Genomic DNA, 44,383 nt, shown 5'->3' with positions numbered 1-44,383 from the left:
AGTTACGGCGGTCATGGCGAGAGGGAAACGCCCGGTCCCATTCCGAACCCGGAAGCTAAGCCTCTCAGCGCCGATGGTACTGCCCTGGAGACGGGGTGGGAGAGTAGGACACCGCCGGACAACCATTACCAAACGGGGGTCAGAGCCACGTGCTCTGACCCCCGTTTGCGTATGTCCGGTTCCAGCCGCCGGCGGCTTGTGCGAGTGCGCCGCCACATCGAAGAGGTACTCCAGAAGTCATGACAGGTCCACGACGCGGTTCCGACGGAGCGCGCGGAAGCCGCGGATCTCAGGGCGGACGCAGTCCGGACAAGCCTGCCGGGAACCGCAGCGGAGGCGGTCGCCCCAGCGGGTCCGGCGGAGCGGACCGTGCGTCTCGGCCCGACGGTGATCGCGACCAGGGCCCGCGTCGTGATGGACACAAGAACACTTCGTCGCGTGACGAAAGGCCCGGACGCCAGGCCGGCCGTTCCTTCGGCGGTGGACCGACCGGACAGCGGTCGCCGCGACAGGACGACCGACCTCAGGGTGATCGCTCGCAACGCAGTGGTGGCCCGCGGGCTGATGGCGGCGGTTGGCAGGACCGCCGGCCGCAGGGTGACCGTCCGCAGCGCTCGGCGGCTCCGCGGAGTGGCGGGAGCAGCTGGCAGGACCGTCGTCCGCAGGGTGGCCGTCCCACCGGTGATCGTCCGCAGTGGCAGGACCGCCGCCCCCAGGGTGAGCGTCCCACCGGGGATCGTCCGCAGTGGCAGGACCGCCGCCCCCAGGGTGAGCGTCCCACCGGTGATCGTCCGCAGTGGCAGGACCGCCGCCCCCAGGGTGAGCGTCCCACCGGTGATCGTCCGCAGTGGCAGGACCGCCGCCCCCAGGGGGACCGCCCCTCCGGGGATCGGGCCCATAGTGACCGTCCGCAGCGGTCCGGGGCTCCGCACGCCGGCGGGAGCAGCTGGCAGGACCGCCGCCCCCAGGGCGACCGACCGACCGGTGACCGGCCGCAGTGGCAGGACCGTCGCCCTCAGGGCGACCGCCCGCAGCGTCCCTCGGCTCCGCGGAGTGGCGGGAGCAGCTGGCAGGACCGCCGTCCCCAGGGCGACCGTCCCACCGGTGACCGGCCGCAGTGGCAGGACCGTCGCCCTCAGGGCGACCGCCCGCAGCGTTCCTCGGCTCCGCGCAGTGGTGGCAACAGCTGGCAGGACCGCCGTCCCCAGGGCGACCGTCCCACCGGTGACCGGCCGCAGTGGCAGGACCGTCGCCCTCAGGCGGAGCGTCCCGGCCGTGGTGGGCCGCCGGCAGGCGGCTCGCGCAACGGGCGGGGCAGCTGGCAGGAACGCGCGGAGCGCAGCGCTCCCCCCGGGGACCGGCCGCAGTGGCAGGACCGCCGCCCCCAGAGCGACCGGCCGCAGCACGGCGGACCGGCCGCTCATGGCCGTCGGCCGTCGGCGGGCCGGGGAGACGGCTCGGGACGCACGACCGCCCGTCCGGCGCGTGACGGCGAGGAGCGCCGGCCGCCGCTTCCGCCGGGACCCGACCTCCCGGAGTGGGCCGACCCGCGCGAGCTCGATCAGACGGTGCGGGTAGCCCTGCGCGGCCTCGATCCGCGGAACGCCGACAAGGTGGCCGGTCATCTCGTCGCGGCCGGGACGCTCCTCGACGAGGATCCGGAGGCCTCGCTGGCGCATGCGCGTGCGGCGCGGGACCGTGCGTCCCGGGTCGCGGCGGTGCGCGAGGCCGTGGGCGTGGCTGCCTACTACGCCGGCGACTACGCCGAGGCGGCGCGTGAGATCCGTGCCTACCGGCGGATGAGCGGCGACACCGCCTACCGCGCCGTTCTCGCAGACTGCGAGCGCGCGCAGGGACGGCCGGATGTCGCCCTGCGCCTGGTCGCGGAGGCCCTCGCGGAGAACCCCGACCCGGAGGAGACCGTGGAACTCCGGATCGTCGAGGCCGGAGTTCGCCTGGACCTGGACGAGGCGCCCGCCGCGAGGCTCGTTCTCGAAGGGGCGCTGGGCGGGCGACCCGACCCGCAGAGCCTCGAGGGCGCCGACCCGCTCCGGCTGAGGCTCGCGTCGGCGTACGCAGACCTGCTCGAGGTGCAGGGGGAGACGGCGCTGGCCATGGAGTGGCTGACGGCGATCGCCGCCGCCGACCCCGAGGACCTCACCGGCGCCGTGGACCGGCTCGGCATCGAGTTCACCGACATGGACGACGAAGACATCGACGGCGACGATCCGGACCGCTACGACGACGCCCGGTCCGACGACGACGCCCAGGACGAGGCGACCGCGGGGGGCGAGGCGACCGCGGGGGGCGAGGCCACGAGCGGTGGCAGCGGGCACGACGACGAGAACCTCCCGGCTCAGCCGGAGACCGTCGAGGAGCTGCCCGAGGACGACCACGGCCTGGGCAGGAGCTTCGACGAGGACGTCGAGGCCGAGGTGGCCGAGCTGCTCGGGGAGAGCGACCCGGCGGCGGCCACTGACGCCGCCGACCTGGAGCAGTCCGACGGCGAGGCAGCCGACCAGCAGCACTGACGGCTGACACGACGGGCGCCGCCATCCACATCCGGTGGCGGCGTCCACAGATCCGGTCGACCGCTGGGCCGTGCCTCTCCCGAGGGCAAGGCTCGTCCCATGAGCGTGGCTGTGATCGACCGGAACGACGTGGTGCTGCGAGGACGGGTGTCCGCCCCGGCGGAGATCCGGACCCTGCCGAGCGGGGACGCCCTGCTCACCTTCCGGCTCGTCGTGCGCCGGCCGGAGCCGCGAGCGCGCGGTCAATCGGTCGACGTCCTCACCTGCATCACCTATGACCGGTCCCTGCAACGGCGGGCCGCCCTGTGGCAGCCGGGCGACGTCGTCGAGGTCGAGGGGGCGCTGCAGCGCCGGTTCTGGCGCACGGGCACCGGCACGGCATCGGTCTGCGAGGTCAATTGCCGCCGTGGCCGCAAGGTGCCCCGCTCAGGGGCCGGAGCCAGCGAACGGACGGCGTGAGCCCGCGGACTCCGGCGACGGGCCGGCCGGCTCAGTCCGCCAGGGGCCGGAGCACCAGCCCGGTCCTCGGTTTCGGGACGAACAGCGTCGACTTCCGGGGCATGCGTGCGCCGGCGCGGGCGACGGCGGCGACGTCCGCGGGGGAGGGAGCCCGAAGGAGCAGGCCGACGCCACGACGGTCGAGGGCGGTCCGCACCGCCTCCTCCACGCTGTGGGCGACCACGACCGACGACGGGTCGTCAGCTCTGTGCAGCAGGTGGCCCAGCAGGCCGTGGTGGGCGAGCACGACGTCCAGGCCCCGCCAGGCATCCGGCGCCTCGGTCGGGATCGCGCCCAGGACCGCAGCCGAGGGTTCCGACAGCTGCACCAACCGACGGCCGTCGATGAGCAGGAACCCGGTCTCGCCGGACGCCGCGAGCCAGCGGTCGATCGCGACGACGACGGCGTCGGGTCCCGTCCCGGCGGTGGGGAGCTCGCGGACGCGGAAGCCGTCCGTGGCACCGGCCACTGCGCGGTCGAGTCCCAGGTCCGGCAGGACGCGGTGGATGGCGGCCACCCGGAGGCCACCGGGCCCCATGGGAGTCACCAGCGCCAGCACCGCGTCGCTACCAGGCGCTCCCGCTGCCCCGCGCGCGTGGGCACGAGCGGCGGCGAATCGATGGTGGCCGTCGGCGATGACCGCACTCGTGCGATGGAGCGCCGCGGTCACCCGGTCCAGCAGCGGTCGATCCGTCACCCGCCACAGCCGGTGCCGGACGCCCTCGGTGTCCTGGACCTCCAGGGTCGGAGCAGCGGATCGAGCAGAGCCGGTGAGATCGGCGACCTCGGGGTCGGGGTCATGAGCCAGGACGATGGGCTCGAGGTCGGTCGCGGTTGCGGCGAGGAGTGCCCGCCGTCCCTCCACGGCCGGCGGATAGGTGTCCTCGTGGGGCAGGACCGCGCCGGACCCCGTCGCCACCGCGCCCAGCCACCCGACGGTCTCGGGCCGCCCGTCCGGAGGAGTCATCTCGTAGAGCCACAGCGCGGGCTGTCCGTCCCGGACCAGAATCCCGTCGGCCAGCCAGCGTTCCAGCGTTTCGGCGGCCTGGTCGGCCGAGCGAGCCGCACCGTCGCTCCCACCCGGGTCGGGTTCGACGTGGGGAAGGATGAGACGGACGATGTTGTGGGGGTCCGCCTCGGCCAGTCGGTCCCGGCCGGCGGACGTCACCAGGTCGTAGGCTGGCGAGCTCACCCGGGCGAGATCGTCGGGGTGATGCCGCCGGTAGGTCAGCGCCCGGAAGGGCCGGACCTCGAGCCCCACTGCTGGTGGTGGCGAGGCAGGACCGGACGGCGAGGACACGACGGTGATCGTAGGAGCGGCTCGCGACGGGTCGCCGCGGCGGTCGGCGGGAAGCGCATGCCCGTGGCGGGGCGTGTCGTGAGATCGCGCGCCGATCCGGGAGCGGAGGGGGTGCGCATGCCGGACGCAGGGCCACCCGAGGGTGGCGTGTACGAGTGGTACCAGCGCGGCGTCCAGCTTCTGGCCGACGGCCACCCCGCCGCCGCGGCCACCCTCTTGATGCGGGCGTCGGACGAGGAACCCGGCTCGCGCAGCATTCTCGAGGCTCTGGGCCGCGCCCAGTACGACGCAGGGAGGTACAGGGAGTCCATGGCGGCCTTCACCGCGCTGATCTCGGTCAGTCCCACCGACGACTACGCCCACTTCGGCCTCGGACTGGCCGCGAGCCGCGCCGGCGAACTCCGGCTCGCCGCGGAACACCTGGCGCTGGCGGTGGCGATGCGGCCCGACCTCGGGCACTACGCCCGCGCGCTGCGCGGGGTCCGCGCGCGGCAGGGTTCGGCATGACGGGGACGGTGCCCCTCGCCGCCGGCTGCCCCTCCCCGCCGAGCGCCGTCTTCGACGTTGCCCTGCTCGATCTGGACGGCGTGGTCTACGTGGGTCCCGATGCGGTGCCCGGCGTGCCCGAGGCCCTCGCGTCCGTCCGCGACGCCGGCATGGCACTCGGGTTCGTGACGAACAACGCCGCCCGGACGCCGGACGAGGTCGCCCAGCACCTCACCGAGCTCGGGGTTCCTGCCGGCGCGGACGACGTCATCACCAGCTCCCAGGCCGCCGCCACCGTGGTGGCGGAGCTGTTCGGTGCCGGCGGCCGCGTTCTCGCGGTCGGCGGTCCCGGTGTCGCGGCGGCCCTCACGGCGGCCGGTCTCACGGTCGTGGAGCGTGCCGAGGACGAGCCTGCTGCGGTCGTCCAGGGCTACGGCCGCGAGGTCGGGTGGGCCCAGCTCGCCGAGGCCGTCGTCGCCGTCCGCGACGGGGCCCGGCACGTCGCCACCAACACCGACGCGACGATCCCGTCGCCGCGGGGCCCGCTGCCCGGCAACGGGGCGATGGTCGGCGTGGTCAGTGCCATGACTGGCCAACGCCCCCTCGTCACCGGCAAGCCCGACCCGGCCATGCACGCCGAATGCGTCCGCAGGACGGGGGCCCGGCGTCCGCTGGTCGTCGGCGACCGGCTCGACACGGACATCGAGGGCGCTCGGCGGGCCGGTGCGGCGAGCCTGCTCGTCCTGACGGGGGTCACCGACGCCCGCACTCTCCTGTCGGCGCCTCCGGAACACCGCCCGGACCTCCTCTCGCACGACGTAGCGGGCCTGCTCGTTCCGCACCCCGCGGTCCACCCGGAGGCCGCAGGTGCCCGGTGCGGGCGCTGGGTGGTCCGGTTCGCCGACGCCGGCGACGGGCTGCTCCTGCAGGCCGGGGAGGGCGTGGGCGGCGGCGTCGTGGACGACGGTCTGGACGGCCTCCGCGCGCTGTGCGTGGCCCACTGGTCGCGCCATCCCGAGGCTGGCGCCCCCGCGCAGGTACGCGCGGCGGACGACCGGGCGCGCGCCGCCCTGGACGAGTGGGGTCTCGAGCGGGCCTCGGCGGAGGGCTAGAGGATGCGGAGGGCTAGAGGATCTTGCGCAGCCGCAGCAGGTCCCGCAGCCCGGCCTCGAGCTTCACCCGCCCCGTGGCCCACGCCGGACCGAAGGACAGCCGACCGTCGGTCAGCGCGACCAGGTCGTCGCTGGTCATCGTCAGACGGATGTCCGCCTTCGGGACCTCGGGTCCGTGCGGCTTGACGTGGAGATCACGCACCGCTCCCGAACCGAGCCGGCCCAGGACCACCTCGTCGAGATCGGTCAGCCGGCACGACAGGCTCCGGTCGAGACCGGCGGCGGCCGGGTTGGCCGCGAGATCGCCGAGGATCCCCTTGAGAGCAATCAGGCACTGGTCCATCGTGGCCACGCGGGCGGGCCTCCTGTACGAGGTCGGGTGATACGGGCTGGCGGGACGTTATCGCTTGTTCGCCGAGCCGTTCCCGTCGTCGCCGGCCGGTAACCTCCGGAGCGAAGCCGACCTGTATGTCAGGCGGCGCCCGAGCGCCCCAGGAACCGAAAGGCCACGTCATGACCGAGCCGAGCCCCACGCGACCGCTCCCTGGTCCGCCGCGGCCCGGCCCGGGGCCCGCGGGCAACCGGGTCGTCGACGGCCCGTCCACGGGCAGCGCGGCCGACGGCGGGTCGACCCCGGCCGCCGAGCCGTCGCCGACGGCGGAGGATCGGGCGGCGGGCGCGGCGTCGTTCGAGGACCTCGAGCAGCGTCCCGTCGCCGAGCACGTCGGTGTCTTCGAGGCCGAGCACGCACGCCTGCAACGCGAGCTCGGCACGATCGACCAGCTCTGATGGCGCGGCACAGCCGACTCGACGCGGAACTCGTGCGCCGTGGTCTGGCCCGTTCACGCGAACACGCGGTGACGCTGATCGCGGAGGGCCGGGTGGCCGTCGCCGGCCAGGAGGCCACCAAGCCGGCGACCGGCGTCGACGCCGGCACCCCGGTCGTCGTCCGAACCGACCCGGACGAGCCGAGCTGGGTGTCCCGCGGCGCCCACAAGCTGCTCGGGGCCCTGGACGCGTTCCCCGTGACCGTCGAAGGGCGCCGGGCCCTCGACGCCGGCGCGTCGACCGGGGGCTTCACCGAGGTGCTCCTGAGCCGCGGCGCCGCCGAGGTCGTGGCGGTCGACGTCGGCTACGGCGAACTGGCCTGGTCCCTGCGCACCGACGACCGGGTGCACGTGCTCGAACGCACCAACGTGCGCGCCCTGACCCCGGAGGCGATCGGCGGCCCCGTCGGCCTGGTCGTCGCCGACCTGTCCTTCATCTCGCTGCGACTCGTGCTGCCGGCCCTCACAGCCTGTGCCACGGCGGGCGCCGACCTGCTGCCGATGGTCAAGCCGCAGTTCGAGGTGGGCCGTGAGCGGCTGGGCGCCGGGGGCGTGGTCCGCGACCGCGGTCATCGCGCCGACGCCGTCCTCGAGGTGGCCAGGTCGGCGGCGTCGCTCGGGTGGGGGACCGCCGGGGTGGTGGCCAGTCCGCTGCCCGGTCCGGCCGGCAACGTGGAGTTCTTCCTGTGGCTGCGGCGCGACGCCGCCCCGCCGGAGGAGGACGACGTCCGTCGAGCAGTCGAGGAGGGGCCATCGTGAACGGCCCGACGCAGAGAACGACACACCCGACGAGCATCGAGGGAGGACAGCGAGTGAGCGACGAGAGCCGGGAACCGACCGCGTCGGCGGGCGACGACCGCCGCGTGCTGCTCACCGTCCACACCGGCCGGTCGGACATCGTCGAGCTGGCCCGGACGTCGGCCGCACGGCTGCTCGCCGGCGGCATCGGCGTCCGGGTTCTCCACGACGAGGCGCCGGAGCTGCACATTCCCGGCGCGGAGATCGTGCCCGCCGACGCGGAGGCCGCTCGCGGGGCCGAGATCGTCATGGTCTTCGGGGGCGACGGCACGTTCCTGCGTGCCGCCGAGCTGGCCCGCTACACCGACGCCGCCCTGATGGGTGTCAACCTCGGCCGCGTCGGCTTCCTCGCCGAGACCGAACCCGAGGCGGTCGAGGAGACCCTCAGCGCCATCGAGCGCTGCCTGTACTCGGTGGAGGAGCGCCTCGCGATCCAGATCGACGTCCTCGACGGCGGGGGGACGGTCACGGGCGGCACGTGGGCGCTCAACGAGGTGTCGGTCGAGAAGGCCGAGCGCTCCCGGGTGCTCGACGTCGTCATCTCCATCGACGGCCGGCCGCTGACCAGCTTCGGCTGCGACGGCGTGCTCTGCGCCACCCCGACCGGCTCCACCGCCTACGCGTTCTCCGCGGGCGGACCCGTCGTCTGGCCCGACGTCGAGGCGCTGCTGCTCGTGCCGAGCAACGCGCACGCGCTCTTCGCCCGCCCTCTGGTCACCTCGCCGAACTCGGTCCTGACCGTCGCCATCCCGGCTGACGGGAACCGCGCGCGGATCTCGGCCGACGGCCGGCGGTTCGTGGAGATCCCCGACGGCGGCAGCGTCGACGTCCGCCGGGCGGACAAGCCGGTGCGGATCGCCCGGGTGCACGCGTCGACCTTCGGCGACCGGCTCGTCGCCAAGTTCGGACTGCCGGTCCGCGGCTTCCGCGACGCGCGCCACCACGCCGGCCCCGGCCACGAGCTGTTCACCAGCCGCAACGTCCTCGGCCGCGCCTTCGTCACCGGCGACGGCGGACCGCCCGACGACGCGGCGGACGACGACGCGCCCGCGCTGCGTGAACAGCCCCGACCGGAGCGATGAGCGGTGGCGGCACGAACGACCACGCCGGAGCGGGTCCCCGCGGCGACGACTGACCGCGACCACGCCGGTCTCGGGCAGCTCACCGAGCTCCGCATCCGTGGACTGGGCGCCATCGACGACGTCACCCTCGAGTTCGGCAGCGGCCTGACCGTGGTCACCGGTGAGACCGGCGCCGGCAAGACGATGGTGGTCACCGGCCTGACCCTGCTGTTCGGTGGGCGCGCCGACCCGGGCCGGGTCCGGGCCAACGGGCGGGCCGGGGTGGAGGGCCGGATGCTGCTGCCCGCCGACTCCGCCGCCTGGGAGCGGGCAGCGGACGCCGGTGCCGATCCCGACGACGACGGCAGCCTCATCCTGTCCCGGACGGTGAGCGCCGAGGGGCGGTCCCGCGCCTACCTCGGCGGACGCAGTGTCCCGGTGGGCGTCATCGCCGAGCTCGCCGAGGGCCTGCTCGCCGTCCACGGCCAGACCGACCAGATGCGGCTCTCCCGGCCGGCCGAGCAGCGTCGCGCCCTGGACCGCTACGCGGGCGCGGCGCACCTGGAGCTGCTCGACCGCTACCGCGCTGCCTTCCAGCGCTGGCGCCAGCTCGCCGCCGACCTGGAGCGCCGGCACACCCAGGCCCGAGAGCTCGCCCAGGCCGCCGACGTGCTCCGGCACGGTCTCGCCGAGATCGGGGCCGTCCAGCCCGAGCCCGGTGAGGACGAGGCACTGGCCGCCCAGGTGAAGCGGCTCAGCGACGCCGACGCGCTGCGGGCAGCCGCCGACGAGGCCCGCATGGCGCTGATCGGCGACGTCACCGGCGACCTGGCCGGCGGGGACGTCCCGCAGGACGCCACCGCGTCCCTCGCCACCGCCGAGCGCGCGCTGGCCGGCTCCGACGACCCCGCCCTCGTCCTCCTCGCCCAGGACCTGGCCGACGCCGTCGCCGTGGTGTCCGACGTCGCCGGCCAGCTGGCCGGATACGTCGCCGACCTGGACGCCGACCCCGCCCGGCTGGCCGAGGTCATGGACCGGCGGGCGGCGATCACGGCACTGGTCCGCAAGTACGCCGGCGCGGGGGAGGGCCTCGCCGGGGTGCTGGCCTGGGCCGAGGACGCCGAGCAGCGGCTCGCGGAGCTCGACGTCTCCGACGAGGCCCTCGCGGCGCTGACCGCCGAGCGGGACGCGGCCCGCACCGAGGTCGACGACCTGGCCCGGCACCTGTCGGCCGGCCGGACCGCGGCCGCCGAGGGGTTCGCCTCGGAGGTGGCCCGGGAGCTGGCCGGCCTGGCGATGAAGAGCGCCCGGGTGTCGTTCTCGATCGAGAGCCACCCCGAGGACCCGGGGCCCGAGGGAGCCGACGACGTGACGCTCCTCCTGGCCGCCCATCCGGGTGCCCCGGCGCGACCGGTGCACCGCGGCGCATCCGGCGGTGAGCTCTCGCGCGTCATGCTGGCCATCGAGGTCGTCTTCGCCGGGGCGGACCCGGTGCCGGTCATGGTCTTCGACGAGGTCGACGCCGGCGTCGGCGGCCAGGCGGCCGGCGAGATCGGCAGGCGCCTGGCCCGGCTGGCCAGCGACCATCAGGTCGTCGTCGTCACGCACCTGGCCCAGGTCGCCGCCTTCGCCGACACGCACCTGGTCGTCGACAAGTCACCCGATGCCGGCGCGGGCGTGACGGCCACCGACATCCGGGCCGTGGCGGGGGAGGACCGCGTCCGGGAGCTGGCCCGGATGCTCTCCGGGCTCGCCGACAGCGACACCGGCCAGGCGCACGCCCGCGAGCTGCTGGCCGTCGCCGCGGACGCCCGCGGCTGACCCGTTCGCGTGGCTTCCGGGTGTGGCACAGGCCACGGAAGGGTGATCGGTGGCGTGCAATTGGAATGCATGGGGTAGGCCAGGACCGTGAGCTGCTTCTCCTCAGCCGACGAGTCGGCGCACTACGGCTTTTCGGTCTGCATGCTGCTCGAGCAGTACCGGACCGAGCTTCGCTGGGCGGAGGAAGGCGTGGTCGAGCTCGGCACCGGTGACGCCACCGCCATCGCCGACGTGGTCGTCGCGCTGCCCGGCCTCCGCGTCCACAGCTTCGACATCAGCCCATCCAGCGTCGCCGCCGCCCAGGCCAACATCGAGGCGCGCGGCATCGCCGACCGGTACACCGTCGAGCTGGGGGACTTCTTCGACCAGGCGGATGCGGCCGGTGGGCCCCCGGTGTCGACCGTCATCAGCAATCCGCCCTACATCCCGGCCCCCGACCGCGACATCCTCATGCCGGAACTGTGGGGTGGGGTGTACGGCAACGACCTGATGCTGCAGCTGCTGAAGGCCGGCTACGACAACGTGATCGCGGCCGTCGCGAGCTACTCCGACCCGCTCACGACCGTCCGCACCGCGGCCGATCTCGGCTACCGCGTGGTCAACTTCCTCGCCATGGGTCTGGACTACGGGCCCTACAGCAGCGAGCCCAAGGTGCGCGACCACATCCGGCGGCTGTGCGCCGACGGGCGCGGCTGGGCCGGCGACGACGGCTACATGGTCGCGGTGGCGCTCTTCACCCGGAACTCCGACGCCCCCGGCGACCGGGCCGACCAGCTCCTCCGCGCCCTGCAGCTGCCCCTCTGAGCGGGGGCCCGGAGGGCTCTCCGAAGAGGGGCAGGAAGCCGCGGCACCGACTGGAGAAGTGCGTAGTCGCGTCGCACAACGAGAGCCGCTCCGCGAGACGGCACGACGAGCGGGGCCCGAAGGGTTCCCGAGGAGTGCCGGGATGGGCTCAACGCAGCGGGGGAACGGCCCTGGCCGCGATCGTCGTCCGGAGGACGACAGAGTCATGCGGTGTCAGCCGGAGGATGACAAGTGGTAGAGCGGTCGTCGGCCGGAGGACGACAGATGTCATGGCCTCCTTTTCGCGTAGCCGGCCAGGCCGAACTGGAGCAGGGCCAGCCCCCGGCGCCCCTGACGCCGCAGCTCGGCGGAGAGCTCCGGACCGTCGACCCCGGCGAGGATCTGGTCGCGTGCCAGCTCCAGCAGCGACGCGTAGAGCCCGAGGACGGCGTGGGCGGCCAGCCACGGCTCGACCTGGCCCGGGCGCGCGCCCGTCTCCTCCGCGATGAGACCGGCGAGGGCGTTCGTCAGCTCGCCGAGGATCTCGCGCTCCCGCACCTGCAGGGTGCGGCTCCCGCGGATGACCCGCGCCATCTGGGCCACTCCGGTGGCGGCCTCGGGGGAGCCCAGGAGGCTGACCGCGGCGACGACGAAGCTTCCCGCCGCGGCCGACACCGACTCACCCGCCGGCCGCCGGCGGACCGCGTCGAGCAGAGCGGTCCGCATCGGCGGGTCGGCGTCGAAGACCAGGCCCTCCTTGACGGGGAAGTGGTTGAAGACCGTCTTCTCCACCACGCCCGCGCGCCGTGCGATCTCCATCACGCTCACCGAGTCGAAGCCACGCTCGGCGAACAGTTCGGCGGCCGCGTCCACGATGCCCGCCCGCGTCTCCTGGCGGCGGAGCTCCCGCCGTCCCGGACCCCTCGTGGCCCTGCGGTCCTTACCGGGCGTATCCGCCTCGACCGGTGCTGCCGCCGGCAGAGGCTCGACGTCACGGGCCGGGGCCTCGGTGCGGGCCTGGACCGAGGGAACCGCCCTGATCGTGGGGGTGGCGGACGCCGCCTCGGCCGCGGCGGGCACCTCGGGAGAAGGTGCAGGTACGGATGCGGTTCGGGGCAAGGCGTGCGCCACTCCAGTCACATCCGCAACGTTAGTCACGACTCGGTAACGGACCAGCGCAGTGGTCGGACGCGCCGCCGCCCGCGTGTCGAGGCCTCCGTTGTGTCGGACACGGTGAGTAACTGGTGGGTCGCCGATGCGCGTCGCACGGACGACGGCTTCCGCCCGCGTGAAAGCATGCAGGTCATGCGCATCGGCACCCTTCGGCGCGGCCGGGCTGAGGACGTGGGCCCCGGAGTGGGCGGAATCGTCCGGCTGGACCGTCGCACGAAGAACCTCACCAAACGGCTGCGCCCCGGCGACATCGCCGTCATCGACCACGTCGACATCGACCGGGTCAGCGCCGACGCGCTCGTCGGCTGCCGCGTGGGCGGGGTGGTGAACGCCGCGCCGAGCATCTCCGGCCGGTATCCCAACCTCGGCCCGGAGATCCTGATCAACGCCGGCATCCCGCTGCTGGACGACGTCGGGCGCGAGGTCTTCGCCGCCGTCAAGGAGGGCGCGCACGTCCGGCTCGACGGGAACCGGCTGCTCGCCGAGGACGGCGCCGTCCTGGCCGAGGGCCTCGCGCACGACGCCGCCACGGTCGAGGCGGCGATGACCGAGGCGAAGGCGGGGCTGTCCACGCAGCTCGAGGCGTTCGCCGCCAACACGATGGAGTACATGAAGCGCGAAAGGGCGCTCCTCCTCGACGGCGTCGGCGTGCCGGACGTGACCACCGAGTTCGACGGCCGGCACGCACTCATCGTCGTCCGCGGATACGACTACAAGGAGGACCTGCACGCCCTCCGGTCCTACATCCGCGACTACCGGCCGGTCCTGATCGGTGTGGACGGCGGCGGCGATGCGCTCATCGAGGCCGGCTACCAGCCGGACATGATCGTCGGCGACATGGACTCGGTCAGCGACGACACGCTGACCTGCGGCGCCGAGATCGTGGTCCACGCCTACGCCGACGGCCGCGCACCCGGCCTCTCCCGCGTGCAGGACCTGGGCGTGGAGGCGGTCAGCTTCCCGGCGACCGGCACGAGCGAGGACATCGCGATGCTGCTGGCCGACGAGAAGGGCGCGAAGCTCATCGTCGCCGTCGGCACGCACGCCACCCTGATCGAGTTCCTCGACAAGGGCCGGGGCGGCATGGCCTCGACCTTCCTGACCCGGCTCCGGCTCGGCGGCAAGCTCGTCGACGCCAAGGGCGTCAGCCGCCTCTACCGCAGCCGGATCTCCACCGCGGCTCTGGTGGTCCTCGTGCTGGCCGCCTTCCTCGCCATCGGGTCGACCATCGCGGTCTCCGCGGCAGGTCGGATCTACCTGGATCTGCTGCTCGACCAATGGAACAGCTTCGTGTTCTGGCTGGAGAACCTCTTCTCGTGATCGACTTCCGTTACCACCTGGTGTCGCTGATCGCCGTCTTCCTGGCGGTTGCGCTCGGCATCCTCATCGGCACCACCGCGCTCAACGACCCGATCGCCGCGAACATCGAGGGTCAGGTCGACGCGCTGGAGCAGGACAAGCGCTCCCTGGAGGACCGCACGCAGCGGCTGCAGGCGGAGCTGGACACCTCCGACGCCTTCGCGACCGCGGTGGCTCCCGTCCTCGTCGAGGGCGCCCTGGCCAACAGCAGCGTGCTGCTCATCCTCGGCAACGAGGACGTCCTGCCGGAGCAGGTCGACCAGGTCTCCGCGCTGATCGTCGAGGCGGGCGGCACGGTCAGCGGCACGATCAGCCTCAGCCCGGAGTACAGCGACCCGTCCACCGCCGCGAGCCTGCAGAACTACGTGACCGGGCCGGGCATGCCCCCGACCGGCGTCGAGCTGCCGGAGACCGACGACGCCGGCGAGCTGGTCGCCGGCCTCCTCTCGCAGGTCCTCATGATCCCCAGCGGAGGTCCGGCCCCCGACGGCGCCGCCGCCTCCTCCGTGCTGGCCGGCCTGGTCGCCCTCGACGTGCTGGCCTCCGAGGGCGACTCGGTCGCCCCCGCCGACTACGCCGTCGTCCTGACGTCCGGCGCCTTCACCGGGGACGACGCCGCCGAGCGCAACGCCACCCTGGTCGAGCTGGTCTCGGCCCTGGACGCGGCGGGCTCGGGCGCGGTCGTCGCCGGGGACGTGACCTCGGCCGCGGAGACCGGCCTGATCGGCGTGCTCCGCGCCGACCCCAACCTGTCGGCCGCCGTGTCGACCGTCGACAACCTCGGGTCCGCGGCCGGGCGGATCAGCACGATCCTCGCGCTCGGTGGCGAGGCCGCAGGCACCTCGGGTCGGTACGGCACCGGGGAGGACGCCCAGCCGGTTCCGCCGGTGACCGCCGCCACGCCGTGAGCGCCGGGAGCCACGCCGTGAGCGCCGGGAGCGACGCCGTGAGCGCACGCCGGCGGGCAGGTCTCGTTCTCGCCGGAGCCGCGGTCGCGAGGGCGGCCCTGGCCGGAGCGGCGGCGTTGACCGTCCGCCAGGCCGGCGATCACTGGCGGCGCATGAACTACGCCGGCCGGCCGGTCACGCTGCTCGGCGGACCGGCGCTGGCGGCCGCGGCCACTCTCTCGGCCGTCGCGGGGGCCCCGACGGGCACCGCGACCGCCGCGGCCGTCGTCGGCACGGTCTCCGGACTGGTCGGGGGCTACGACGACCTCGCGGGGGCGCGCCCGGACCAGGCCCGGGACAAGGGCCTGTCCGGCCACCTCCGCGCACTGCGCGAGGGCCGGGTCTCCGCGGGCGCGGTCAAGGTCGCGGGCATCGGCGCCGCGGCAGCCGTCGCCGCCGTCCTCACCCGGCGCGCGCAGGGGCCGGGCGCCCTCGTCGACGGCGTCCTCACCACCGGGCTGGTCGCCGGCACGGCCAACCTGGTGAACCTGCTCGACCTGCGGCCCGGCCGCGCCGGGAAGGCGGTCGCCCTGACCGCCGCTGCCACGCTCGCCGGGCCGGCCGGCGGGCTCGTGGCCGGTCCCCTCGGCGCCACCCTCGCCGTGCTCCCGGACGACCTGGGGGAGGTGGTGATGCTCGGTGACTCCGGCGCGAACGCCGCGGGCGCGCTCCTCGGCCTGCGCTTCGCCGCCGTGCCCGGCCGGGCCCCCAGGGCGGCGCTGCTCGCCGCGATCGTCGGCCTGACGCTGGCCAGCGAGAAGGTCAGCTTCACGAAGGTCATCGAGGCCACACCGGGACTACGGGAGCTGGACCGCCTCGGCCGCCGGCCGCAGTGAACGGGGGAGCGGCGTGAGCGGCCGGCAGCTCGCCCGGGGCGTCGCCGGCGCGGCGGCCCTGATCGCCGTCCTCACCCTGCTGGCCCGCCTCGCGGGATTCGGCCGCACGCTGGTCTTCACCAACACCGTCGGCGCCGACAGCACCGGGGACACCTACCTGGCTGCGAACAACGTGCCGAACATCGTGTTCGAGGTCGTCGCCGGTGGCGCGCTGGCGAGCCTGGTCGTGCCGATGCTCGCCGGTGGCATCGTCGCCGGCGACCAGGGCCGGGTGCGCCGGACGGCGTCGGCGCTGCTCGGCTGGACCCTGCTCGTCCTCACGCCGCTCGCCGTCCTGGTCGCCGTCCTCGCCGAGCCGATCGCCCGGCTGCTCCTCGGCGGGGACGACGAGGCCGAGGTCACGCTGGCCGCGCGGTTCCTGCTCGTGTTCGCCCCGCAGGTCGTCCTCTACGGCATCGGCATCGTCCTGACCGGCGTCCTCCAGGCCCACCGCCGCTTCGCCGGCCCGGCGGTCGCCCCGCTGCTGTCCAGCCTGGTCGTCGCCGGGGCGTACCTGGTCTTCGCCGGCATCGGTGGCGATCGGGACGCCGCGGCCCTCTCCACGCCGGCCGAGCTGGTCCTCGGTGTCGGCACGACGCTGGGCGTGGTGGCGCTCACCCTGAGCCTGCTGGCGCCCATGCGCGGGCTGCGCCTCGGGCTGCGGCCGACGCTGCGGTTCCCGGTGGGCGCGGCCCCGCGCGTCTGGCGGCTGGCGGTTGCGGGCGTGCTCACGCTCGGCGGCCAGCAGCTCGTGGCCGCGGTGGCGATCCGGCTCGCCAACGACGGGGCCCCGGACGGCACCCAGGTCGTCTACTCCGCCGGCCTCACCCTGTTCCTGGTGCCCTGGGCGGCGCTCGCCGTCCCGCTCGCCACCTCGGCCTACCCCGGCCTGGCCGAACGGGCCGAGGACGGCGACGAGGCGGGCTACGCCCGATCGCTGGCCCCGGTGGCGGTCCTCGTCGTGGCGGCGTCGGCGCTGGCCGCGGCGGTGCTGGTGGCGGTGGCCGGACCGATGGCGCGGGTCTTTCTGGGCACGGGGTCGGACGCATCGGTCCACGCGCTGCGCGACACCACCCTGGCCTTCGCGCCGGGCCTGATCGGCTACGGCCTGGTCGCGCTGCTCACCCGCGCCCTCTACGCCCGGGGGCTCTGGAAGGCCCCGACGGTGTGCGTCGTCGGCGGCTGGCTCCTGGCCGTGGTCGCCGACATCGTGCTCGCCGCGGCGCTGCCGCCCGCCGACCGTGCCCTGGCCCTCGGTGCGGGGCACAGCCTCGGGGTCACGGTGGCGGGCTGCGCCCTGCTGGTGGTGGTCGCCCGGGCGGCCGGGCCGTCGGCGCTGCGCGGCCTTCTCCGCGCCGGTGCAGCAGCTCTCCTGGCCGCCGTTCTCGGCGCCGGGGCTGGCTGGTGGCTCAGCCGGGCCCTGGGCGCGGATCCTGTGCCCGGGGACGGCGTCCTCGTCGCCCTGGGCGTCGGCGCGCTGACCGGCGCTGCGTCCCTGGCGGTGGGTCTGGCCGTCATGATGGTCGCTGCCCGCGCGCCGCTGACCGCGGCATGGCGCGAGCTCCGGTGGTCCGGTCGGCAGGAGGTGGCACGGTGACGAACCCGTCGCTGCCCGCCGATGAGCGCACCCCCCTGGCCGGGCGGCGCGTCACCGAGGTCCTGGCCACGAGCACCGGCGGGGTCGGCACCCACGTCCGCTCGATCCTCGCGCCGCTGCGGGCCGCCGGCGCGGAGGTGCAGGTGTGCGGGCCGGCAGCCACCGACGAGCTCTTCGACTTCGCCGGGACGGGCGCCTCCTTCCGGCCGGTCGAGATCTCGGCGGGCCTGGCGCCGGGCGCGGACGCGCGCGCCGTCGCCGCGCTCCGCCGGGCGCTGTCCGGCACCGACCTGGTGCACGCCCACGGCCTGCGGGCGGGGCTGGTCGCGGCGGCCGCCCGCCGGCTCGCACCTCGCGCCCCGCGGCTGGTGCTCACCCTGCACAACGCCCTGCCCGAGCGGGGCGGCCTCGTGCGCCTGGTCCTCGCCGCGCTCGAGCGCGCCACCGTCCGCGGGGCCGACGTGGTGCTCGCCGCCTCCGGGGACCTCGCCGACAACGCCCGCCGGCTGGGGGCGCGGGACGTGCGCACGGCGCCGGTCTCCGCGCCGCCGCTGCCGCCGGTCCGACGCACGCGGGCCGAGGTGCGCGCCGGGCTCGGCCTGGCGGACGGGCGGCCGCTGGTGGTGGCCGTCGGCCGGCTGCACCCGCAGAAGGGATACGAGTTCCTCCTGGACGCCGCCGCCCGGTGGGTCGCCGAGGGCGGGCAGGTCCCGCTCGTCGCGATCGCCGGGGACGGCCCGCTGCACGACGACCTCGCCCGCCGGATCGACGCCGAGGGCCTGCCGGCGACGCTGCTGGGGCGCCGGGACGACGTCGCCGACCTGCTGAGCGCCGCGGACGTGTGCGTGCTGCCCTCGCGCTGGGAGGCCCGGTCGCTCACCGCTCAGGAGGCGCTGCGGATCGGCACCCCGCTGGTCGCCACCCGCACCGGGGGCCTGCCCGAGCTGCTGGGCGACGCCGCCGAGCTGGTCGAGGTGGGCGATGCCGGCGCGCTCGCGGACGCCGTCGTCCGGGTGCTCACCGACCCGGCACATGCTGCCCGGCTGGTCGAGGCCGGGCGTCGCCAGGCGGCGACCTGGCCGGACGAGGCCGGTACCGCCGCTCAGCTCGTGGCGCTCTACCGCGAGCTGCTCGGACCGCCGCGGGGGAAGCCATGACCTCGGCAGCCCGCCGGGCGGCCGCGCTGCTCGTCCCGGTCGCCCTGCTCCTCGGCGGCCCGTCGCACCCGGCCACCGCGGCGGAGGACCAGGGAGGGGCGGGCGTCGAGATCGCGGCCGACCGGGTGCTCGTCGTCGGCGTGCCCGGCCTGACCTGGGACGACGTCGATCCCGAGACCACCCCGGAGCTGTGGGCGCTGGCGGAGGAGTCGTCGATCGGGGCCATCTCGGTGCGCGCGGCCCGCTCGACCACCTGCCTCCTGGACGGCTGGGCGACCCTCGGCGCCGGCAACCGCGCCCGGGTACCCGGGCCCGACGAGGGCCTGCCGCCGGTGCCGCTGCCGACCGTGCCGCTGCCGGAGGAACCGGCCGAGCCCACCCCGACGCCCGAGGGCACCGACGGCACGCCGGAACCGGCGGTGGACACGACGCTGGCCCACTGCGGGCTCCAGGAGCGCAGGGCCGTCGTCGCGCTGTCCGACCCGGCCGCGGTGGTCGAGCGCACGGCCGCCGAGGAGGGCACCGCCCGGTTCGGTGCGGAGCCCGGCGCGCTGGGGGCGGCGGTCGGCTGCGCGACCGTGGTCGGGCCGGCCGCCACCCTCGCCGTCGCCGCGCCCGGGGTGGAGATCACGTCCGCAGGTTCGCTGCCCATCGACCCCGCCGCGCTCACCGCCTGCCCGCTGACCCTGGTGTCGCTGGATGCGATGACCGACGCCGGCGAGCCGGGACCGCGCAAGACCGACGACGGCACCGAACCGGAGCTGCGGGCCGCGGCACTGACCGACATCGACGCGGACGTGGGCCGGTTGCGTACGGCCGTCGCGGAGGTCCCCGGCGACACGCTCCTGCTCCTGACCGGGATCTCGGAGGTCAACGACGGCCGGTCCCAGCTGCACGTGGGGCTCGCCTCCGGTCCGGGCTTCGGCGGCACGTCGTGGCTCAGCTCGGCCAGCACCGGACGGGCGCCCTTCGCCCAGCTGATCGACGTCGCCCCGACCGTGCTGCGTGCGCTCGGCCACGCCGTGCCGCCGTCGATGAACGGGCAGCCGCTGCGGGCAGAGGGCGAACGGCCGGCCCTCGCCGCCGCGGTGACGGAGCTCGACCGGCTCAACGCCGCGGCGACCGTGCACCACCGCACCACCGGTCGCTTCTTCTGGACGCTGGTGACGGTCGTGGCGGCGCTCGTCGCACTCGGCGTGCTCGTCCTCGGCGGCCTCCGCGGCGCCGGCCCGACGACGCCCCGCCGGCCCGGCCGGCGGGTGCTGCGGACGGCGGCGGTCGCGGCGGCCGCGCTTCCCGTGGCCACCTACCTGGCGGGCCTGGCCCCGTGGGAGCGGGCGGCGTCCCCGGCCCTCGCCCTGATCGCCGCCGTCCTCGTCGCCGACCTCGCCGTCACTGCCCTCGCCGTGCTGGGCCCATGGCGCCGGCGCCGGCTCGGCCCCCCGCTGACCGTGCTGACGCTGACCTTCCTCACCCTCGTCACCGATGTGCTGACCGGCTCCTACCTGGAGCTCAACGGGATGCTGGGCTACGACGCGATCGTGGCCGGCCGGTTCACGGGGTACGGCAACCTGACCTTCGGACTGCTGTCGGTCAGCGCGCTGACGGTCACCGCCGCGGTGGCCACCACGCTCGCGCGCCGGGCCGGTCCGGCCCGGGCACCAGCGGTGACGACGGCGACGGTGCTCGGTGTGGGACTCCTCACCGTCGCCGTCATCGGCGCGCCCGGCCTGGGCCGCGACTTCGGCGGCGTCCTCGCGGCCCTGCCGGGCTTCCTGCTGCTGGCCATGCTGCTGACGCAGGTGCGGGTGACCGCCGTGCGACTCGTCGGGGTCCTCGCCGCCGCGGTGCTCGCCGTGACCGCGGTCGCCGTCCTCGACTGGCGCCGTCCGCCGGAGGAGCGCACCCACCTCGGGCGGTTCGTCGAGCAGGTGCTGACCGGCGAGGCGTGGACCGTCATCAGCCGCAAGGCACAGGCCAACCTGGACATCCTGCTGGGCAGCCCGCTGGCCTGGATGCTGCTCGTCGCGGCGGTGGCGGCCTTCTGGCTCCTCCGCCCGGGTGGCCTCCTGCGCCGCACCGGGCCGGACACCGGTCCCGCGGGGCTTCCGGCCGCGGACGTCGCCGTCCTGCGGTCGGCGCTGATCGCCAGCCTGCTGAGCCTGACCGTGGGGGCGGCGGTCAACGATTCCGGGGTGGCGCTGCCCGCGACCGCGGCGGCGCTGCTGGTCCCGCTCCTGGTGTGGCTGGCCGCGGCACCGGGCAGCGGGGGGACCGGAACGAGGGAGACCGCCGGCGGATCTCCGCGGTCGGGGCCGGGTGAGCCGCCCGACCGTGTTACGGTCGTTTCCCGTGGGTCGACCGTCTCAAGCACGTGATCTCGGGCTCCTTCACAACTCCCAGCCGACGAAGTTCGTCTTCGTCACCGGCGGCGTTGTGTCCTCTCTCGGCAAGGGACTGACAGCGAGTTCGCTGGGTGCCCTGCTGTCCAGCCGAGGGCTGCGGGTCACGATGCAGAAGCTGGATCCCTACCTCAACGTCGATCCCGGAACGATGAACCCGTTCCAGCACGGCGAGGTGTTCGTCACCGAGGACGGCGCGGAGACCGACCTGGACATCGGTCACTACGAGCGCTTCCTGGACACCGATCTCTCCGGCCGGGCCAACGTCACGACCGGGCAGGTCTACTCGAGCGTCATCGCCCGGGAGCGGCGCGGGGAGTACCTCGGCGACACGGTGCAGGTGATCCCGCACATCACCAACGAGATCAAGGCCCGGATCATGGCGGGCGGCGAAGGGGGTGGGTCGGGACGGCAGGATCGCATCGACGTGGTGATCACCGAGATCGGCGGCACGGTCGGCGACATCGAGTCGCTGCCCTTCCTCGAGGCGGCCCGGCAGGTGCGGCACGAGATCGGCCGGGACAACTGCTTCTTCCTGCACATCTCGCTGGTGCCCTACATCGCGCCGTCGGGCGAGCTGAAGACCAAGCCGACCCAGCACTCGGTCGCCGCGCTGCGCAGCATCGGCATCCAGCCCGATGCGCTGGTGTGCCGTTCCGACCGGGAGATCGGCAACGGCCTCAAGCGCAAGATCAGCCTGATGTGCGACGTCGACGAAGAGGGCGTCATCTCCTGCGCCGACGCGCCGTCGATCTACGACATCCCGAAGGTCCTGCACCGGGAGGGCCTGGACGCCTACGTCGTCCGCCGCCTCGGCCTGCCGTTCCGCGACGTCGACTGGACCGTCTGGGGCGACCTGCTCGACCGGGTGCACGCGCCGAAGCAGACCGTGGAGATCGCGCTGGTCGGCAAGTACATCGACCTGCCCGACGCCTACCTCTCGGTGACCGAGGCCCTCCGCGCCGGCGGGTTCGCCCACCACAGCCGGGTGAAGATCCGCTGGGTGCCCTCCGACGACTGCGAGACGCCCGAGGGGGCCGCGCACGCGCTGGCCGGCGTGGACGGCGTCTGCGTGCCGGGCGGCTTCGGCGTCCGTGGCATCGAGGGCAAGCTCGGCGCGCTCCGGTACACGCGCACCAACGGCATCCCGACGCTCGGCCTGTGCCTGGGCCTGCAGTGCATGGTCATCGAGTACGCCCGCGACGTGGCCGGGATCGAGAAGGCCAACTCCTCCGAGTTCGATCCCGAGACGCCGGACGCCGTCATCGCCACGATGGCCAGCCAGCTCGACGTGATCGCCGGGGAGCGGGACCTCGGCGGCACCATGCGGCTGGGCAGCTACCCGGCGACGCTGCAGCACGGCTCGGTGACGGCGGCCGCCTACGGCTCGACCGAGATCACCGAGCGCCACCGGCACCGCTACGAGGTGGCCAACGCCTACCGCGACCGCCTGAGCGAGGCGGGCATGGTCTTCGCCGGCACCTCACCCGACGGCCTCCTGGTCGAGTTCGTGGAGCTGCCGGCCGAGGTGCACCCGTTCTTCGTCGGGACGCAGGCCCACCCGGAGCTCAAGAGCCGCCCGACCCGTCCGCACCCGCTGTTCGCCGCGTTCGTCCAGGCGGCCGTGGGCTACCAGGAGGCCGCCCGCCTGCCGCTCGAGGACGCGGAGAGGGTCGACGCCTGATGCCGGCCGCGACGGGCGACTCCTGGGCCGGGCGATGAGTGGCGCCGATCCCGAGCCGCACGAGTACCGGCTGCTCGCGACCGAGACGGTCTACGAGGGTCGCGTGATCTCGCTGGAGCTCGCCACCGTGGCGATGCCCGGTGGCGGGGACAGCGTCCGGGAGATCGTGCGGCACCCCGGCGCGGTCGCCGTGGTCGCCGTCGACGACGAGGACCGCGTGGTGCTCGTCCGGCAGTACCGCCATCCCTTCGGCCTGCCGCTGTGGGAGCTGCCCGCCGGCCTCCGCGACGCCGACGGCGAGCCGCCGCTGGAGACGGCGAAGCGGGAGCTGGCCGAGGAGGCGCAGCTGTCGGCCGCGCGGTGGTCGCTGCTCACGACGTCCTACAGCTCGCCCGGCTTCTGCGACGAGCAGGTGCTGATCTACCTCGCCGAGCAGCTCTCCGACGCCGACCGGCCCGAGGGGTTCGTCGTCGAGCACGAGGAACTGGACATGACGGTGGAACGGGTGCCGCTCGACGACGCCGTCCAGCGGGTCTTCGACGGCGACATCCGCAACGCCAGCGCGGTCATCGGCCTCCTGGCCGCCGCGCAGGTGCGGTCGGCGAACCCGCGGCTGCGGCCCGTCGGCACGGACTGATTGCTCGGCTCAGCTGCTCGTCGCGCCGGACCCCGGCCCGCCGGTCGCGGGCAGGCGCAGGCCCAGCCGGTCCAGCTCCAGTCCGGCCAGCGCGCGCATGGCGGCCGCATCGCCGCCCCGCCAGGCGGCGCCCGTGCCGGCGGGCAGGGCCGCCAGCCGGGGGAGGGGAGCGGTGGCCATCGCCCGCGCGGCCAGGATCTCCAGCTCCGGGGTGCCGGTGAGCAGGCGCCGCGCGGCGCCGGCCTCTCGCGCGTAGCTCAGCCGCCAGGGCAGCCACCGCAGGACGAGCCAGCCCACCGGCAGGACGACGAGGACGAGCGCGAGCACGAGCGCCAGCGTGACGACGGCGTCCTGCGCGGCCTGGCCGGCGCCGACGACCGAGCCGCTCGCCTCGGAGAGCGCCTCGAAGGGAGCCGACAGGTCGTCACCGACGAGCGGCACGTCCCCGGCGGCCTCGGCGGCGGAGTTCATGTTCCCGGCCACGGAGGCGCCCAGGTCCTCGACGGCGCGCCCTGGTGCGGCCAGGACCAGGACGGCCCCGTGCACGACGCGCGCCACCAGCACCCAGAGCACGGTCCAGGCCAGCATCCCCAGGTCGGCGGCGACCTGCCGGGCGCGGAGGACGGGGTGCTGGGCGTAGAGGGGCATCGCCGCATCCTCGTCCACCCCAACTCGGGGGGCACGGAACCCGCGGAGCCGGTTGCGGTGCCGGGCCGTGCCTAGACTCCGGCCGAGGCGCGCCCCGACCGGGCGGGTCCGCATCGCGGGAACGGCTCCCGTCACCCTCGGGAAGCGATCCGCCAGACGAAGGAGTTCACACCATGCGGGTCGGGGTCCCCCGAGAGGTCAAGAACCGCGAGTACCGGGTCGCGCTGACCCCGGCCGGGGTGACCGAGCTGGTCCGCGCGGGGCACTCGGTGCTCGTCGAGCACGCCGCCGGCGAGGGGTCCTCGATCCCGGACGCCGACTACGTGGCCGCCGGGGCACGGATCGTGGCCGCCGCCGACGACGTGTGGGCCGACGCCGACCTGCTGCTGAAGGTCAAGGAGCCGGTCGAGGAGGAGTACTCCCGCCTGCGCGCCGGCCAGACCCTGTTCACCTACCTGCACCTGGCCGCGTCCAAGCAGTGCACGGACGCGCTGATCGCCTCGGGCACCACCGCGATCGCCTACGAGACCGTCCAGACCGCCGACGGCGCGCTGCCGCTGCTCGCGCCGATGTCGGAGGTCGCCGGCCGGATGGCCCCGCAGGTGGGCGCGCACAGCCTGGAGCGCGCGCACGGCGGCCGGGGCGTGCTGCTGGGCGGCGTGTCGGGGGTCTATGCCGCCAAGGTCGTGGTGATCGGGGCCGGTGTCTCCGGCATGAACGCGGCCGCGATCGCCCTCGGCATGCAGGCAGAGGTCGTCGTGCTGGACCGCGACATCGACAAGCTGCGGGCGGCCGACCGCATCTACCAGGGCCACCTGCAGACCGTCGCCTCCAACGCCTACGAGGTCGAGCGGGCGGTCCTCGACGCAGATCTGGTCATCGGCGCGGTGCTGGTGCCCGGCGCCAAGGCGCCGACGCTGGTGAGCAACGAGCTCGTCTCGCGGATGCGGCCCGGCTCGGTGCTCGTGGACATCGCCGTCGACCAGGGCGGCTGTTTCGAGGACACCCGGCCGACCACGCACGACGACCCGACCTACCGGGTGCACGAGTCCGTCTTCTACTGCGTGGCGAACATGCCCGGCGCCGTGCCGAACACCTCCACCCACGCCCTGACCAACGTCACCCTGCCCTACGTCATGGCCCTGGCCAACGAGGGGACGGCGGCGGCGGTGGCCGGGAACCGTGCGCTCGCCCACGGCGTGAACGTCGTCGGCGGGCAGGTCGTCCTCCCGGAGGTGGCCGAGGCGCACGGCATGGCCGCCGTCGCACTGGAGGAGGTGCTTCTCTGACCGCCTCCCTCACCGCCTCCACCGGCGCGACGCGCGACCTCGAACGCGTCGTCACCGGCTACCTGGACCACCTGACCGTCGAACGCGGTCTGGCGGAGAACACGATCGGGTCCTATCGCCGCGACCTGCGCCGCTACCTCGGCTACCTGGCCGCGGCGGGCGTGCGCACGCTGGGCGAGATCGCGGAGTCCGACGTGGCCGGCTTCCTCGCCGCCCTGCGCTCGGGCGACGACGACCATCCGCCGCTGTCGGCGACCTCGGCCGCGCGGGCCGTCGTCGCCGTGCGCGGGCTGCACAGGTTCGCCCTGCTCGACGGTCTGGTCGCCGGCGACGTCGCCGCGGAGGTGCGCCCGCCCACCCCCGCGCGCCGGCTGCCCAAGGCGGTGCCGGTGGAGTCGGTGGTCGCGCTGATCGAGGCGGCCGGCACGGTGGAGGGGCCGCGGGGACTGCGGGACCGGGCGCTGCTCGAGCTCCTCTACGGCACCGGTGCGCGCATCTCCGAGGCCGTGGGGCTGGCGGTGGACGACGTCGACCGCGGCCAGGCGGTGGTGCGCCTGGCCGGCAAGGGCGGCAAGGAACGCGTGGTCCCGGTCGGGAGCTACGCGCTGCGCGCGGTCGAGGACTACCTGGTCGGGGCCCGGCCCGCCCTGGCCGCCAAGGGTCGCGGCGGCGTCCGCGGGGGACGACTGTTCCTCAACGCCCGCGGTGGACCGCTGTCGCGGCAGAGCGCCTGGTCGATCCTCCGGGCGGCCGCGGAGCGCGCCGGGCTCGCGGCGGAGCTGTCGCCGCACACCCTCCGGCACTCCTTCGCCACCCACCTCCTCGACGGCGGCGCGGACGTGCGCGTCGTCCAGGAACTGCTCGGTCACGCCTCGGTCACCACCACGCAGATCTACACGCTGGTCACCGTCGACCGGCTCCGCGAGGTCTACGCCACCAGCCACCCGAGGGCACTCGTCTGACACCCAGCGCCGGGTTCGCTTGGCACTGATTGCTGTCCCTTTCGACTTGTGCGATCCCACCCGTTGTCACACGTCGCCATGTCGACATGTCGCGCGGCGTGCCTCCGTGGGAACTCCTGTGGTTCTCCCTAACGTCGTCGTCACCCGAGCGGGCAGGACCTCTGACCGCTACCGGAAACCCCGGATCGGGCACGAGGTGGAGGCAACAGACTCATGGCTACCCGAGCGGACGCGGCTTCGGCCGTCGCGCGCCCGCACGCCAGCGGCCCGGAGATGGGGGCCGCCTCGCGGCAGGACCCCGCGCGTGCACGGCAGCGCCCCCTGCCCGATCCCAAGCCCCTCACGGAGCACGGGCCCGCACGCGTCATCGCGATGTGCAACCAGAAGGGCGGCGTCGGCAAGACGACGTCCACGATCAACCTGGGCGCCGCGCTGACCGAGTACGGGCGGCGCGTGCTCCTCATCGACCTCGACCCCCAGGGTGCGCTGTCGGTGGGACTGGGCATCCCCGCCCAGAACATGGACCGGACGATCTACAACGCCCTGATGGAGCGGAAGACCACCCTGCGCGACGTGCGGGTGCACACCGACATCCCGGGCCTGGACCTCGTGCCGAGCAACATCGACCTGTCGGCCGCCGAGGTGCAGCTGGTCAGCGAGGTGGCTCGCGAGCAGACCCTGCTGCGGGTGCTCGCCGACGTGCGCGACGAGTACGACTACATCCTCATCGACTGCCAGCCCTCCCTGGGCCTGCTGACGGTCAACGCGCTCACCGCGGCGCAGGGCGTGATCATCCCGCTGGAGTGCGAGTTCTTCTCGCTCCGCGGGGTCGCGCTGCTGGTCGACACGATCGACAAGGTCAAGGAGCGGCTGAACCCGTCGCTGGAGATCTCCGGGATCCTCGCGACCATGTACGACACGCGGACGGTGCACTGCCGCGAGGTGTTCAGCCGGGTCGTCGAGGCCTTCGACGACGTGGTGTTCCAGACCGTCATCCAGCGCACGGTGCGCTTCCCGGAGACCACGGTCGCCGGGCAGCCGATCACCACGTGGGCCCCCACCTCCTCGGGCGCCTCGGCGTACCGCGACCTCGCCAAGGAGGTGCTGGCCCTGTGATCGAGCTCGCGAGATCACCATTGGGCACAGCGACTCGGGTCATGCAGCCGACGAGCGCCGGCGAGGAGGTGTCGGCATGACGAGAAGGCCGGTCCTTCCCGGTGCGTCCGAGCTCTTCCGTCGCACCGACGCAGCATCCTCGGAGGCCGAGGTCACCGAGCTGCCCAGCCTCAGCGCGACGGCCAGCTCGCCGGCCCTGCGCAGCAGCACCCGGCAGGCCGACGAGACGCCGTCCATGCCGCTGACGCTGGTGCCGGGCGGCGCTGCGAGCCAGGGCGGGGCCGACGACCTGGCGGCATACCGGTCCGCGGCGCCGGCGCCCACCCTGCAGCCCAGCATCCCGACGCGTGGCCGGCCGATGCGACGGACGGACCGGACCAAGCACGACGAGAAGATCACGGTCTACATCTCCGCGGACGAGCTCATGGCTCTGGAGAGCGCGCGGCTCACCCTGCGCGGGCAGCACGCCGTGGCCGCCGACCGGGGCCGGATCGTCCGCGAGGCGATCGCCGTGATCCTCGCCGACCTCGACGAGCGCGGCGAGGACTCGGTGCTGGTCCGCCGGCTCAAGGGGCACTGAGCTCACCGTCGTCCTCAGGACACGATGCTCACCGTCGTCCTCCGGACAACACCGCGCGCCCATGTGCCGTCCCGGCTGCGTTGAGCCGAATCGGTGCCTTCTCGGGGAGCCCTCCGGGCCCCCGCTCGTCGGCGCCCCGGGACCGGACGCTCTCTAGGCTGCGGTCGTGACCGAGACGCACGTGGAGTCGCGTTTCACGGTGCACCTCACCAACTTCGAGGGCCCGTTCGACCTGCTCCTGCAGCTGATCGGCAAGCACAAGCTCGACGTCACCGAGATCGCCCTGTCGAAGGTGACCGACGAGTTCATCGCCCACCTGCGTGCGCTGGGCAACGAGCTGGACCTGGACCAGGCCAGCGAGTTCCTCGTCATCGCGTCCACGCTGCTCGACCTGAAGGCCGCCCGCCTCCTGCCCGCCGCGGACGTGGACGACGAGGAGGACCTCGAGCTGCTGGAGGCCCGGGACCTGCTCTTCGCCCGGCTGCTGCAGTACAAGGCCTACAAGCAGGCCGCGGCGTTCCTGCGGCTGCGGGAGGCGGAGGCGGCCCAGCGGCACCCCCGGTCGGCCGGTCTGGAGCCGCGGTTCGCGGAGCTGGTGCCCGAGGTGCTGCTCGACATCACGCCCGAGCAGTTCGCCGCCCTCGCCGCGCGGGCGCTGACGCCGAAGGCGCCCGAGGTGGTCAGCGTCTCCCACCTGCACGCGCCGGCCGTCAGCGTCGCCGAGCAGCTGTTCGTCGTCCGGAACCACCTGGTGCGGTCGGGGACGGCGTCGTTCCGGGCGCTCACGTCCGACTGCGGCCACACCAACGAGGTGGTCGCGCGGTTCCTCGCGCTGCTGGAGCTCTACCGGCAGCAGCGGGTGGTGTTCGAGCAGCTCACGCCGCTCGGGGAGCTGCACGTGCGGTGGACCGGCCCGACGACGGCGGACGACGCCGCCGATGCCGACGTGGACGACTATGTCGGTTCCGTGCCGGACGAGCCGGCAGCCGAGGACGATCCCGAGCAGGACGACGAGGAGGATCGGTGACCGCCCACGAGCCGGGCCCGGAGGACGACCGCACGCCCATCTCCTGGGACGCGCTGGCCGCAGAGCTGGCCGCGACCCGCCAGGAGGCCGAGGGGCGCGGCGAGGCGGACCCCACGACCTGGGACGCCGTCGCGGCGGAACTGGCCGCCCGCGTGGCGGAGCGGCCGGTCGAGGAGCCCGCGCCGGCGCCGCCCGTCGCCGAGCCACCCGTCGAGCCGCCCCAGGACCCGACGCCGGCCGACGTGCCGGCGGGGGAGCCGGCGCCCGAGCCGGAGGAGCCCGCCGAGGAGCCGCTGCAACTGCTCGACCCCGTCGAGCTGCAGGGCGGCCTCGAGGCGCTGCTGTTCGTCATGGACGACCCGGTCGACGAGGAGACGCTCGCCGCCGCGCTGCGCTGTCCGCCCGAGCAGGTCCAGGAGGGCCTCGCCGAGCTCGCCGCCGACTACGACCGGCGCCGGTCGGGTCTCACCCTGCGGCGGGTGGGGGAGGGGTGGCGGCTCTACACGCGGGAGGAGCACGCCGTCGTCGTCGAGCGCTACCTGATCGACGGTCAGCGCAGCCGGCTCACCCAGGCGGCGCTGGAGACCCTCGCCGTCATCGCCTACCGCCAGCCGGTCACGCGCGCCCGGATCTCGGGGATCCGCGGCGTCGGGGTGGACGGCGTGATGCGCACGCTCATCACCCGCGGGCTGGTGCACGAGGTGGGCACCGATCCCGACAGCGGCGGCGGCCTCTACGCGACCACTCCGCTGTTCCTGGAACGGCTGGGGCTGACCGGCCTCGCCGACCTGCCCGACCTGGCGCCGTTCCTGCCCGAGACCGCCACGATGCTCGACGAGCACCCCGACTCCTGACGTCTCCGGACTGCCGGCGCGGAAAGTCTCCCGAGGCGCAGCGACTTTCGGCGCGGAAAGGCCCACTCCGCGGGGGCGTCAGAGGGAGCGGGCTGCCGCGACCACCAGGATGACCACACCGAGGCCGAGCATGACCGCGGCCCCGAGGTAGCCGATGACCGGGAAGCGCTCCCGCAGCACCGAGCGACCGACCTCCTCGTCCCGACGCGCCAGGGCGGGGGTCAGCCACCACAGCACCACCCCGGCCCCGATCGCCACGATCCCCATGAGCCAGGGGCCGGGCATCGGCATGTCGATCGGCGGCATCCGGAGATCATCTCCCGCGCGGGGCGGGTGCCTGCGCCGTCGTCCACAGGGGCCCTGCTTCTTGCCCGGATCGACGGCGGTTCGGTCACGGTGCGCCGCGGTGGGAGACTGGGCGGCGATGAACGCTGTACCGGACGACCTGACCCCCGACGACGACACCCATTCCCCGGCCGGCGACGGCTGGTCCGAGGACATGGAACTCGCCCCCGCGCACCCCGGCGACCGCGAGCCGGCGGACTCCGACGACGAGCGCGAGGGGGAGCGGCTGCAGAAGGTCCTCGCCCGTGCCGGCGTGGGATCCCGGCGGGTGTGCGAGGACATGATCGAGGCCGGGCGGATCAGCGTGAACGGCCGCCAGGTCGCCGTCCAGGGCATGCGGGTCGATCCGGCCACGGACAAGATCGCCGTCGACGGCGTCCGCATCGAGATCCGCGAGGACCGGGTCACCTATGCGATGAACAAGCCGACCGGCGTCATCACCGCGATGAGCGACGACCGCAACCGGCCGACCGTGGGCGACATGGTCGGCGACCTGGCCAAGGGCCTCGTGCACGTCGGCCGGCTCGACCAGGACACCGAGGGTCTGCTGCTGCTCACGACCGACGGCGAGCTGGCACACCGGCTGGCGCACCCGTCCTACGAGGTGCGCAAGACCTACCTCGCCCAGGTGTCGGGCTCCGTGCCCCGCGACCTGCACCGCCGGCTCCGGGCGGGCGTCCAGCTCGAGGACGGCCCGGTCAAGGTCGACTCGTTCCGGGTGGTGGACACCCACGCCGGCCAGTCCGTGGTCGAGGTGGTCCTGCACGAGGGGCGCAAGCACATCGTGCGCCGGCTGCTCGCCGAGGTCGGGCTGCCCGTCTCCCGCCTGACTCGGACGGCGATCGGGCCCATCGAGTTGCAGCGGATGCGCTCGGGCTCCATCCGGAGGCTCTCCAAGGAAGAGCTGGGCACGCTGCAGGAGCTGGTCGGCCTCTGACGTTCCCGCGGGAACGTTCCGGTGTGCGCGGTTCCAGGCCGAATACCTGTACATCCGCGCACAATCTCGGGCTCAGCCGCGCGGCAGGCGGGCGTTGTCGGCGGTCACCCACACCTCGGCGATCCGGCCCTCCTCGAGCCGGTACATGGCGAACTCGTCGGTGGTGACGGCGCGGCCGGTGGGCGGCGCGCCGCGCCAGGGGCCGCGGTGGGTGCCGCGGTCGGCGAGGTGCACGGCCACCCACGGTTCGTCGACGAGGACGCGCTGGATCTCCCAGCGGTAGTCGGGGAAGGCGCGGTGCACCTCGAACAGGTCGTCGACGTACCCCTGGGCGGTCCGCGTGGCGCCGTTCACGAGGACGACGTCCCGCAGGAACGGAGCCAGCTCGTCGAAGGCGTGCCGGTTGCAGACGGCGTTGTAGCGCAGGTACCAGTTCACCACCGCATCGCGCCCGGCCCGCATGCCGGCAGCCTCGCAGCGGGCCCGCTGCGCCTCCACCGGAAGGCCGGTGGCGCCACGAACCTAGACTTCACCCCGGGCCCGGCGATCCGGGTGCCCACCACGATCGAGGAGAAGTGCATGGCCGTCCGAGCCATCCGGGGCGCGACGCAGGTCGACGCCGACGACCGGGAGCAGGTGCTCGAGGCCACCCGTGAGCTCGTGAGCGCGGTGCTGGAACGCAACGAGCTCGCGCACGACGACGTGATCAGCATCCTGTTCACCGCCACCCCCGACCTCGTGTCGGAGTTCCCGGCCCTGGCCGCCCGGGAGCTGGGCATGGGCGACGTGCCGCTGATGTGCGCCACCGAGATCGGCGTGCCGCACGCGCTGCCCCGGGTGCTCCGGCTGATGGCGCACGTGGAGACGGCGAGAAGCCGGGCGGACGTCCAGCACGTGTACCTGCGCGGTGCCGTGGCGCTGCGCAAGGACATCGCCCAGTGAGTGAGCCTCGCAGCGAGCGCCGGCGAGCGAGGAGCGGAGCGAATGTGCTGCGGAGCAGCGAGATGACGCAGTGAGCGGGCCCGTGCGCTTCTTCCAGGGTCAGATCACCCTCGACGGTCCGTCGGGCACCGGCAAGTCCAGCGTCGCGCGGGCCGTCGCGGCCCGGCTCGGCGCCGCGTACCTCGACACCGGCGCGATGTACCGCGCCGCGACCGTCGCCGTCCTGGACGCCGGCGTGGACCCGGAGGACGCCGAGGCCGTGGCCGTTGTCGTCGCGGGGGCGCGGATCGAGGTCGGGACGTCGGCCGGTGCCGAGGTGGTGCGGGTGGACGGCGTGGATGTGGCCGACCGCATCCGCGGCGCCGAGGTGACCCGGACGGTGTCGCCGGTGTCTGCCGTTCCGGCGGTGCGCCGCCAGCTGGTCGAGCAGCAGCGCGCCCTGGTCGAGGCGGCCGAGGCCGTCGTCGTCGAGGGGCGCGACATCGGCACCGTGGTGCTGCCGGAGGCGACGCTGAAGGTCTACCTGACGGCCGACCCGAAGGTCCGTGCCCAGCGCCGCGCCGGGCAGCTCGGGATCACCGACCCCGCCGAGGTCGCGGAGCTGGCCGAGGACCTCCGCCGCCGCGACGAGTACGACAGCGAGCGGGAGGACAGCCCGCTGCGGCCGGCGCGCGACGCCGTGATCGTGGACAGCACCGACCTCGACCGGGCCGCGGTGATCGACCGCGTCGTCTCGCTGGCCGCCTCCGCGGTCGCCGTGGGGGAGCGGACATGAGCGAGCCGAGCGGGCCGCTGCCCGTCGTCGCGATCGTCGGCCGCCCGAACGTGGGCAAGTCCACCCTGGTCAACCGATTCCTCGGACGGCGCGCCGCCGTCGTCCAGGACATCCCGGGCGTGACCCGGGACCGCATCTCCTACGACGCGCTGTGGAACGGCAAGCGGTTCACCGTCGTCGACACCGGCGGCTGGGACCCGAAGGCCACCGGCATGGGGGCGTCGATCACGCGCCAGGCCAAGTACGCGATGGACACCGCGGACGTCATCGTGCTCGTCGTCGACAGCTCCGTGGGGGCCACCGACACCGACCTGGCGGCCGCGCGCATCCTGCGCCGCAGCGACCGGCCGGTCATCCTCGTGGCCAACAAGGTGGACGACGAGCGCAGCGAGGCCGGAGCGGCCGAGCTGTGGTCGCTCGGGCTGGGGGAGCCGCAGGCGGTCAGCGCGCTGCACGGCCGGTCCAGCGGCGACCTGCTCGACCTCATCCTCGACGCGATGCCCGACGCTCCGCGCGAGCAGCTCGAGGAGGGCGGCCCGCGCCGGGTGGCACTGGTGGGGCGGCCCAACGTGGGCAAGTCCAGCCTGCTCAACCGGCTGGCCGAGGACGAGCGCTCCGTCGTCGACTCCGTCGCCGGGACGACGGTCGACCCGGTGGACTCGATCGTGACGCTGGGTGGTGAGGAGTGGCGGTTCGTCGACACCGCCGGCCTGCGCCGCAAGGTGAACACCGCCAGCGGCACCGAGTACTACGCCAGCCTGCGCACCGAGGCGGCCATCCAGGCCGCGGAGGTCGCCGTCGTGCTGCTCGCCGCCGACGAGGTCATCAGCGAGCAGGACCAGCGGGTGATCACGCAGGTGGTGGAGTCCGGCCGGGCCCTGGTGATCGCGTTCAACAAGTGGGACACCCTCGACGAGGACCGGCACTTCCAGCTCGAGAAGGAGATCGAACGGGAGCTGGCGCGCGTCAAGTGGGCGACGCGGGTCAACATCTCGGCGGTGACCGGTCGCGGGGTCAACAAGCTGGCCGACCACCTGCGCGCGGCCCTGGCCTCCTGGGAGTCCCGGGTGCCGACGTCGGAGCTGAACACGTACGTGCGGGCCCTGGTGCAGGAGACGCCCCCACCGGCCCGCGGTGGTCGCGCCCCGAAGATCAAGTACGTCACCCAGGCCGACATCCGGCCCCCGCGGTTCGTGGTGTTCTCCACCGGGTTCCTCGAGGCCGGCTACCGGCGGTTCCTGGAGCGGAAGCTCCGGGAGAAGTGGGGCTTCGAGGGCACGCCGATCGAGGTCTCGATCAAGGTCCGCGAGGGTCGGGGCAACGACAAGCCGAAGGGCTGAACCGGCGGTCGGGACGCAGGTGTAGGTGCGGTAACCTGCTCAGGCGGTCGTCGCGCGGTCCGGGTTTCTGGCAGGCGCGACGGCACGCGGGCTGTAGCGCAGCTTGGTAGCGCACTTGACTGGGGGTCAAGGGGTCGCAGGTTCAAATCCTGTCAGCCCGACAGAGCAGGCATCAGGGGTCGTTTCCGGGGATCCGGAACGGCCCCTGACCTCTTCCGAGGGGGATTGACCACCTCGAGCCTTCCCTGACTCGGGGCTGGTCGGTCGCCCGTTGCGGGGCTTTCGGCAGCCTGTCACGCACGGCCCCACTGCGGCATCGGCACGATGTGGGTTGCCCGACGCGTCGCCGGTGTGCGACCGTCCCGGCGATCGTGATCCATCGGCAGGAGGTGAGACCCATGAACGCAATGTCCGCAGTGGGTGCCCCCTGTACAGCACGATCGCGCGACTGAGGTAGTCGCCACCGGGAGCGCCCCGCCGAGCAATTCGCGAGAGGCGACTCCCATGAACACAGCCCCTTCTTCACCTCTGCACGTCACCTCGACGACGGCCCCCGACCGGCCGTGGTCCGACCGACCGCAGCCGCAGCTCGAGGCCACGAGGCGGGCGCCCGCCGGGGGCGAACGAGCGTTGGTCCTCGGCGGTGGCGGATCGACAGGCAACGCGTGGTTGATCGGCGTCATCGCCGGCCTGCTCGAGGCCGGATTGGACGTGACCGATGCCGATCTGACCATCGGGACGTCGGCCGGATCGACGGCGGCGGCTCAGATCACCAGCGCGACGCCGACCGAACTGCTTGCCGCCATCCTGGCCGCTGCGCCCCAGCAACGAACTGGTCCGGTCACACCCGACGGTGGACGCGTTCCCACGTTTCCGGTGGCCGACCACCTGGAGCGAATGGGCCGGATCATCGCCGCCGAGGATGCGGCCGACATGCGCCGCAGGATGGGCGCGGTGGCGCTGGACCTGGATGCGGCGTCGGACGGCTCCGGGACCGCGCGGTGGCGCGCCACCGTCGCCGCACGACTCCCCGGTCAACGCTGGCCGGAACGTGCAGTGCACATCACGGCGGTCGATGCCCGGACCGGCGAACCGGTCGTGTTCGACCGCCACAGCGGAGTCGACCTGGTGGACGCCGTTGCCGCCAGCACCGCCGGCGGCCCTGCCTACGGCATCGGCGATCGTTGGTACATCGACGGGGGCTACCGATCCATCGAGAACGCCGACCTGGCGGCCGGATACGGGCGGGTGCTGGTGCTGTCACCATTCGGCGGCAGATCGCAGCATCCCCGGGAGTGGGGCACGAATCTGGCAGCGCAGGTCGACGAACTACGCGCAGGCGGCAGCAGGGTCGAAACGATCTCCCCGGACAGCGACTCCGAGCATCTGTTCGGCGCCAGTGCGATGGATCTGTCGCTGCGTCCGCCCGCCGCTCGAGCCGGTTACGACCGAGGCTGGGCGCTTGCGGAACAGCTCACCGAGTTCTGGGGTTGACGCCGGCCAGCCGACGGGTGCCAAGGCGGCCGCGTCGTCGCCGGCGGGTCGGCGGTGGTCGTGGTGTCGTGTCCGCGGATCAGAGCGAGCGCTCGGACCTCGTCGCGCCCAGCTATGCCTCGACGAGTGCTGCATCCAGGTCGCAGCCGATGTACTCGGGTTCCTCCGTCCCGACCGGAGTGACCGAGCCATGGGTCCACAGCCTCGAGGGTGTTGCCGCCACCGCGGCGGCATGACCACCCGGGACGGCCCCTGAGCTCTTCGCGGGTGACGGGTCCCGCCTAACCTCGTCACCGCGCACACAACACGCCGGCCCGTCTTGCCGGTCTCGTGAGGAGTACCAGTGACGGCACAGCACGAGGACCTGTCAGCCGACGGCGTCCTGGACCGGGCGCAGCGCATCGCCGACCACCTGCTGGACGTCCAGCGCCGGGTGAACGAGCAGATCGATGCCATGCAGTCGAATCTGCTGCCCGAGGTCCGCCGGCAGCTGGGCTCCCTGGACCCCGAACCGGTCGACCTCTCCGACCTGACGAACACGCGGATCGTCGGTCTGGACGTCGTCGTCACGCCGGAGGCCGTCGCGACGGTCCTGCCGCTCTCAGCGGCGTCTGCCGCGACCACGCGGGCCGGGCGTCGGGCCGTGACCGACATCGTGCGCGGTGCCGACGGGCGGCTGGCCGTCATCGCCGGACCCTGCTCGATCCACGATCCGGCGGCGACGCTCGAGTACGCCGGTTTCCTCCGGGAGATGCGGGAACGGCACGGCGGGGACCTCGAGATCGTCATGCGGACGTACACCGAGAAGCCGAGGACCGAGGTCGACTGGAAGGGCTTCGCCTACGACCCGTACCTCGACGGCTCGAACAACATCAGCGTCGGCCTGATCGCGACTCGGATGATCATGGGTCGGATCACCGCGATGGGCGTTCCGGTCGCGGCCGAGCCGCTGAACGCCCTGAGCCCGCAGTACGTCGACGGGCTGGTGACCTACAACGGCGTCGGCGCGCGCAACGTCACCGACCAGACCGCTCGTGAGCGGGTGTCCGGGTTCTCGGCCGTCGTCGGCTTCAAGAACTCACCGGAAGGCAGCATCGAGGCGGCCATCCAGGCCGTCGTCGCGGCGCGGGCGCCGCACGAGTTCCTCGGCGTCGACCGCCACGGGATGACGGCCCAGCTGTCCACGACCGGCAACGAGACGGCCCACGTGATCCTGCGGGGCGACAAGAACGGCCCGAACTACTCGGCCACCCACATCGCCGACACGAAGGCGAAGCTGAGCGAGCGCGGTCTGCCGTCGGTCGTCGTGGTCGACGCCTCGCACGGCAACAGCCAGAAGAACCACCTCCGCCAGCTCGACGTCGTGCACGACCTGTCGGGCCAGATCGCCGGCGGCGAGACGGCGATCCGCGGCGTGATGCTGGAGAGCAATCTCGTCGCCGGCCGGCAGGACCTGGACCACCAGCACCCCGGCGCCCTCGTGTACGGCCAGAGCGTCACCGACGCCTGCGTGGATCTGGACATGACCGCTGCGATGCTCGACGACCTGGCCGGCGCCGCCCGGACGCGCCGCGCCCCCGTGCGCGGGAAGAACACCGCCACGTCGGCTGCTGCGGCTCCCGGGCGCGATCCCCGCCCATGACGGAGCCTCGGCAGCCGGCCCCGACGGGTGCATGTGCACCTACCGTCCGGGCAGCCAGGGCGATCCGTGCACGTCCCGCAGCTCTCGGAGCCTCCAGCCCGACCTGAGCCGGTCGGAAGTCCGGTGAGCGGGAATCAGGGGCTCTCGGTACCCGGAGAACGGCAGCTCAGCGCACCATGGGTGGCGTGCAGGCCGGCGCGCTCCGCGAGCGCGACCGGTGGTCCGACCGCGATCCCTCCTGGGAGAGTCATGTCCTCACCGTCGCCCGACCCGGCCAAGTGGCTCCGCGACCTCATGCAGACCGAGCCGGCCGCGCTGTGGCCCGCCGTCAACATCGCCGACACAGGCAAGCAGGTGGCCGCTGTCGCGGCGCCGTGGACGAAGGCCGTAGCCGATTTCACGGCGATGCAGTTGACGGCCGTGCAGCAGATGACGGCTCCATGGACGGCCGCCCTCCCTGGTCTCGGGGCCGCGGCCGAGCCCGTCAAGGACAAGCGCTTCGCCGGGGACGAGTGGACCAAGGACCCGCGGTACGAGGCTGTGGTCCGGACCTACCTCACCCAGAGCGACCTGCTGCACAAGGCGCTGGACGCCGCACCTCTGGATGAGCACAGCAAGGCGCAGTGGGGGTTCGCGCTGCGCCAGGTCATCGATGCGCTGAGCCCGGCCAACACGTTGGCGACCAATCCCGAGGCGATGCAGCTCGCGATGGAGACCGGCGGCGCCAGCCTGGTCGACGGTCTGCAGCTCTTCACCGAGGACCTGGCCAAGGGCCGCGTATCGATGACCGACGAGATGGCCTTCGAGGTGGGCCGCGACGTGGGCACGACGCCGGGCGGCGTGGTCTACCAGAACGACCTGATGCAGCTGATCCAGTACACCCCGACGACCGCGAAGGTGCACAAGCGGCCGCTGGTGATCGTGCCGCCCTGCATCAACAAGTTCTACATCCTCGACCTTCGGCCGACGAACTCGTTCGTCGCGCACGCCGTGGCGCAGGGCCACACGGTCCTTCTTGTCTCCTGGCGCAACGCAGGACCCGCGCAGGACCGGCTGACCTGGGACGACTACCTCGAGCAGGGCGTGCTCAAGGCGATCGACGTCGCCCGGTCGATCACCAAGGCCGACAAGGTGAACACGCTCGGCTTCTGCGTCGGCGGCACCCTGCTGGCCAGCGCCCTGGCGGTGCAGGCGGCGCGCGGTGAGCAACCCGCCGCCAGCATGACGCTGCTGACCACGATGCTGGACTTCACAGACACCGGCGAGATCGGCGTCCTCGTCACCGAGCCGGCGGTCGTGGCGCGGGAGGCGGCGATCGGCCGGGGCGGACTCCTCAAGGGCAGCGAGCTGGGGCAGGTGTTCGCCTCGCTCCGGGCGAACGACCTCATCTGGCCCTACGTCGTGAAGGGATATCTCCAGGGACAGGCCCCACCGGCCTTCGACATGCTGTTCTGGAACGGCGACGAGACCAACCTGCCCGGACCGATGTTCTGCTGGTACGTCCGGAACGCCTACCTCGAGAACAAGCTCCGCGAGCCGGGCGGGACGGTGCAGCTCGGCCAGCCGGTCGACCTGGCCGCCGTCGACGTACCGGCCTTCGTCTATGCATCCAAGGAGGATCACATCGTGCCGTGGCAGACGGCCTACGCCAGCACCCAGATCCTGTCGGGCGACACGACGTTCGTCCTCGGTGCCAGCGGCCACATCGCCGGCGTCATCAACCCGCCTGCCGCGAACAAGCGCAACTACTGGACCCGTCCGGATCCCGAGGGAACGGACGGCGCCGAGGGGCCCGTCCCGCTCGACGCGGACCCGGACCGCTGGTTCGAGGCCGCCGAGCGTGTCCCCGGCAGCTGGTGGCCGGCCTGGGCCGCATGGCTCACCCCGCACGCCGGGCCGCAGGTGGCGGCCCGGAAGAAGCTGGGCAACGCGGAGTTCGCCGTGCTGGAGGAGGCACCCGGCAGTTACGTCAGGGAACCGGCGAGCTGATCGCCGGTCGATCCGCTCATCGGTTCGGGCGGGGCCGGTTGCCGGCCTACGCCGTCGCCAGGTCGTCCAGAACGCCTGCCAGCATGTCGGCCGAGGCGGTGATCCCCGTTTCAGGCCCGCCGAGCGCATTGAGGACGACGAATCGCACGCCGTGGCGGTACTTCTTGTCCCGCAGCCACGCCCGTTGCATCGCCTCGAGGTCGAATCGGCCGGTCGTCGGCAGCCCCAGCCGCGACAGCAGGCGCCGATGCCGGTCGACCACGACGTCGTCGATCCGTCCCTGGCGGCGCGCGAGGTGGGCGGCGGCCATCATGCCCAGCGCCACGGACTCGCCCTGGTCCTCGACCTGCCCCGACACCAGGTCGATCGCGTGCCCGAACGTGTGGCCGTAGTTGAGCACGATCCGCTCACCGGTCGCGCGCTCGTCCCGGCTGACGATGTCGGCCTTGATCTCCACGCTGCGGGTCACGAGCTGGTGCACGGCGTCGACGTTCCCCGAGCAGGCGTCGTCCGCCAGGTCCTCGACGACGGGGAGCAGATCGCTCCGGCTGATCAGGGCGTGCTTGGCGATCTCGGCCAGGCCGGCACGGAAGCCGTGCGCCTGGTTCTCGCAGGCGGTGGTGACGTCGGCGATCACGACCGTGGGTTGGTGGATGGCCCCGACGAGGTTGCGCCCCTGCGGCAGGTTGACCGCGTTCTTGCCGCCGATGGCCGAATCGGCCTGCGCGACGAGGGTCGTCGGCACCAGCGCCAGCGGGGTTCCGCGGTTGAACGTCGCGGCGACGAACCCGGCGAGGTCGCACACCGGCTCACCGCCCACGGCGACGACCAGGTCGTTCGCGTGCAGCGCCACGTCGGCCAGGCGACCGGCGACGTGCTGCGCGGTGGCGAACGTCTTCATCGTCTCCGTGTCCGCGATCGGCACGCGCGTGACCGAGATGCCGCGGGCGGTGATGCTGGCGGCCACCTGGTCGGCGGTGCTCCCGTCCCGGTCGGACTCGACGAGCACCGCCTGCTCGATGTCGGCCGAGTGCGGCAGCAGGGTGGCCGTCAGCTCGAGCAGCTGCCTGCCGACATGCGCGTAGTAGGTGCCGCCCACCGGCGTCACGAGGATGTTGGACGTGCCGGGGGGAGTGCTGGGCAGCCGGGTCAGCTCCCTGAGGACGTCCAGGGCGACGGCGTCCGGCCGACGTCCGTTCGTGTCCACCTGGACCGCGGCCACCTCGGCATAGGCGGCGAGGCGCCGCGCGTAGATCTGGTCGAGGTCGGCGCGCTGGAGCATCGGGCGGAACCGGTCCTGGCGCACTCTCGCCAGTGCCTCGTCGTAGCCGACCCGCAGGTACACGACCGTCGTGTTGCGCAGGATGGCCCGCGTTCGCAGGTCCCCGAGGGCGCCCCCGCCGAGCGCCAGCACGGCGTCCGGGCCGCGGACGAGCTCGTTGATCGCCCGGTGCTCCAGTTCGCGGAAGTGCTGCTCACCCTCCGCGGCGAAGACGTCGACGATGCTGCGGCCCAGTTGCCGCTCGATGTGGACGTCGCTGTCGACGAACGGCGTGCCCAGGCGCTCGGCCAGGATGTGCCCGACCGTCGTCTTGCCTGCACCCATGAAACCGACCAGCACGATCATCGCCACGCCGGAAGTCTGGCGGAACTGGCCACGCCCCCTTCGGCCGGTCCCGAGCAGTGGAACGGCGTGGACGCGGGCGCCCGGGCCGTGGCCAACTCGTAGCAGGCGGAGGAGGCCCTGATGACGGCGACAGAGCGGGCAGGCTCCCTCGACTGCGACCTGCTGGTTGTCGGCGGGGGTGCGGCGGGACTCGCCGGTGCGGTGACGGCGGCCTATCACGGCCTGTCGGTCGTGGTGGCCGAGAAGGCGCCCGTCCTCGGCGGTGCGACGTCGTGGTCCGGCGGGTGGATGTGGGCGCCGCTGAACCCGCTCTCCCAGGCCGACGGGGTCATCGAGGACGTCGACGCACCCCGCACCTACCTCGAGCACGCGCTCGGGGACCACTACGACGAGCCGCGGGTCGAGGCCCTGCTGGAGAACGCGCGGCACATGGTGGGCTTCTTCGAGAAGCAAACGCGCCTGCAGTTCGTGTCCGGCACCTGGATCGCCGACATCCAGGGGGACCTTCCCGGGGCCGGCACCGGCGGGCGGTCGGTCGCACCCAAGCCGATCAATCTGCGCCGGATACCGAAGCGCCTCCGGCCGAAGCTGCGCACCCAGCTGTACGAGACGTCGTTCCTGGGGATGGGGATCATGGCCGGCCCCGATCTGCAGGCCTTTCTGCACGCCACGACCTCGGGAAGAGGCTTCTGCCACACCGCCTGGCGGGTGGCGTTCCACGTGCTGGACGTCGTCACCCACCGGCAGGGCATGCAGCTGGTCAACGGCACGGCCCTGATCGCCCGGCTCGCCCGGTCGGCCGACGACCTCGGCGTCCGGCTCCTGGTGAACACGCCCGCCAGCCGCTTGCTGATCCAGGACGGGTCCGTCACCGGCGCTGTGCTGAGCGCGCCCGAGGGGGAGATCACCGTCCGGGCCCGGCGCGGGGTCCTGCTCGCCGCGGGTGGCTTCCCGAACGACGTGGCCCGCCGTCGCGAGCTGTTCCCGCGGACCCCGACGGGACGGGAGCACTGGACCCTCGCGCCACCGGAGACCACCGGCGACGGGATCACCCTCGGCGAATCGGCCGGCGGGCTGTTCGACACCTCGCTGGCCTCGCCGGCCGCCTGGTGCCCGGTGTCGCTGGTGCCGTACCGCAGCGGACGCGTCGGCACGTACCCGCACATCGTCGACCGTGGCAAGCCCGGCCTCATCGCGGTGCTCTCCGACGGCAGGCGGTTCGTCAACGAGGCCGACGGCTACTACCAGTTCACCAGCGCGATGATCGCCTCCGCCCCGGACGGCGAGGAGGTCGCGGCCTGGCTGATCTGCGACCACACGTTCCAGCGCCGCTACCCGTTCGGCATGTCCAAGCCGTTCCCGGTGCCGGTCTGGCCCTACCTCCGCTCCGGTTACCTCACGCGGGGCCGGACACTGGAGGACCTCGCGCGCAAGTGCGGCATCGACCCGGCCGGGCTGGCCGACACCGTCGCCGCGTTCAACGTGCACGCCGCCGTCGGGGAGGACCCCCGGTTCGGCCGCGGCCGGAGCGCGTTCAACCGAGGCTCCGGCGACCCCGACCACGAGCCCAATCCCTCGCTGGCCCCGATCGAGAAGGGTCCCTTCTACGCGATCAAGGTCCTGCCCGGCAGCTTCGGCACCTTTGCCGGGCTGAAGGCCGACGCGCAGTCGCGGGTGCTCACGGGGGAGGGGGAGCCGGTCCCCGGTCTGTACGTCGCGGGGAGCGACCAGGCCAGCGTGATGGGCGGGCACTATCCGTCGGGTGGCATCAATCTCGGGCCGGCCATGACCTTCGGCTACATCGCGGGCCGGCACGCCGCCGGCGTCGCCGAGTACGAGGACGTCGTCCCCGTGCCGTTGAACGACGGCGACTGAACGCCGCGGGACGACGACATGGTCGAAGCGGCACCGCTGGTCTGCAGCTCCTACACCCTCGGCACGGAGGTCTCGTTCGCCGACCGCGTGCGCGCGGCCGCCTCTGCCGGGTACGACGGCATCGGGCTGCGCGCGGAGAACTACTGGGACGCGGACCTCGAGGACGCGGCGATGCTCGCCGTCGCCGAGCAGCACGGGGTGCGCATCCTGGAGGTGGAGTACCTCACCGCCTGGGGCACCGAGGCCGATCGCGACGAGGCGCAGCAGAGGAAGGAGCAGACCGTCTTCGCCATGGCGCGCGCGTTCGGCGTGCGCCACCTCAACGCCGGGCTGCTGGAGGAGCTCCCGCTCGACGTCATGGCCGACGCGTTCGCGGCGCTCTGCGAGCGGGCGGGCCCGGATCTCACGGTCGCGCTGGAGTTCATGCCGTACAGCGGCGTCCCCGACCTCGCCACCGCCTGGGAGATCGTGGCACCGGTGCGCAACGCCGCCCTGATCATCGACAACTGGCACTGGGCCCGCGCCGGGCAGGAGCCCGCCGGCCTCGACCCGATTCCCGCCGACCGGATCGTGTCGGTGCAGCTGTGCGACGTCCGGGAGGTACCGATGCACCCGCCGCGCGCCGAGTCGCTGGGCCACCGGCTGCCACCCGGGCAGGGGTACGGCGACACGGTCGGCCTGGTCCGTGCGCTGGCCGCGCACGGCGTCACCCCGGCCGTCATGGCGGTGGAGGTGATCTCCGAGGAACTGGTCGCCCGGGGCGTGGACGTCGCCGCGCGGGTGAGCGCGGACGCCGCCCGCGAGGTCCTCGCCCGCGCGGGGATCTGACCGGCTCGAGTGACCCAGCGGCCGCCGGTGGCCGCGGCGGTCAGGCCAGGAAGCGGCGGATCTCCGCGCTGACCGCCTCCGGTTGTTCGGCGCTCACCAGGTGAGACGACTCCGGGACGACGACGAAGCGGGCACCCGGGATGCCGTCGGCGATCGTGCGCACCGTGTCGGGCGGCGTGGCCGGGTCGTCGGCACCGGCGATCACCAGGGTGGGCGCGGTGATCCCGGCCAGGCGGTCGCTCAGGTCGAAGGTCTCGATCGTCTCGCAGCAGGCCGCGTAACCCTCGCGCGGTGTACCGCGCAGCATCTCCAGCAGCCGCTCGGTCTCCTCAGGAGAGGACTCGGCGAACCCGGGGGTGACCCACGCGCCGATCCGCGACGGGACGAGGAACTCCGTGCCCTCGGCTCGGACCCGATCCGCCCGCGCCTTCCACGAGGGCGGATCGGGGAAGCTCGCGGCCGAGGCGATGACGATCAGCCGGCTCACGCGTTCGGGGACCGTGACGGCGAGCTGCAGGCCGATCGCCCCGCCGAGGGACACGCCCGCGTACGCGAACCGTTCGATCCCGAGCTGGTCGAGCAGCGCCACGACGTCGCCGGCGAGGTCGGCCACGCCGTAAGGCCCCGGGACCACGGGCGACCCGCCGTGCCCGCGCAGGTCGTAGCGGATCACGCGGTAGTGCTGCGCCAGCTCCGGGACCAGGGCGTCGAAGAGGCCGAGATCGGTGCCCAGCGAGGGACCGAGCACCAGCACGGGCGCGTCCACGGGGCCGTCCGCCACGGAGTGCAGTGCTGCGGGGGACGTCGACCTCGGGTCGGCTGAGGTGGTCATTCGGCTCCTCGACATCGGGGAGTCCGACCTCGTGGCAGGGTCGGACGTCGTCGGCTCAGGGAGATGGTGCCCTGCCGGACGGAGGACGGTTCACTGACCCCGGAAGCGGTTGATCGCCTCGAGGTGTCGTTCGCGTTTCTCGGTGTTGCGGACGCCGAGGCCGTCGGTGGGGGCGAGGGTCAGCACGCCGACCTTGCCCTGGTGCAGGTTGCCCTTGACGTCGCAGGCGGCCT

40 protein-coding genes, 1 tRNA gene and 1 rRNA gene are annotated in these 44,383 nt (G+C 73.7%); 34 read left to right on the top strand and 8 right to left on the bottom strand.

The window, feature by feature from the left end; all coding sequences use genetic code 11:
• The first annotated feature begins 3 nt into the window (after window positions 1–3).
• The 3 genes from rrf to E4P39_RS21000 all read left to right on the top strand — a co-directional run bounded on the left by rrf (window position 4) and on the right by E4P39_RS21000 (window position 2,990).
• Window positions 4–120 (top strand): 5S ribosomal RNA (rrf, locus tag E4P39_RS21010).
• A 1,448-nt stretch (window positions 121–1,568) separates the two neighbouring features.
• Window positions 1,569–2,531 (top strand): hypothetical protein, encoded by a 963-nt coding sequence (locus E4P39_RS21005; RefSeq protein WP_135138555.1) that lies wholly within the window; start codon window positions 1,569–1,571, stop codon window positions 2,529–2,531.
• Window positions 2,532–2,630: 99 nt separating this feature from the next.
• Window positions 2,631–2,990, top strand: a complete 360-nt coding sequence (locus E4P39_RS21000) for a single-stranded DNA-binding protein (protein WP_135138554.1) — start codon at window positions 2,631–2,633, stop codon at window positions 2,988–2,990.
• Between the two features lie 31 nt (window positions 2,991–3,021).
• Here the strand turns inward: E4P39_RS21000 and E4P39_RS20995 are convergent, their stop codons facing one another.
• A complete protein-coding gene (locus tag E4P39_RS20995; RefSeq protein WP_245160006.1) occupies window positions 3,022–4,329 on the bottom strand; it encodes a DUF1015 domain-containing protein in 1,308 nt (435 codons plus the stop codon).
• Window positions 4,330–4,446: 117 nt separating this feature from the next.
• Between E4P39_RS20995 and E4P39_RS20990 the strand changes: the two genes are divergently transcribed.
• A complete protein-coding gene (locus E4P39_RS20990; RefSeq protein ID WP_135138553.1) occupies window positions 4,447–4,836 on the top strand; it encodes a tetratricopeptide repeat protein in 390 nt (129 codons plus the stop codon).
• Window positions 4,833–5,927 carry an HAD-IIA family hydrolase gene (locus tag E4P39_RS20985; RefSeq protein WP_135138552.1) on the top strand — a complete coding sequence of 365 codons (1,095 nt, stop codon included), beginning with the start codon at window positions 4,833–4,835 and terminating at the stop codon, window positions 5,925–5,927. Before E4P39_RS20990 ends, E4P39_RS20985 begins: the two co-directional genes overlap by 4 nt.
• 13 nt (window positions 5,928–5,940) lie before the next feature.
• Here E4P39_RS20985 and E4P39_RS20980 read toward each other — a convergent pair whose 3' ends face one another.
• On the bottom strand, window positions 5,941–6,270 hold the full coding sequence (locus E4P39_RS20980) for an SCP2 sterol-binding domain-containing protein (protein WP_245160008.1): 330 nt from the start codon (window positions 6,268–6,270) through the stop codon (window positions 5,941–5,943).
• Window positions 6,271–6,440: 170 nt separating this feature from the next.
• On the opposite strand from E4P39_RS20980, the gene E4P39_RS20975 reads away from it, so the two are divergent.
• The 5 genes from E4P39_RS20975 (at window position 6,441) to E4P39_RS20955 (ending at window position 11,238) form a co-directional block, all read left to right on the top strand.
• On the top strand, window positions 6,441–6,716 hold the full coding sequence (locus tag E4P39_RS20975; RefSeq protein ID WP_135138550.1) for a hypothetical protein: 276 nt from the start codon (window positions 6,441–6,443) through the stop codon (window positions 6,714–6,716).
• Window positions 6,716–7,513, top strand: a complete 798-nt coding sequence (locus E4P39_RS20970; RefSeq protein ID WP_135138548.1) for a TlyA family RNA methyltransferase — start codon at window positions 6,716–6,718, stop codon at window positions 7,511–7,513. Before E4P39_RS20975 ends, E4P39_RS20970 begins: the two co-directional genes overlap by 1 nt.
• A gap of 53 nt (window positions 7,514–7,566) precedes the next feature.
• A complete protein-coding gene (locus tag E4P39_RS20965) occupies window positions 7,567–8,634 on the top strand; it encodes an NAD kinase (protein ID WP_135138546.1) in 1,068 nt (355 codons plus the stop codon).
• A 3-nt stretch (window positions 8,635–8,637) separates the two neighbouring features.
• Entirely contained in the window at window positions 8,638–10,434 is a 1,797-nt protein-coding gene (gene recN, locus E4P39_RS20960; RefSeq protein ID WP_135138544.1) for a DNA repair protein RecN, read from the top strand.
• A gap of 87 nt (window positions 10,435–10,521) precedes the next feature.
• Window positions 10,522–11,238 (top strand): methyltransferase, encoded by a 717-nt coding sequence (locus E4P39_RS20955; RefSeq protein ID WP_135138542.1) that lies wholly within the window; start codon window positions 10,522–10,524, stop codon window positions 11,236–11,238.
• A gap of 267 nt (window positions 11,239–11,505) precedes the next feature.
• On the opposite strand, the gene E4P39_RS20950 is transcribed toward E4P39_RS20955, so the two are convergent.
• Window positions 11,506–12,297, bottom strand: a complete 792-nt coding sequence (locus E4P39_RS20950) for a TetR/AcrR family transcriptional regulator (protein ID WP_245160005.1) — start codon at window positions 12,295–12,297, stop codon at window positions 11,506–11,508.
• Window positions 12,298–12,513: 216 nt separating this feature from the next.
• Between E4P39_RS20950 and steA the strand changes: the two genes are divergently transcribed.
• The 8 genes from steA to E4P39_RS20910 are packed head-to-tail and all read left to right on the top strand — an operon-like array spanning window position 12,514 to window position 23,048.
• The gene (gene steA / locus E4P39_RS20945) at window positions 12,514–13,710 is read left to right on the top strand and encodes a putative cytokinetic ring protein SteA (protein ID WP_245160004.1); all 1,197 of its coding nucleotides are present in this window, start codon (window positions 12,514–12,516) and stop codon (window positions 13,708–13,710) included.
• Entirely contained in the window at window positions 13,707–14,657 is a 951-nt protein-coding gene (locus E4P39_RS20940; protein WP_135138539.1) for a copper transporter, read from the top strand. The genes steA and E4P39_RS20940 overlap by 4 nt, the downstream gene beginning before the upstream one ends.
• Before the next feature lie 17 nt (window positions 14,658–14,674).
• Window positions 14,675–15,532, top strand: a complete 858-nt coding sequence (locus E4P39_RS20935) for a hypothetical protein (RefSeq protein WP_135138537.1) — start codon at window positions 14,675–14,677, stop codon at window positions 15,530–15,532.
• Window positions 15,533–15,545: 13 nt separating this feature from the next.
• The gene (locus E4P39_RS20930) at window positions 15,546–17,168 is read left to right on the top strand and encodes a lipid II flippase MurJ (RefSeq protein WP_135138536.1); all 1,623 of its coding nucleotides are present in this window, start codon (window positions 15,546–15,548) and stop codon (window positions 17,166–17,168) included.
• Window positions 17,165–18,325, top strand: coding sequence for a glycosyltransferase family 4 protein (locus E4P39_RS20925; RefSeq protein WP_245160003.1), 1,161 nt, complete (start codon window positions 17,165–17,167; stop codon window positions 18,323–18,325). Before E4P39_RS20930 ends, E4P39_RS20925 begins: the two co-directional genes overlap by 4 nt.
• The gene (locus tag E4P39_RS20920; RefSeq protein WP_135138533.1) at window positions 18,322–20,703 is read left to right on the top strand and encodes a hypothetical protein; all 2,382 of its coding nucleotides are present in this window, start codon (window positions 18,322–18,324) and stop codon (window positions 20,701–20,703) included. The genes E4P39_RS20925 and E4P39_RS20920 overlap by 4 nt, the downstream gene beginning before the upstream one ends.
• On the top strand, window positions 20,678–22,411 hold the full coding sequence (locus E4P39_RS20915; protein WP_135138532.1) for a CTP synthase: 1,734 nt from the start codon (window positions 20,678–20,680) through the stop codon (window positions 22,409–22,411). The genes E4P39_RS20920 and E4P39_RS20915 overlap by 26 nt, the downstream gene beginning before the upstream one ends.
• A 34-nt stretch (window positions 22,412–22,445) precedes the next feature.
• Window positions 22,446–23,048 carry an NUDIX hydrolase gene (locus E4P39_RS20910; RefSeq protein WP_135138530.1) on the top strand — a complete coding sequence of 201 codons (603 nt, stop codon included), beginning with the start codon at window positions 22,446–22,448 and terminating at the stop codon, window positions 23,046–23,048.
• A gap of 9 nt (window positions 23,049–23,057) precedes the next feature.
• Here the strand turns inward: E4P39_RS20910 and E4P39_RS20905 are convergent, their stop codons facing one another.
• Window positions 23,058–23,696 (bottom strand): hypothetical protein, encoded by a 639-nt coding sequence (locus E4P39_RS20905; protein ID WP_135138528.1) that lies wholly within the window; start codon window positions 23,694–23,696, stop codon window positions 23,058–23,060.
• A 173-nt stretch (window positions 23,697–23,869) separates the two neighbouring features.
• Here E4P39_RS20905 and ald point away from each other — a divergent pair, with 173 nt between their 5' ends.
• The 6 genes from ald (at window position 23,870) to scpB (ending at window position 29,524) form a co-directional block, all read left to right on the top strand.
• A complete protein-coding gene (gene ald, locus E4P39_RS20900; RefSeq protein ID WP_135138526.1) occupies window positions 23,870–24,985 on the top strand; it encodes an alanine dehydrogenase in 1,116 nt (371 codons plus the stop codon).
• On the top strand, window positions 24,982–25,947 hold the full coding sequence (gene xerD, locus E4P39_RS20895; RefSeq protein WP_135138563.1) for a site-specific tyrosine recombinase XerD: 966 nt from the start codon (window positions 24,982–24,984) through the stop codon (window positions 25,945–25,947). The genes ald and xerD overlap by 4 nt, the downstream gene beginning before the upstream one ends.
• Window positions 25,948–26,220: 273 nt before the next feature.
• Window positions 26,221–27,063: an AAA family ATPase gene (locus E4P39_RS20890; RefSeq protein WP_209306649.1), complete on the top strand. Its 843-nt coding sequence runs from the start codon at window positions 26,221–26,223 to the stop codon at window positions 27,061–27,063.
• Between the two features lie 76 nt (window positions 27,064–27,139).
• Window positions 27,140–27,643, top strand: coding sequence for a hypothetical protein (locus E4P39_RS20885; protein ID WP_135138522.1), 504 nt, complete (start codon window positions 27,140–27,142; stop codon window positions 27,641–27,643).
• A 166-nt stretch (window positions 27,644–27,809) separates the two neighbouring features.
• Window positions 27,810–28,670, top strand: coding sequence for a ScpA family protein (locus E4P39_RS20880; protein WP_135138521.1), 861 nt, complete (start codon window positions 27,810–27,812; stop codon window positions 28,668–28,670).
• Window positions 28,667–29,524: an SMC-Scp complex subunit ScpB gene (gene scpB / locus E4P39_RS20875; RefSeq protein ID WP_135138520.1), complete on the top strand. Its 858-nt coding sequence runs from the start codon at window positions 28,667–28,669 to the stop codon at window positions 29,522–29,524. The genes E4P39_RS20880 and scpB overlap by 4 nt, the downstream gene beginning before the upstream one ends.
• Before the next feature lie 78 nt (window positions 29,525–29,602).
• Here scpB and E4P39_RS20870 read toward each other — a convergent pair whose 3' ends face one another.
• A complete protein-coding gene (locus E4P39_RS20870; RefSeq protein ID WP_135138518.1) occupies window positions 29,603–29,830 on the bottom strand; it encodes a hypothetical protein in 228 nt (75 codons plus the stop codon).
• Between the two features lie 118 nt (window positions 29,831–29,948).
• Between E4P39_RS20870 and E4P39_RS20865 the strand changes: the two genes are divergently transcribed.
• Window positions 29,949–30,806, top strand: a complete 858-nt coding sequence (locus E4P39_RS20865; protein ID WP_245160002.1) for a pseudouridine synthase — start codon at window positions 29,949–29,951, stop codon at window positions 30,804–30,806.
• A 72-nt stretch (window positions 30,807–30,878) separates the two neighbouring features.
• Here the strand turns inward: E4P39_RS20865 and E4P39_RS20860 are convergent, their stop codons facing one another.
• The gene (locus E4P39_RS20860; protein ID WP_135138516.1) at window positions 30,879–31,268 is read right to left on the bottom strand and encodes an ester cyclase; all 390 of its coding nucleotides are present in this window, start codon (window positions 31,266–31,268) and stop codon (window positions 30,879–30,881) included.
• 117 nt (window positions 31,269–31,385) lie between these two features.
• Here E4P39_RS20860 and aroH point away from each other — a divergent pair, with 117 nt between their 5' ends.
• From aroH to phaC, 7 genes are all read left to right on the top strand, one after another.
• Window positions 31,386–31,748, top strand: a complete 363-nt coding sequence (aroH, locus tag E4P39_RS20855) for a chorismate mutase (RefSeq protein ID WP_135138515.1) — start codon at window positions 31,386–31,388, stop codon at window positions 31,746–31,748.
• 70 nt (window positions 31,749–31,818) lie between these two features.
• Window positions 31,819–32,523, top strand: coding sequence for a (d)CMP kinase (gene cmk / locus E4P39_RS20850; protein ID WP_245160001.1), 705 nt, complete (start codon window positions 31,819–31,821; stop codon window positions 32,521–32,523).
• Window positions 32,520–33,863, top strand: coding sequence for a ribosome biogenesis GTPase Der (gene der / locus E4P39_RS20845; protein ID WP_135138514.1), 1,344 nt, complete (start codon window positions 32,520–32,522; stop codon window positions 33,861–33,863). Before cmk ends, der begins: the two co-directional genes overlap by 4 nt.
• Before the next feature lie 87 nt (window positions 33,864–33,950).
• Window positions 33,951–34,024, top strand: a tRNA-Pro gene (locus E4P39_RS20840).
• A gap of 343 nt (window positions 34,025–34,367) precedes the next feature.
• Entirely contained in the window at window positions 34,368–35,357 is a 990-nt protein-coding gene (locus E4P39_RS20835) for a patatin-like phospholipase family protein (RefSeq protein WP_245160000.1), read from the top strand.
• Between the two features lie 343 nt (window positions 35,358–35,700).
• The gene (locus E4P39_RS20830; RefSeq protein ID WP_245159999.1) at window positions 35,701–36,999 is read left to right on the top strand and encodes a 3-deoxy-7-phosphoheptulonate synthase; all 1,299 of its coding nucleotides are present in this window, start codon (window positions 35,701–35,703) and stop codon (window positions 36,997–36,999) included.
• Between the two features lie 249 nt (window positions 37,000–37,248).
• Window positions 37,249–38,988, top strand: a complete 1,740-nt coding sequence (phaC, locus tag E4P39_RS20825; RefSeq protein ID WP_135138512.1) for a class I poly(R)-hydroxyalkanoic acid synthase — start codon at window positions 37,249–37,251, stop codon at window positions 38,986–38,988.
• Between the two features lie 46 nt (window positions 38,989–39,034).
• On the opposite strand, the gene E4P39_RS20820 is transcribed toward phaC, so the two are convergent.
• The gene (locus tag E4P39_RS20820; RefSeq protein WP_245160007.1) at window positions 39,035–40,615 is read right to left on the bottom strand and encodes a bifunctional shikimate kinase/3-dehydroquinate synthase; all 1,581 of its coding nucleotides are present in this window, start codon (window positions 40,613–40,615) and stop codon (window positions 39,035–39,037) included.
• A 120-nt stretch (window positions 40,616–40,735) separates the two neighbouring features.
• On the opposite strand from E4P39_RS20820, the gene E4P39_RS20815 reads away from it, so the two are divergent.
• Both E4P39_RS20815 and E4P39_RS20810 read left to right on the top strand, forming a co-directional pair.
• A complete protein-coding gene (locus E4P39_RS20815; RefSeq protein ID WP_135138509.1) occupies window positions 40,736–42,490 on the top strand; it encodes an FAD-dependent oxidoreductase in 1,755 nt (584 codons plus the stop codon).
• Window positions 42,491–42,508: 18 nt separating this feature from the next.
• Window positions 42,509–43,318: a sugar phosphate isomerase/epimerase gene (locus tag E4P39_RS20810; protein WP_135138507.1), complete on the top strand. Its 810-nt coding sequence runs from the start codon at window positions 42,509–42,511 to the stop codon at window positions 43,316–43,318.
• A 40-nt stretch (window positions 43,319–43,358) separates the two neighbouring features.
• Here the strand turns inward: E4P39_RS20810 and pcaD are convergent, their stop codons facing one another.
• Window positions 43,359–44,150 (bottom strand): 3-oxoadipate enol-lactonase, encoded by a 792-nt coding sequence (gene pcaD, locus E4P39_RS20805; RefSeq protein WP_135138505.1) that lies wholly within the window; start codon window positions 44,148–44,150, stop codon window positions 43,359–43,361.
• Window positions 44,151–44,383 lie beyond the last annotated feature (233 nt).

The sequence above is a fragment of the Blastococcus sp. CT_GayMR19 genome, assembly GCF_004570385.1.
Classification (GTDB): Bacteria; Actinomycetota; Actinomycetes; order Mycobacteriales; family Geodermatophilaceae; genus Blastococcus_B.
The sequence above is the reverse complement of the archived record's forward strand: the minus strand, read 5'-3'. Positions and strand labels throughout refer to the sequence as shown.

Bases quoted from the DNA above. Each gene is read 5' to 3' on its own strand.
- E4P39_RS21000 (WP_135138554.1), top strand. From the start codon at position 2,631: ATGAGCGTGGCTGTGATCGACCGGAACGACGTGGTGCTGCGAGGACGG.
- E4P39_RS20990 (WP_135138553.1), top strand. From the start codon at position 4,447: ATGCCGGACGCAGGGCCACCCGAGGGTGGCGTGTACGAGTGGTACCAG.
- E4P39_RS20985 (WP_135138552.1), top strand. From the start codon at position 4,833: ATGACGGGGACGGTGCCCCTCGCCGCCGGCTGCCCCTCCCCGCCGAGC.
- E4P39_RS20980 (WP_245160008.1), bottom strand. From the start codon at position 6,270: ATGGACCAGTGCCTGATTGCTCTCAAGGGGATCCTCGGCGATCTCGCG.
- E4P39_RS20975 (WP_135138550.1), top strand. From the start codon at position 6,441: ATGACCGAGCCGAGCCCCACGCGACCGCTCCCTGGTCCGCCGCGGCCC.
- E4P39_RS20970 (WP_135138548.1), top strand. From the start codon at position 6,716: ATGGCGCGGCACAGCCGACTCGACGCGGAACTCGTGCGCCGTGGTCTG.
- steA (WP_245160004.1), top strand. From the start codon at position 12,514: ATGCAGGTCATGCGCATCGGCACCCTTCGGCGCGGCCGGGCTGAGGAC.
- E4P39_RS20920 (WP_135138533.1), top strand. From the start codon at position 18,322: ATGACCTCGGCAGCCCGCCGGGCGGCCGCGCTGCTCGTCCCGGTCGCC.
- E4P39_RS20910 (WP_135138530.1), top strand. From the start codon at position 22,446: ATGAGTGGCGCCGATCCCGAGCCGCACGAGTACCGGCTGCTCGCGACC.
- E4P39_RS20905 (WP_135138528.1), bottom strand. From the start codon at position 23,696: ATGCCCCTCTACGCCCAGCACCCCGTCCTCCGCGCCCGGCAGGTCGCC.
- ald (WP_135138526.1), top strand. From the start codon at position 23,870: ATGCGGGTCGGGGTCCCCCGAGAGGTCAAGAACCGCGAGTACCGGGTC.
- E4P39_RS20890 (WP_209306649.1), top strand. From the start codon at position 26,221: ATGGGGGCCGCCTCGCGGCAGGACCCCGCGCGTGCACGGCAGCGCCCC.
- E4P39_RS20885 (WP_135138522.1), top strand. From the start codon at position 27,140: ATGACGAGAAGGCCGGTCCTTCCCGGTGCGTCCGAGCTCTTCCGTCGC.
- E4P39_RS20870 (WP_135138518.1), bottom strand. From the start codon at position 29,830: ATGCCGCCGATCGACATGCCGATGCCCGGCCCCTGGCTCATGGGGATC.
- E4P39_RS20865 (WP_245160002.1), top strand. From the start codon at position 29,949: ATGAACGCTGTACCGGACGACCTGACCCCCGACGACGACACCCATTCC.
- E4P39_RS20860 (WP_135138516.1), bottom strand. From the start codon at position 31,268: ATGCGGGCCGGGCGCGATGCGGTGGTGAACTGGTACCTGCGCTACAAC.
- aroH (WP_135138515.1), top strand. From the start codon at position 31,386: ATGGCCGTCCGAGCCATCCGGGGCGCGACGCAGGTCGACGCCGACGAC.
- der (WP_135138514.1), top strand. From the start codon at position 32,520: ATGAGCGAGCCGAGCGGGCCGCTGCCCGTCGTCGCGATCGTCGGCCGC.
- E4P39_RS20835 (WP_245160000.1), top strand. From the start codon at position 34,368: ATGAACACAGCCCCTTCTTCACCTCTGCACGTCACCTCGACGACGGCC.
- phaC (WP_135138512.1), top strand. From the start codon at position 37,249: ATGTCCTCACCGTCGCCCGACCCGGCCAAGTGGCTCCGCGACCTCATG.
- E4P39_RS20820 (WP_245160007.1), bottom strand. From the start codon at position 40,615: ATGATCGTGCTGGTCGGTTTCATGGGTGCAGGCAAGACGACGGTCGGG.
- E4P39_RS20815 (WP_135138509.1), top strand. From the start codon at position 40,736: ATGACGGCGACAGAGCGGGCAGGCTCCCTCGACTGCGACCTGCTGGTT.
- E4P39_RS20810 (WP_135138507.1), top strand. From the start codon at position 42,509: ATGGTCGAAGCGGCACCGCTGGTCTGCAGCTCCTACACCCTCGGCACG.
- pcaD (WP_135138505.1), bottom strand. From the start codon at position 44,150: ATGACCACCTCAGCCGACCCGAGGTCGACGTCCCCCGCAGCACTGCAC.